Below are 57,671 nucleotides of genomic sequence, written 5' to 3' on the forward strand. Positions count from 1 at the left end.
TTGACGTCACGTCCACGCTCAACCGCAACGGTGAGCTTGTTCGAATCGAAGGAGATGAAACCGTCGGTCACTTCGAAGGAGCGACGGCTGCCATCCGGATCCACCACAACGATGGTTCCTTCCTTGATTACGGTCAATACAGGCTCGTGGTTGGGCAGGATGCCCATTCCGCCTTCAGAAGCCGGAATAGTGACGGACTTCGCCGTACCGTGCCACACAGGGTGGTCGGCGGCGACGATGTTCACCTGCATTGTCAATCCGGCCATCACGCACCGTATTCCTTCTGCATGTCGTGCCACTTCTTCTCGAGATCGTCGATGCCGCCGATACCGGAGAATGCCTGCTCCGGAACGTCGTCATACACACCGTCGCAAATACGGGTGAAGGCTTCGATGGTCTCGTCCGCCGGAACATAGGAGCCCGGACGACCAGTGAACTTTTCAGCGACGTAGAAGTTCTGGCCGAGGAACTGCTCGATCTTACGGGCACGGTTCACAGTGGTCTTGTCTTCTTCGCCGAGTTCGTCGATACCAATCAGGGCGATGATGTCCTGCAGCTCCTTGTTACGCTGCAGAATCGCCTTGACACGGTTCGCGCAATCGTAGTGAGCCTGGCCCACGTAACGCGGATCAAGGATTCGCGAAGTGGAGCTCAACGGATCCACTGCCGGGTAGATACCCTTGGAAGCGATGTCACGGGAAAGCTCGGTGGTTGCATCCAGGTGGGCGAAGGTCGTTGCAGGAGCCGGGTCGGTGTAATCATCGGCCGGCACGTAGATGGCCTGCAGCGAGGTGATGGAGTGACCGCGGGTCGAAGTGATTCGCTCCTGCAGGGCACCCATTTCGTCAGCCAGGTTCGGCTGGTAGCCCACTGCGGACGGCATACGGCCGAGCAGGGTGGACACCTCAGAACCAGCTTGGGTGAAACGGAAGATGTTATCGATGAACAGCAGCACATCCTGGTTCTGCACGTCACGGAAGTACTCTGCCATGGTCAGTGCGGTCAGCGGCACGCGCAGACGGGTACCCGGCTGCTCATCCATCTGGCCGAAGACCAGTGCGGTCTTCTCAAGAACGCCAGCCTCGTCCATTTCGCCAATCAGATCGTTACCCTCACGGGTACGCTCGCCGACGCCTGCGAACACGGACACACCGCCGTGGTTCTGGGCGACTCGCTGGATCATTTCCTGAATAAGCACGGTCTTGCCGACGCCTGCGCCACCGAACAGACCAATCTTGCCGCCCTGCACGTACGGGGTCAGCAAATCGATGACCTTAATACCGGTTTCGAACATCTGGGTCTTGGATTCCAGCTGATCGAATGCCGGCGGATTGCGGTGGATAGGCCAACGCTCGGTAACCGTGATGGTCTCGTCATCCTTCTTGTTGAGGATGTTGCCGGACACGTCGAACACGTGGCCCTTGGTCACATCGCCAACAGGAACGGAGATCGGACCGCCGGTGTCAAGCACGGTGGCGCCACGAACGAGGCCGTCAGTCGGCTTCAACGCCACGGTACGCACGGTGGAGTCGCCGAGGTGCTGTTCGACCTCAAGCGTAATCTTCTTCGTGGTTTCGCCCTCTTCGTTGGCGGTGTTGGTCAGCTCAACGGTAAGTGCGTTGTAAATGTCGGGCAGGTGGCCCACCGGGAATTCGACGTCGATAACCGAACCCTGGATACGCGTAACGCGTCCAGCGGTCGGCTCTGCAGCCGTCTCGGGAGCCGCTGTGGTCTGATTCTCAGCCATATGCGTTCCTACTCTTCCTTCTTATTCAGCGCGTCGGCGCTGCCGATGATTTCGGTAAGTTCCTGGGTAATCGAAGCCTGTCGCGAAGCGTTGAGCTTGCGGGTCAGGTCGTCGATCAGGCTGCGGGCATTGTCTGTAGCCGTATGCATGGCGTTCTGTCGGCTTGCAGTCTCGGATGCCGCCGCTGTGAGCAGGCATTCATGAATACGGGACTGGATGTACTTCGGCAGAATCGCGTCAAGCACTTCGTCGACGCTCGGCTCGAACGCATAAAGCGGGGTCGCGGCATCGGCATCGGATTCGGGCACAGGGCCGGAGTCCTGCTGTTCCGGAAGTACGAGTTCAACGGGCAGCATACGCAGCACGCGCACCTTCTGAACAACCATATTCACGAATTCGGTGAACACGATGTAGAGTTCGGAAACTCCACCTTCGCTCGCCGGCTTCATGTAGGCGTCCATCAGGGCCTTCGAGATGGACTCTGCGACTTCCACGCCGGGCTGGTCGGTATCGCCTTCCCAAGTACCGGCAACATCACGATTGCGGTACTTGTAGTACGTCACACCGCGACGACCATACACATACAGTTCCGGCTGCTTGCCTGCCGCATCGAGGCGGGCCAGCAGCGATTCCGTTTCGCGGATGATCGAGGAGGTGTACGGCCCTGCCATACCACGATCCGAAGTGAGGGCGAGGACAGCCACACGAGGGTTGTCCTCGTCCTTTTTCACGATCGGATGGTCAATATGGGTATGGGCCACCAGCGCTTGCACGGCGTCGAAAATCGCATCGGTATACGGCTTCGCGTTCAAGGCGACGTCACGTGCCTTGGCGATGTGCGAAGACGCGATCATCTCCTGCGCGTTGAAGATTTTCTCCAACGACGCGGTGGAGGCGATCCTAGATTTCAATGCGAGTTGCGAGCCCATGGATCACTTCTCTCCTGCGACGATCTTTTCCTGCTCGACCGGAGTGGCGTTCTTGACGTCAGGCTTCTTCTCGACCAGCGGCTTGCCCGCGCTGGTCACGAAGGTCTCACGGAACGCTTCCACAGCCTTGTCGAGGGCGGCCTCGGTGTCGGCGGTGAAGTCTTCGGTCTCGCGGATGGTCTTGAGAATATCGGTGTTGTGGTCCAAGTAGTCCAGCATGGCCTTCTCGAACGGCAGCACGTCGTTCAGCGGCAGGTCATCCATCTTGCCATGGGTGCCGGCCCACACGGAGACGACTTCCTGTTCCATGGAATACGGGGAGAACTGCGGCTGCTTGAGCAGCTCGGTCAAGTGGGAGCCACGGTTCAGCTGGGCCTTCGAAGCCGCATCCAAGTCGGACGCGAACATGGCAAAGGATTCCAGAGAACGGTACTGGGCCAAGGAGATCTTCAACGTGCCGGAGACCTTCTTCAACGCCTTGGTCTGTGCCGCGCCACCGACTCGGGACACGGAGATGCCGACGTCGACAGCCGGACGCTGGTTCGCGTTGAACAGGTCGGACTGCAGGAAGATCTGACCGTCGGTGATGGAGATCACGTTGGTCGGAATGTATGCGGACACGTCGTTTGCCTTGGTTTCGACGATCGGCAGGCCGGTCATCGAACCGCCGCCGAGGTCATCGGAAACCTTGGCGCAACGTTCGAGCAGACGGGAGTGCAGGTAGAACACATCGCCCGGGTATGCCTCACGTCCCGGCGGGCGGCGCAGCAGCAGGGAGATCGAACGGTAAGCCTCAGCCTGCTTCGACAGATCGTCGAAGACGATGAGCACGTGCTTGCCGTTGTACATCCAGTGCTGTCCGATGGCGGAACCGGTGTACGGTGCGATGTACTTGAAGCCTGCGGAATCGGAAGCCGGTGAGGCCACGATGGTGGTGTACTCCATGGCGCCGGATTCTTCGAGGGACTGCTTCACCGATGCGATGGTGGAGCCCTTCTGACCGATGGCCACGTAGATGCAGCGCACCTGCTTCTTCGGGTCGCCGGATTCCCAGTTACGCTTCTGGTTGATGATCGTATCGATTGCGATAGCGGTCTTACCGGTCTGGCGGTCGCCAATGATGAGCTGGCGCTGGCCACGGCCGATAGGCGTCATTGCGTCGATGGCCTTCAGACCGGTGGACATTGGCTCGTCAACCGGATGACGATGCATAACGTCAGGTGCCTGGGCCTCGAGAATACGACGGCCTTCGGTCTTGATCTCGCCAAGACCATCAATCGGGTTGCCTAGCGGGTCCACGACGCGGCCAAGGTAGCCGTCGCCGACGGGCACGGAGAGCACTTCGCCGGTACGACGCACTTCCTGGCCTTCCTCGATACCTGCGAAGTCGCCGAGGATAACCACACCGATCTCGCGGGCGTCAAGGTTGAACGCCAAGCCAAGCGTGCCGTCTTCGAAGGTCAGCAGCTCATTGGCCATGCAACCAGGCAGTCCCGTCACGTGCGCAATGCCGTCGCCAGCAGTCGCGACATAACCGACCTCTTGGGTCGGGGTGTCCGACGGCTTGTACGACTCGACGAACTCATCGAGCGCCTTGCGTATCGTGGTGGGATCAATGGTAAGTTCTGCCATGATCACTCCTTATTGTTGTTTATAAATTCAGTCAAGTCTTGTTTCAGGCTTGTTCACCGTGCGGCGAACCGTTAGGCGGTTGCCTTCACCGTGCGCTGAAGATGCTGCAGTTGTGCGACCACCGTGTTGTCGGTGACCTCGTCGCCCACCTGGATACGCATGCCACCCATGACGGTCGGATCGACCACAGAGTTGATGTGCACCGAATGGCCGGTCTTCGCCGTATAGATGGCGACGAGCTTTTCCACCTGCTCCTTGCTCAACGGCGTTGCCGTGGTAACAGTGACCATCGATTCGCCCATATGACGGGAGAACTTGTTGATCAGCCACTGAATAGTCTGCAGGTAGCGGCGATTGCGCAGATTGCAGGTCGCGTGCTCGGCCAGACGCTTGGTCACCTTGGTGAAATCCGCATCACCAATCAGGCTGTACAGCAGCTTGACACGGGCTTCACTGGGAACGGTTGCGTCATACAGCTTGGTGCGCACGACCGGAAGGTTGAGCAGTGCGGAATGCAACTCGGCAAGCTCGACGGAGACCTGCAAAGTCGTATTGGTGTGGTCCGCGTAGTACATCATGCCGTCAACGCCGAAATCCTCAACGGCATTGGCGATATCAGACACGCGGCTCCAACGGCGGGACACCAGATCGGACATGATCTCCATCACCAGTGGATGGGCCTGATCCCCGATCAGGGTCTTGACTACCGCAACCTTGTCTTCGACTGGGCGCGACGGGTCGGTGAGGGCACGTTCAAGCTGGATGTTGTGGTCAAGCGCGCTGGTGATCGTGAACAGCTCGTTCCCGATACGCCATGCGTCCTCACCGCTGTTACGCAGCTTGGGGGCCAGCGAGTCACGCGAAACGCGATCTGCGATACGCGATGCTTCTCCTCGCATTGGTCACCTCCCTTTCTTGAAGGTTTCGATCACTTCTTGTCGCTGTCCATGTCGGCGATCATCTGGTCGATCATCGACGACTGCACATCGTTATTCTCGAGCTTGCTACCCAGGATCTTGCCGGCCAGTGCCGTTGCCAGCACGCCAACTTCACCCTTGAGGCTCACCAGAGCCTGCTGCTGCTGCGATTCGATGGAACGCTGGGCGGTAGCGGTGATCTGCGCCGCATCGCTTTCGGCACGGGTACGTGCGTCCGCGATGATGTGCGATGCCTCCGTACGTGCGTCGTCACGGATCTTGGATGCCTCGACGCGCGCCTTGCTCAGCTGAGCCTCGTACTTCGCCTTGGCTTCATCGGCATCCTTCTGGGCCTGTTCGGCCTTGGCGATGCCACCTTCGATCTTGGCAGCGCGCTCATCGAACACGGCCTGGAACTTCGGCAGGAAGAACTTGTAGAAGAACACGGCGACGATGATCAGAATGACCAACGACCAGAAAATGTCGTAGCTTTTCGGAAGGAACAATTCCATTTCGCTAGCTGCGGTCACCATAGTGTCTTCCTCCTTTCATGTTCGTTTGCGTCTTCGGTGTTACCTTGAATCAAGTCTTACTTGATGAAGGCGAGCACGAAGCCGAGCAGTGCCAGCACCTCGACGAATGCCAGGCCCAGGAACATGAGGGTCTGCAAACGGCTGCCGAGCTCAGGCTGGCGAGCGGTGCCTTCGATGGTCTTGCCGATCAGGATGCCCAGACCGATGCCAGGGCCGATGGCGGCGAGGCCGTAGCCAACGACGTTCAGGTTGCCGGCAACCTCAGCGAGGGTAACGATATCCATGATTGTTTCCTTTCTGGTTATTGCTTGACAAGAAGCAACAATTAAAAAGCCGGCGGTCAGTCGATCTCCGGATAGCTCATATTGATGTATGCGGTGGTCAGGATGGCGAAGATGTAAGCCTGCAGGCAGGCGACCAGCGCCTCGAACAGGAACATGAACATGCCAGCTGCGAAAGTGATGACGCCGAACGGCATGAACACCTTGTTCACCACATCAATGAGGAAGTACTGCGTGGCCGAAAGGCACAGCGCAAGAATCAAGTGGCCCGAAACCATGTTGGCGAACAGTCGGATCGTCAACGAGAACGGACGGATAATCAGCAGCTCAAGCAGCTGAATCGGGGACAGCAGAATGTAGATCGGGGCCGGAACGCCCTTCGGGAAGATCTCATCTCTCAGGAAGTGGCCAAGGCCCTTTTCACGAATGCCTGCAATCCAGTATTGGCAGAAGCACCACATGGCGAACACCAACGGCAGCGTAATCGTTGCGCTTGCCGCGATATTAAAGCCCGGGATGATGCCACACAGATTGAAGACCAGCAACGTGCAGAACACGGTGGTGATCATCGGCACGTAACGCTTGCCGCGCAGCTCGCCCATCACCTGATAGACGATGTTGTCGCGGACGAATTCGATCAACCATTCGACTGCTCCCTGCCAACGGCTGGGGATGAGCTTTGCACGGCTTGCCGTAATTCCGAGAACCAGCAGCATGATGACGGTCGCAAGAATGCGAACGAGGATGATGCGGTTAATGGCGAACGGCGTGCCCTGAAAAACGAACGGATCGGGAAGGAAGTCATCGATACTGGGCATCTCGGGACCATCAGCGATGGTCAGCATGCCCTTCCCCAATGCACCAATCATTCACGCCTCCTGCTCTTGTGTCAGCTGTTAGTTTAGCCCAACAACCGAGTCGAATGTGACGTTCTGGTTACTTAACCAAAGCGTACTTCGAAGTATGCATCGACGCGACCGGAGTCCCGTGCGACGCATTCGACTCCGAATGGCTGGATAGGATTATTAGCCCGTGTCTAGACAACGTCCACACACTTGGAGTTTTCCTTACGGCCATTTAGTTTTTCCGGCGTTTCGCTTCAAGCTGGACTAACTAGACACGGCTCTGTGATTCGTCGGATAGTCGACGTTATCCAGCATACCGCATGTTTTCAGTAAAACGTTTCACCATATCTATCGAGTGTCGGAGATCTTTTAGACCAATTCAGCCAACACCGATAAATCACAGACGAATGCGATTGATACAAACAAAAAAGATGCACACAATCACGCGATTCGTATCACGCGGATTATCTGCATCTTCAGCACATCGACGGCTTCCGCAATGTTACGGAAGGGACCTTGGATTCAGTCGTGGATCACGCCGTAGCCGTCGCGCACGAACGGCGCGAACGCATCGACACGCGGCGAACCCGGCTGATGGCGAATCGAACGATCCATGCCAAGACGCTTCTGCGCACGAAGCTGCGGAACCTCGCTCAAATCGTATGGCGTGGTCTGATACACCCAATTCAGCCAATTACGCCACAACAGATTCGCGTGGGCACGCCACGCGAACACCGGCTCAAGCTGTGGATCGTCATGCGGGAAGTAGTTTTCGGGGAACGGCACGTTCGTCATCCCCTTCTTCATATCGCGCTCATACTCCTCGGCCAAGGTGTACTTGCCGTACTCCCAGTGTCCAAGCGCGAACACCTCCGAAAAATCGCGGGTGGCGATCAGACCAGGACCGGATTTCGGACCCCACGTAAGCACCTGCAATTCGGGATTGCGGGCGACATCACCCTCGCTCACCCCTGCAAGGCGAGAATGCGGCTGCAGGCAGATCTCGTCGAAACCGTTCGTCAGGAAGCAGTATTCATCCTGCAAATACTGCGGAAACACACCGAAAATCTTCTCCGGAAGATTCTCTTTGCGCACGTTATAGCGGTAATTGAGCGCACCCATCGCACCCCAGCACAAATACATGGTGGAAAACACATGCGTGGAAGCCCAGTCGAGAATCTTTTTGAACTCATCCCAATAATCGACCTGCTCGAAATCAAGATGCTCGACGGGAGCACCCGTCACCACGAAGCCGTCGTAATAGTTGTCTTGGAACGCGTCGAGGGTTTCGTAAAACTTCACTAAATGGTCGGCGCTCACATGCGTACCCTTATGCGTGGAGGTCTTCATGAAATCGATCTCCACCTGCAGCGGACTCTTCGAAATCAGGCGCAGCAGCTGAGTTTCCGTCTCAACCTTCTTCGGCATGAGATTCAGGATCACCAACTTAAGCGGGCGCACACGCTGACGCTCCGCTTCGGGCTTTTCGAGCGCGAAAATACGCTCGGAGTCGAGAATGTCTCTGGCCGGAAGGCCGCTGGGAATCTTGATAGGCATGCTTCTATTATGGTGCGGAGTCGGATATGGCGCACTCCTCTGCGCCGGCGATCGGTCGAAACGGGTATAGGAAAAATGGATAACGCGCTATTCGTGGCGCTGTTTTACACGGCCAAACGAGCGCGACACGCCGATTTGACATATTTGGAAGTAATCGTAAAGTTAATAGAGCTGTCTTAAAGACAAGCCGACGCGGGGTGGAGCAGCTCGGTAGCTCGCTGGGCTCATAACCCAGAGGTCCATGGTTCAAATCCATGCCCCGCTACCAATTGACCGCCGTTCCCGGAATCATCCGGGACGGCGGTTTTTTGCATTTGCAGGACTTTTGCCGCCGTCAAATTAACGTCAGTAAGATCGTTAAGCGTTACGCCAAGATAATTCGCAACTTTCACCATGTCGTCAAAGGTCCACGGATAGCCAATCTTGAGCATGCGCGAGAACGACTGCGGAAACTTGCCAAGAATCGCCGCCACATCCTTCTTGGGGATATGACGGACAGAAATAATCATGTTGATGTTCGTTATAGCCACATCGCCGGCCGCCATGCTGGCGGTGCTGGGCATTGTTATTGTTGCTGTCATAGGTTCCATATTAAACACAGTTGTTTAACTTTGCAACACGCCGAGAATTGCCAAACATGCACATTGGGCTGTAATACTTAACATGTGAGTTTAGCTAAGAACGTCAGAGTTACAGCAAATGTGCGATACTTACTCCGGCAAAACCGAGTTACGCAGCGCGACCTTGCTGCCGCTCTCGGTATGCATGAGCAGACCTTTTCCAACAAAATGTGCGGCACGCGACCGTTCACCTTGCGCGACTTGACCCGCATTGCTGATTTCTTCGATGTGAGCGTCGATTTCCTTCTTGGTCGTTCTGATTATGCGAAACCGTTGGAGGTGGCGTGATGGCTGGCGTGGAACGTGTGGCGGTGCATGTAAGCCGTCTGGCGCATTGTCCCGCCGTGTTCTTCGTTGAGTTCTCGCGTGCCGGTTCGGTGGGGAACCTCGTTGTTCCTCTGGATCGTTCCGAGGCCGAAGCGTTGCGCGACGAGCTTGGCGAAGCGCTGTCGGGCCGGATTACGGAGGCCCCGGATGTTAGTTGATGGTTTTAATGATCTCCACGGGTTCAGGGCATCCGTCCCAGACGATGGTGAATTTGATGGGGTAATGGGCTTTGCCGTCCCCGTCCTCCACGTGTCCGTCAAAGAACGCGGTGCCGCCTTGTTGACGCTCCTCTCGCAGTTTCGGCAGTCCAATGTTGAAGAAGTGGACGTCGGGCAGCCCCCATGGTTCGCTATCGGTTCTTCCGAGATAGTTGTTCCATGTGTTCGTGTAGGTTCCCTCGACCGCTTCGGCAAACACGGAGATGTTGCGCGCGGGGCCTCCGATGTTGGTAAGGACGAAGCGCGACCCGCTTTCGTCGATGTCGATTCTGAACTTGGGCGGCATGGGTGGCTTGCGAGTTGCCGGCGTTGTTGCTGGAAACATGGCGTCTATTTCGTCATTCGTGATTGGCGTCGCAGGCCCTTCCGCTGGTGTTTCCTTCCGGGACGCTTTGCTAACGAGGCCAATAAGTTTTTTGACGATGAACGCGCCCGCCCCACCGATGATTGTCAATATTGCGCAAATCGCCATGACCCAGTTCGGGTCACCCATGTCGATGTTTTGAAACCAATTCGTAATTCCATTCATGACGTTCAATCTACAACCGGAGGTGTCTCGTGCCGTATCTGAAGCCTGAGTCCACCAGCGACACGTTTGACGTGTTTTGCAGGGTGACCGATGGTGGCAATCCTTATCGTTTCCATGTCCTCGCGGACATCCGTGGGCAGTTGTTGGACGTGGATGGGTTGTCGATGGGTGAGTTGGTGACGGTCAATCGTGAGATTGCCAGGGCCATCAGGGAGGCGAAGCATGCGCGCCATCTGTAGGACCGTGCTACGTGGCCTGTGCGTCGTGGCTGTGTTGCCGTCGGTGCTGCTGGCGGTTGGTTTGTGCGCGTTCTGGCGGTGGCTGTGGGACGACGATGACGAGAGGAGTCGGTATGGGTACGGCTACTAGGGTCTGCGTGGATAATTACGAGGCCTATCCGGGTATCTTCCGTGTGTCGTTCGACTCCGGTGATGTTCGCGCGGCGGTGGTGCTGACCCGCCCGCAGTTGGAGCAGTTGCGCTCGTGCGTGACTGATTCGTTGGCTCATGACGATGCGGTGCGGCGAAGACGCGGCGGCGATCTGTGACGGCTTGCGCCGTCGATAACCGAATATGCCTTTGACCACGCCGACCGTCGGTTGCGTGCGAGGCGTGATGAAGCACCCGGCCGCGCCTTGCCCAGCGCGTTACAAACACACCACGTGTGGCGTGGTGGTTGAAGCGTCCCTAGCGGGGAGGCGTGCGGGTTGCAGCTAAACGCACGTGTCGTGTTCCCAGGGACGAAAGCGGCACCATCGGCCCCATGCGTGGGGTGGCACGTGCGTTGACCTTCGTCGCGGCCTTGCGCCGCTGACCATATGCGACGGCCTTGGCTCCATGCCGAAATGCTTCACATGTGGGAACCCTTCGGGAAGAACGGGAATCAGGAACCTTCTTGATTCTTGTTTTCCCGCCTTATGGTTCCCCGCTCTAACCTTCCACCATCCGAAATTCATTGATTCCATCGATTACAGGACTTACCCACTTAACCGCCTACGAGCTGATTGGAGAACATCATGGGTTATGCAGTTGATTACGTGCCGACAAGGGAACGAAGGAAGATTAAGAAGAAGTACCGCCGTGAGCATGTGACCAGCAAGGCGGTCAGGGCTCGGGATATGAGGAACGCGGTTCGGTGGAATCTGCCGACGCTAGAACATGATACGACCGGTACCGCTACTGTCGATCGTTCCATCGTCATCAATCTGCTTCGTTTGGACCGTATCAGCCCGACCGCCGACCCTACCGGGGACCATGCGATGCAGCAGCTGGTCAGCGAGGGCATTGTGCCCAAGCCTTTTCGCATCGCCGGTAACTACGGGTTCGACCGCGACGACCTGATCACGTCGCTCAAGGCATGGGTTGGTCTGCTGTGAACCCGCGCGTGAAACTCACCGTCAGCCAGGCCGCAAGGTATCTGCATGTGTCGCGGCGCACGATGCAGCGGATGCGGGACCAGGGCACGGGGCCGGCGTACTTCCGAAGCGGCGAGGCCCCGAACTCCCCGATCCTGTACGAGCTGGCCGACCTTGACATGTGGCTCGCCGCACGGAAGGAGCGATAGCCATGGGCAGAAGGCAGGTCATCGACCCGTGCGTGCGCGCCGAGGTCATCGCCACATACGGCAACACCTGTTGGCTGGGGTTGCCGGGATGCACCGTGGTGGGCGAGGAGGACGACCACATCGTGCCCCACTCACACGGCGGCAAAGCGACCGTGGCCAACATCCGCCGCGCCTGCAAGCACTGCAACGCCAGCCGACAGGACCGCGTGCTGTACGGTTACGGCGCAAGGATGCACATAATCGTGTGCCCGCCGGGTTGCGACGCGACAGCGCTGGACTACATCACCGAACACAGCAGAAGCACGGACCCAGTGGTGGCCTACTCGTATCTGGCCGACGCGATGGGCGTGGCCGAGACCGAATCGCGCGCCGAGCGCGTGGCCGTGGGCATGGCATGGAGCGCCGCGTACCGCAGCTTCACCACATGCGCGGAACCGTTGGACGTGTGGTGCGTGCGCACGTTCCCGTCCAGCCGCCGGCACCCGCGGATGCTGGACGAGTGGCTGGCACTGGACTACGACATACACGTGATGGATGTGGACTACGCCGAGGCATGGGACCATGCGGTCACCGAGGACGAGCGCGTGCTGGTGCGCCGATGGTACTCGCTGCATCTCTCGCAGGCGCTGGTGGATGCAAGGCAGGCCGCCCGACGGGCCCGTCTCACGGCCTTGGGCCTTCGCTCCGACGCCGCCAGCGTCGCGGCGCGGCCTGAGTGGTGAACGCGGTTTTTTAAACTCGCCGGCCTCGACCAAGACCCCGCGCCCAGTTTTTTCTCCCCCCAACCCAAGAATAAAAAAAGCCGGAAAACGTTGGAATATCAACGTTTTCCGGGTATCGCTCTTCAAAAACACAAGATACACCGTTTTATGATTGGAGCAAACAACGCATGATGCTCGACGGATTCGACGAGGACACCGGCCGGAACATCGGCCCGCAGGAGCAGGCCACGCGCCGCATCGTCAAGGACTTGGAGGACTCGCACCCGGAATACGACCCCATCCGCGATGGTCTTTGCCAGGCCATGCTCTCACTTGCGGCCAACATCGACAGCCAGAACCGGTCGGGCCGTGAAATCAGCCGCAACATGGCGCAGTACATCGACGCCCTGTGGAAGATTCGCGACATGTATCCCGCCGAGGTCGTCGCGGACGACGACGTGGAGGCCGCGTGGTCGGGAGGTGCCGGCGATGCTGATTAGGGGCGGCACCCGGCGCGACGAGACGCGCAGGACGTTGGGGCCGCGATTGGCGGGCATCGCGGCGATGATGGGCACGCCGCTGATCCCGTGGCAACGCTACGTGGCGGACGTGGCCTGCGAGATAGACGAAGACACCGGCACCTTCCATTACGACACCGTCGTGATCAGCACGCCGCGCCAGTGCGGCAAGTCGGCGCTGGTGGACTCGTCGGACACGTTCAACGCATCCCTTGGCCGCCGCCGGCGCATTGCCTACGCAGCGCAGACCGGCAAGGACGCCGAGGACCATTTCAAGGAGTACGCCGAACTGATGCAGGGCACGCGCCTGATGCAGAAGGTCCGTAAGTTCCGGTTCTCCAACGGCGGCATGAGCGTGAGCTTCACGAACGGCAGCACGATAAGCCCCATGGCCATGACCAAGATAGCCGGCCATGGCAAGCAGATGGACAAGGTCACCATCGATGAGGCGTTCTCGCTGACGAAGGAGGCCGGGGACACCATCATGGACGCCATAATACCGACCATGAACACTCGTCTGATGCGCACAGGGGTGGCCGCGCAACGGTGGATAACCTCGACCGAGGGCAACGCCGACAGCACCTATTTCAACCCGCTGCTGGACGGTTTGCGCGCCGGGGACGTGCCCGAACGCACCTGCTGGTTCGATTTCGGGATACCCGAGGACGCCGACCCCGAGGACCTGGACGTGGTCATGCGCTACCATCCCGCCGCCGGCTACCTGTGGTACAAGCCCCAGTTGCGCGACTTCCGCGAGGGGTTCGGCGACAACGTGGCCGGTTGGGCTCGCGCGTTCGGCAACAGGCGCGACACCGGCGTTTCCGACAGGGTGATAGCGGCCGACCTGTGGGAGACCACCGCCGTCGCGCCGATCAAGCCCGCCGAGCTCGACGGCCGGCCCATCGTGTTCGCGGCCGCCGTGGACGTGGACGCCACCAACACCAGCGTGAGCGTCGGCATCGTCAACCAGGACGGTACCGTCACCACCCAACTGCTCAAGGTGCTGGCCGGCACCGGCAACGCCCCCGACGAGATAACCCGTTTGTGCACCGACTACGCGGCACCGCTCGTGATGGACACGCGCGGCCCCAACGCCGACCTGCGCGACCGGCTCGCATCGCTCACCGACAGCTACGGCGACCAGCTCGTGAGGTTCGTGGAACTCTCCGCCGCCGACTACCTCGCGGTCGGCCAGGCCTACGTTTCCGGCTTGCAGAACCACACCGTGACCCACACGCTCGACACGGAACTGGACATGAGCGTGGCCAAAAGCGCGCGCACGTGGAGCGGCGACGCATGGCGCATCACCCGCCGTGGCTCCACCGGCCTCACGTCGCCGCTCGAAAGCTGCATGTTGGCCGCATGGGGAGCGACCCACCAGCCCGAGGAGACCACGCCGTTCATAGTCTGATGGCACCGCTTGGCGCTGCTTGGCTTCGCTTGGCTTCGCTTGGCTTCACGGTGCTGGACGGCCCGCCGCCTTCGGCCCCATTCTTGTGGGCATGAACGAACGACTTGGATTCTGGCGCAGGCTCAAGCTCGCGGGCGGCATCGTCACCCGTGGCGCGGCCGCGCTCGACGACGTGCCCGACGGCATCCTGCCCCCGGCCCGCCGCGCGGAATGCGACCCGCTCACCCTGTCCACCGTGTTCCGTGGCGTGCAGGTGTTGCAGACAGCCATCACCGGCCTGCCGATCAACGAGACCCGCAACGGCATCAAGCTCGATACCGTCAGCGCTCTCGTCCAGCGCCCCGACATCAACCGTTCACGCCGTGACTTCCTCGCCGACATGGTGGCCTCGATGGTCCTCGACGGCAACGCCTTCGTCCGCCTGGTGAGATACGGCGGCGAGATCGTGACCTGCGAGGTGCTGCCCCCGCAGCTCGTGACCGTCAGCGACGACGGCCACGACCCCGCGAGCCCGCGCCTGCGCTACGGCTACCTCGGCCGCGACTACACGCCCGACGACATCGTGCACTGCAAGTTCCTCAACGTGCCCGGACGGCTCAGGGGCTTGGGACCCATCGGCGCGGCCCGCGAAGAGGTCGAATCCGCGCAGATGGCCCGCGACTACAAGGCCAAGTTCTACACCGATTCCAGCAACATCAAAGGCTATGTGACCACCGAGCAGAAGGTCAGCCTTCCCACGTTGAAGGCGTTGAAGGACGACTGGGGCAAGGACGGCCAGGCCGGCCAGGTGCGCTTCGTCTCCGATGGCCTGAAATACGTGCCCTTGGACCTCAAGCCCGCCGATTTGCAGTTTCTGGAGACCCAGAAGTTCGACACGACACAGATCGCGCGACTGCTCGGCATCCCCGCGTCCATCATGCTCGCGGCCGTCGATGGCAGCAACCTGACCTACCAGAACATTGAACAAAGCTGGATCGAGTTCGCCGACTACACGCTGGCCGCCTACGCGGGCGAGATCGAGGAACTGTTCAACCGTCTTCTGCCGCGCGGCCGCGAGGCGCGGTTCGACTGGGATTCGAGCGGCCGCACGAACACCAGCGAACGGTACGCGGCCTACGCCAGCGCTTTGGAACACCAGTGGATGACCGTGGACGAGGTGCGCGCCGACCGGGGACTGGCCCCGTTGGCATCCACGCCGGAACCAGTGAAGGAGAACCAACAGTGAACGACAGACTGATGGAACGGCGCATGCTCGACGTGCGCGGCATCCAGGTAAGGGACGCGGAAGACGGGGACGGCAGCATCCTGACCGGCATCGCCGTGCCGTTCAACACCAGGTACGCCCTGTGGGGCGACTACGCCGAGGTGTTCGACCCGGACACCGACTTCGGCTCGCGCGACAGCGTGAAAATCAGCCGCCAGCACGGCGAGCTCATCGGCCGCGTCACCAGCATGGACGCCGAGGCGGACGGACTGCACATCACCGCGAAGCTCGCCGGCACCCAGGCCGCGCGCGAGGCCATCCAACTCGTGCGCGAAGGCGTCTACGACGGGTTCAGCGTCGGCTTCATCCCCGTGGACAACCGCGAGGTGGCAGCCGACGACGGCGTCACCGAGGTGCATCGACGCAAGGTCGATCTGTTCGAGGTGGCCGTCACCGGCATCCCCGCGTATCCGAACGCGGTCATCACCGGCCAGCGCGAACAAGCCCACGAAAACATGTCCGAAACCGGAAGCAACCAAACCGACAACCAGAAGGAGAACCACATGGACGAGGAACTGCGCGCCATGCTCGACGGCATCCAGGAGGAACAGCGTGGCATGAAGGCCGCGCTGGCCAAGGGCGCGGCACCCGAACGCAAGACGATGGGCGGCGAATACCGCAACGCGGGCGAATACCTGCGCGCCCTCGTGGACGGCGACGAAGCGGCCGTGAACCTGTACCGCGAAGGCCGCGACCTGATCGTGACCGGCGACACCGGCAACACCAGCACCTGGATCGCGGACGACCTGCGACTGATCGAACAGCGCCGCAAGGTCATGGGCATCCTCACCCACGACAGCCTGCCCTCCACCGGCATGAGCATGGAATACAACGTCGTGGAGACCGACACCACCAGCGTCACGGCGCAGGCCAAGGAAGGCGACACGCTCGCGTTCGGCAAGGTGTCGTTCGGCACGAAGGTGACCACCGTGGGCACCTACGGCGGCTACACCACCCTGTCGCGCCAGACCATCGAACGCTCGACCACGCCCATGCTCAACACCGCGCTGAAGGCCCTGCGCAACGCCTACGCGAAAGCTACCGAGAACAAGGTCCGCCAGTTCCTCTACGACACCATCGCCACCCAGCGCGACGCATCCACTGACCCCAACAAACTCGACGCGCCCGCCGCATTGAACGCCATGACCATCGACCAGTGGGCCGGCCTCATCATCGACGCCGCCGAGATCGCCGACGACCGCAACGTCAACCTGACCCGCCTCGGCGTCAGCAAGGACGTGATGAAGGCGCTCGTGGCCCTCAAGGACTCCGGCAGCCGCTTCTTCGACCTGAGCGGCGACGGCAGCGACACGCTGGGCGACTTCGACCTGACCGGCATCGCCGGCCGCTTCCTGCGCCTGCCCGTGCAGATGCTGCCCGCCGCGCCGGCCGGCACCGCCTGCTTCATCGACCCCGAGGCCGTGACCGTCTGGGAATCCGGCGGCCCCACCCAGCTGTCCGCCACCGACCCGACCAAGATCACCGACAGCTACAGCGTGTACGGCTACCTCGCCGTCGCCGCCACCCTGCCCACGGGCCTGATCCCCATCAAGTTCGCGGCCTGACCATGGCGGACGAGACCAGCGAACTCGTGGCCCTGCTGCGCGACGAGGTGAACATGCCAGCCGGCGACGACGAACGTCTGAAAGCGAAGATACGGACCGCGACCACCTACGTGGACGCCGCCATCGCCGGCCAGAAATGCCCCGACGACGTGCGCCGCGACTGCATCGTGTCGTGCGCGGCCGACCTGTACAACAGCAGGGACGCGCGCTTCGGCGTGATGAGCGTCGCCGATTCGACGCTCGAACCGTTCCGCGTGTCCACCGACCCGCTTCGCAGCGTGTACCCCAAACTCAACGCCGTGGGCGTCATGGCCGGCAGTCTGGCGGCGGCATGATGAGCAGCCTCGTTATCCAGGAACGCGACGCGCTCATCCGCTTGCTCGAAGACTGCCTGGGCGACCTCGTGCAGATCGTCACGGCCGACGAACAGAAGGCCAGACCACTGCCGAACAAGGTGGCCGTCTTCATCGAACCGCCCGAACTCGCCTACAAGAAGTGGGGCAACGAGCCCGACATCACGTGGAGGCTCGACATAATCGCCGGCACCATGGCCACCCAGGCCCCCGCGTTGGAACTCGTCATGCGGGCCATCGACCTCATGGCCGAACACGAGCTCAACATCCAGGCGGCACGGCCCGTGACCCTCAGCCTCGCCGGCTCGGGAGACCTCGCCGCCTACCAGCTCACACTCAACCCATTGGAAATCATCTGAAAGGAACATCATGGCAAGCAAGGTGCGCACACTCGGCCCCGGCTCGTTCAACATCACCGACGAGAAGTCGGGCCGCGACTTCAGCGCCGACCTGACCAAGGCGCAGCTCAACCCATCCAACTCGTCCGACGACCCCACCACCTATCTGGACGGATCGCAGGAGGCCAACACATCCACCACATGGACGATGGAAGGCACCATCGGCGACGACTTCAGCACCGATGGCCTGAGCGTGTGGTGCTTCGACCACGCCAACGAGACCCTGCCGTTCGAGTTCGTGCCCAACAAGACCGGGGCCATCAAATGGACCGGCGACGTGACCGTGACCCCCGTGGCCGTCGGCGGCGACGTGAAATCGAAGAACACCAACGACTTCAGCTTCCCCGTCACGAACCTCAAGCACACCACCTACACGGCCCCGGTCAGCGCATGAACACCGGCAAGGCCCTGATGGTCGTCGGCCAGAAACGCTTCGTCGCCACAATGCGCAAGGCCGGCGCCGACCTGGACGAACTCAAGGGCGTGAACCGCGAAGCGGCCGAAATCGCCCTCCCCGCCGTGCAGGCCCTCGCCCCCGTCGGCAAGACCGGCAGACTCTCGAAATCACTGCGTGCCGGCGCGACCAAAAAGGCCGGCGTGATCCGCGCGGGCCGCAAGGCCGTGCCCTACGCCGGCCCCGTCAACTACGGGTGGCCCGGCCACCACATCAAACCACGCCTGTATGTGAACAACGGCGTGGCCCGAAGCGAAAACGCCTGGATGAAACCATACGAGGCGTTCGTGGAGAAAACCATGAAACAAGTCAAAGGAGCATAAGCCATGTTGAAGAAGACCGCGACTATCGGCTACCAGGACGGCCACGAGGACACCGTGATCCTCACCGCCCGCGCCCAATGCCAGGCCGAGGAACACGCCCAGACCAACGGGTGGGGGCCCGTGGAGAACTGCAAAATCCGGTTCGTCTACTACTTCGCCTACAGCGCCGCACGCCAGCAGGGCAAGACCAAACTCCCCTACGAACAGTGGCTCGACAGCATCATCGACGTGGTGGTCAACACGCCCGACGACACGGAGGACGCGCAGCTGGACCCTACGAACTAGCCGCGTGGCCCGACGATTCGCTCGGCCAGCTCAGCTTCATCCTCGCCCGCCGCTTCGGCGGCACCCCGTGGCAATGGAGGAACGAGGCCAGCGAACTCGACTGGGGCACCGGCATACGCCTGTTGACCGAGGAAATGGAACGAGCCGAAAAGGAGGTGGACAATGGCGGGGCATAGCGCCATCATGTCCGTGCGCATCACGGGCAACGCGGACGACGCCGTGAAGGCGTTCGAGAAGGCGACCGGCAAGGCCGCCGCGTTCGGCAGCTTCATGGGCGGCGCGGCCCTGAAGGGCGTGACCGCCCTGTGGGGCACGCTCAAGAACTTCAGCGGCGCGGTCGTCGAGATGAGCGACTCGACCGACAAGTTCAAGAACACCATGAGCTTCGCCGGCCTCGACACCAGCGCCGTGGAGGCCGCCACCAAAGCCACCCGCAAATACGCGGCCAGCACCGTGTACGACCTCACTACAATCCAGAACACCACCGCCCAGCTCGCCGCCAACGGCATCGACAACTACACCGAACTGACCGAAGCGGCCGGCAGCCTCAACGCCGTGGCCGGCGGCAACAGCGACACCTTCAAATCAGTGGCGATGATGCTCACCCAGACCGCCGGCGCGGGCAAGTTGACGACGGAGAACTGGAACCAGCTGGCCGACGCCATCCCGGGAGCCTCGGGCAAACTCCAAGAAGCCATGCTCGCCAACGGCGCGTACACCGGCAACTTCAGGGACGCTATGGCCAAAGGCGAAATCACCGCCGACGAGTTCAACCAGGCGCTGATCCAGCTCGGCATGAGCGACGTGGCCAAGGAGGCCGCCACCAGCATCAAGACCATCGAAGGCGCGATGGGCAACCTCGAAGCGTCCGTGGTCGGCGGACTCACCGACGCCTTCGACCTCGTGAAACCCGCCGTGACCTCCGCCATGGGCGTCGCCGCCGAGAAGATCACGGCGTTCAGCGGCAAGGCCACAACCGGCCTGAAGGGCGTAATAACCCTCGTCAAGGACGGCAACTTCAGCGCGGAACTGCGCGAGGCGTTCAACATCGAGGAAGACAGCCCGATAACCGACTTCCTGCTCACCGTGCGCGACACCGCCGCCAACACGTTCGACACCGCGAAAACAGCCGTGACGGACTTCATGACCGCGTTCAACGACACGGGCCCGGTGCAGACCGCCAGCGACATCTTCGGCTACGTGTGGGAGACCTGCAAAAGCCTCGCCGGAGCCGGCGCCGACCTCATCGGCCAGTTCACGCCCCTGCTCGACTCGATGGGCGGCGCGGCCGGAGCGGGCACCGCGTTGGGCGACGCTTTCAACGGCGCAGCCGGCATCGTGGGCGACGTGGCCGACAAACTCACCGCGTTCAGCGACTGGGTGAGCGCGAACGCGGAACCCATCAGCGCCGCCCTGGTCGGCATCGGCACCGGCTTCGCCGTGTTCCAAGCCGCATCCATCATCACCGCCGTCTCAACGGCCTTGGAGGGATTCAGCATCGCAAGCACCGTCGCCGCCGCCAAACAATGGCTGCTGAACGCCGCCATGAACGCCAACCCGATCATGCTCGTCATCACGCTCATAGCCTCGCTCGTGGCCGGTTTAATCTACTTCTTCACCCAAACCGAGACCGGCCGGCAGATATGGAGCAACTTCACCAGCTTCATCGGCGCGTGCGTGAACAACATCATCGGATTCTTCCAATCACTGCCCGGCAGGATAGGCGCGTTCTTCTCCAGCGCCGCCCAGTTCGCGCAGAACACGTGGAACAACGTGGTCAGCTGGTTCAGCGGACTGCCCGGCCGCATCCTGTCCGCCATCGGCAATGTTGGACGGCTGCTGTGGAACGCGGGCTCAAGCATCATCGAGGGTTTCCTCGACGGTCTGAAATCCGCGTGGAACAACGTGACCGGGTTCATCGGCGGCATCGCCGACTGGATCGCGGAGCACAAGGGCCCCGCCGCCTACGACAAGGTGCTGCTGGTGAAAAACGGCCGCCTCATCATGCAGGGCCTCGCCAAAGGCCTCGGCCTCGGCTTCGACACCGACGTGCGCCGCGCCATCGGCAACATCAACGGCCGCCTGTCCAACGTCGTGTTCAACGGCGGTACCACCGCCGGCAGTCAGGCGGCCAGTACGGCCACCGTTTTCAACGTCACGTTCAACGCGCCCGTGGACCGCGAGGGCGTGGCACGCGAAATCAGGAAGATTCTCCGCGACTACGACCGGAAGCGAGGCAACTGATGGCGCAGCAGTGTTTCATGTTCCTCGACTGGGGCGACGGCTGGGTTGCCGTCAACGACCACGACAACGACGTGGCCGCATTGGACGGCTTCAGCATCCAGTGGGGCACCGACGGCATCGACCAGCAGCCCGAACCGTCCGTGATGACGTTCCGGCTGCGCGACTCGACCGGCTGGCTCACCGGCCGCGCCCTCGCCCTGGCCGGCGCGCGCGTGCTCGTGCAGATCTCGGCACAACCCACATGGGGCATGCTCAGCGACGACATGGGCGCATGGTCGGCGCAGCGCATGCGTTTGGACGCGATGCACCAGGCGTACACGCCCGGCAACCCGTCCGGCAAGTCCAGCACGGCGACGACATTGTTCGACGGACTGGTGCAGAACGGCGGCGAAACCCGGCCCCACGGCGACGGCTGGCTACTGGAACTCAGCGCCTCCAGCCGCATGATCCTGTGGAAAAGAATGCAGAAACAAGGGCCCATCTCGTCCGACGCACGCTACACGGGCCTGCACTGGGTCGGCACCATGGCCGAACGATTGACGGAGCTCAACCGACGTGCCGGGGAGGCGGACGCGCCGCAGGCCAACGCCAACGGTCTCCCCATCACCGCATCCGTGGCACCCTACCGGACCGACGACTACCCGTCACAGCTCGCCCTGCTCCACCGTCTCTACGCGCACTCACGAATGTGGCCGCTGTGGTATGAATACCCCGACCGCGACGCGAGCCGCATCGACTACATGCCGTTCGGCGCGCCCGCCAGCATCGGCATCGACGACACAGCCCGACTTACCGTGACCGACTGGACGGGCGAGACGCTGGACGGCCTGGACGCCGCCGACGTCATCACCGACGACGAACAATCATTGACGATCCCGGAACCCGTCACCCAGTTCGTTATTCAGGGCAAGACAGCGAAAGCGTCCGACGGCGCGCTTGAGTTCGACCAGCACGAAACTGCTTTGACGGACATGGGCCGGCTGCCGGCGAACCTGAAGGCCACGCAATCCAGCGTCACCGTTGAGGCCGACGTGGTGACGGCCGACGAGTCGGGCGGCGTATGGGGCCGCGCGGGCGGCAGCGTGTGGGCCCCGACCGACGCGGATCGTGACGCGTTCGCCCGACTGCTCGTCACCATCGACCGGCGGTTACGGCCGGCAACGGTGGTGTTCGACGGCCGCAAGCTGGACCCGGCCACGCACGCGCGCCTGTATCTCACCGCCAGTTCCGGGCCGCTCGTCATCCAGGGCGCCACGTCGTCACGTCTCACCGGCGACGACGGCATACCCGCCACGGGCGGCGCGTGGGCGACCATCGGCGGCACGCTCACCTACCAGTGGTCGAGCGGGCGGCCGTTGCTCCGCAACGAGGTCACGTTATGGCCGTTGCCCGTCAAGACCGATACCGCGACCACGTGGGCGGATATGGGTGCATGGCCCGTCACATGGGACATGTGCCGGTTCACACTAGCCGAGCTCGCGTTAATTCGACAATTCTCACAACCAACACAGGAAGGATCACAAGGATGAAGACCACAAGCGTGTACGGCATCCCCTATATCGAGGCCGATGACCTCGTATCGTCCGCCCCCACACAGTTCCGACAGACGGCAGAAGGCGTCGAAAAGGTCTTGCGCGAAATCGACGCGCGAGCGACCCCCGAAGGCGTATCGCCAGTGACTGCAACCACGCTGGAGACATTGGAGTCACTGGAAGGCGTGAATGGACAATCAGGCGTGGTCACCGGTGACACCATGCAACGCAATGGTCTGTACTACCGTCTTGGCGACGCCTGGCACCCCGTGGAGATTCGACAGAAACGCACGTGGGGCTGCCGGTTCAAAAGATCCGCGAACGACCTCATCCTGAACAACGGCGACACATACATGATGTTCTCCAACGTGACCGGAAGCGCCGACATCAAGACGACTGCCAATAGCAAGGGCGCGTATGCGATTCTGCCGGCCGGCCGATGGCTGGTCAAAGAATACATGCAGTTCTCCGGTATCGCAGACATGACATGGCTAAGCATCGGGGTGGCGACGGTAGGAGGCGCCTCGTCACTGCTCCCGAGTGCGGCGGAATCAAGCACCTCTGGTAATGCGTTCAGCGCAATTGAGTGTGTGACCGTCATCGAATCCGACGGCACCGGCGGAATCCAGGTCTCGTTCCACTCCAACAACAGCGGCATAATGCGCGTGGCCGGCTATCTCAACGTGGTGGAGCTATGAGCGAGGAAGTAATCGTGTCGGTGGCCGGCGTCGCCGGCGTGGTGCTGGGCGCGATTATCCAGACCGTAGCAACCGCCTCGCGCGACCGGTTGGAGGCGTACCGGCTCGCGCAACAGATGCAGACCGACAATTCCCTGTTGTGGCAATGGAACCGTGCTCTCGTGGATCACATATACCGGCGAGCACCGCCACCACCGCCTGAGCCACCGGAAGGGCTTTTCGAGCATCGAGACGATTGAAAGGAGACAAATGAATGGTCAATAGCACATGGATAGGCAGCCCCAACCACTACGCGGGACGCAACGGCTACGAGGTCACGCACATCACCCTGCACATCATGGTAGGCCGTCTCGCCGGCACCGACGCGACGTTTCAGAATCCGGTGCGCCAGGCGTCCAGCACATACGGCATCGGCTCCACGGGCCTGATCCACCAGTATGTGCGAGAAACTGACGCGCCGTGGACCGACAGCAACTATGCGTCGAACTGCCAGACCATCAGCATCGAGCACGAAGGCGGCATGGCCGGCGTCCCCTGCACCAAGGCGTGCATGGACGCTAGCGCCGCCTTGTGCGCGGACATCGCGCGCCGATACGGCTGGCCGCGCCTATGGCACGACGGGCTAAAAGGCAACGTGTGGTTGCACCGAGAGATACCAGGCAGCGATCACGCAGGATGTCCCGACCGGGCCGCGAATGGTCTGGACGTGGATTATGTAATCAACAAAGCAAACCAACTTTTGACAGGAGCAGGAACAGTGAGTGCGCAAGACCTTTACGAGACCAAGGGCAACGACGGCCGCAATCTCTTCGATGGAATCATCCAGACCCGGAACGAGCTCAAGGACCGGGCCGCCGACGCGTTGATCCAGACCAAGGGCAACGACGGCCGCAACGTGTTGGATAGCGTCATCCAGGCGCGTTACGACATAGCCGACCTCAAAACCCAGCTGACGGCGCAGACCGCCGCGATCGAGGCGCTTAGCAAGGCGCTGGGAGCGAACCCGGCCGACATATCCAAGATCGTCGCGGACGCCGTGCGCGCGAAGCTGGACTCGCTGGAAATCAGCGTGACCGCCACCGACAAGACCACCGAAAAGGAAGGATAGCCATGGAATACGAAGAACAAGTGGAGGGCGGCGACACCCGCACCCCCGGCGTCAGCGCCGCGACCATCGCCCGCGCCGCCGTGCTGCTGCTCGGCTTGATTAACGCTTGCCTGGTCATGTTCGGCGTCGATACCATCCCCATCGCTGACGAGACGGTTAACCAGCTCGTCGCCCTCACATGGAACGTGGGCGCCGCGCTATGGGCGTGGTGGAAGGACAACCCAATCACGCCCAAGTCGCGCGCGCAGCACGCGGCCTAGCCGGCCAACGTCACCGCATCCAGTCCGACGCGCAGACGGCTGTCAGGCATCGCCACGTAGATTTGCGTGGTTTCCACGCTGCTGTGCCCCAGCAGTTTCGACACCAGCAGCAGGTCGTGCGTGGTCTCGTACATGCGCGTGGCGTACCGGTGGCGCAATGAGTGCGGGCCCCAACCGTCCGGCAGCAGCCGTGTGAGGTGGCGGGACACATACGATTTTTCGACGTGTCCCCGCCACCGTCCGGGGAACAGCCAACCGGGCACCGCCTGTATCCGCTTCGCCAGGTCTTCGCCTATGGGCACTATGCGCTGCTTGTCGCCCTTGCCCCGCACTATGAGCGATGGGCCGGCGTCGCCTTCCAGCACGTCGCGCGAATGCACGGCCGCAATCTCCGACAGGCGCAAGCCGGCTTCGGCTCCGAGGCGCAGCATGAGCTGTTCCGTGTCCGTGGCCGCGCTCATTGCGGCGCGGATATGCACGTCAGGGCACGGGCGCGGATGCGGCCGCGTCTTGCGCACCTTCGGCAGCGCGACCGCCGGATCGTCCGCGCGCCGGCCCGTGGCATGCAGCCACCGGAAGAAACCGACGAGCGTATTCCGGTAGCCCTTGCGCGTCTCCGCCTTCCAGGACTGCGAGGCCGTCCAATGCACTAGATCCTCTGACGTCACGTCATAGGGCGATTTATCCAGGCATCGGGCCGCGTGGCCTATCTTGCACCGCCGCGTGTTGATCGTGTCCTGACTGAGACCCGCCGCCGTGAGCGATTCGAGCCATAAGGTGATTTCATCCCGCCACTGAGCAGGGGGCAGCTTTTTGTGCATACTCACGGCCGGCAACCTTGGCGGCCGGCGGGGTTACGCCGCTAGGATAAAATCAAATAATCGGGCTTCATGGATTTGAACCGTGGACCTCTGGGCAACAACGTTACCAGAGGTCCACGGTTCAAATCCATGCCCCGCTACCAATGAAAGCTAGGAATTGCAACAATTCCTAGCTTTTTTGTTTTCCGTCAAATCTCACCAAAACCAATTTCTGGACAAAATCCGACAAAAACCGGGTATATCAGCCGAGTTCATCAATCGCATGTGCCGAAAGTATGGCGAAAATGCGCCGGATCCGCCAATCGCATGTGCCGAAAGCGAAGATTGCCGCTCAAGGCTGAAAATCCAACGTTCTCCAAGGTTGCACGCGCTACGTTGACCTCGCCAACCACATATCACCAGATATAAGGAGAACAAGGCAATGCATTATATGAATCAAGCGAACGCGCACAACGCGACGCAGGACACCACAATGCAAGACAGCGCAACGCACGATACGGCAACAAAGGCAACGCAGGACACCGCGCCACTGAAAGGCATCACCGTGATTGACTGGACGCAGGTGCAGTCCGGCCCGTCGTGCACCCAGATGCTCGCATGGATGGGCGCCGACGTCATCAAGGTGGAGAAGGTGCAGGGCGGAGATCCGACACGTAATGAAATGAACGACGTGGATGGCTCGTACTCCCTGTACTTCCTTCAGCTCAATGCCAACAAGAAATCCATCACGCTGAACATGAAAGATCCGGAAGGCAAGAAAATCCTCGCCAAACTCCTGAAGAAAGCCGACGTGTTCGTAGAGAATATCGGCCCGGGAGACGTGGAAAAGCTTGGTTTCGGATGGAATGACGTACATGCGATCAATCCGCGTCTGATCATGGCGTCGCTGAAGGGCTTCAACAAGGGCAGCCGGTTCGAGCATGTCAAGGCGTTCGAGCCGGTCGCGCAGTCCGCGGGCGGTGCCGCTTCCACCACCGGCTGGTATGACGGCGAGCGCAATGTGCCCACGCAGTCCGGCGCCGCATTGGGTGATTCCAACAGCGGAATGCATCTGCTGATCGCCATTCTTTCGGCGCTGTTGCAGCGCGAGCATACCGGTGAGGGTTGCTATGTGTACCAGTCGATGCAGAATGCGGTACTGAACTTGTGCCGTGTCAAGCTGCGCGACCAGTTGATTCTCGACCGTTTGGGCAAGCTTTCCTACTACGACTGCTACCCGAATTATGAGTGGGGCAAGCAAGGCAAAGCCATTCCGCGCGCAGCGAATGCGGAGGGTGGTTTGGTGCTTGGCTGGTGCTACCGCGCGAAAGGCTGGGAGCATGACCCGAACGCTTACGTATATATAGTGGTTCAACAGTCCAAGAAGGGCTTCGAGAATTTCTGCCATGCGATGGGATTCGAGGATTGGCTGACCGACCCGCGTTTCAATACCGCCAATGCGCGTGACGAGCATAAAACCGAGGTGTACCAGCGTGTTGAGGCGTACACCATGCAGTTTGACAAGTACACGCTGACCAAGGAATTAGGTGCGAAGGGCGTGCCGGTCGGCCCGGTGTTGGATTGGTATGAGTTGGAGAACGATCCTGATTTGAATGGGGATGGCACGATTGTGACCATTGACCAGCAGGATGCGCGCGGCGATTTCAAGACGATCGGCATGCCGTTTACGATGAGTAATTTCGTGCCGGATTACCAGCGTGCGCCGAAGCTGGGCGAGCATAACCGTGAGATTCTGCATGCGTTGGGATATGACGACGATCAGATCGCTTCGCTGCGTGATTCCGGTGTGATCGGCGGCAACGATGGTGTGCAGGCTGATTTGAAGTAACGCAAGTTAGCGCGCACTGGCGCACGAATAAGGGCGGATCACAAGATTCGCCCTTATTTGTTATGCGTCACATCCATTGCAGTCCACGCCCCGCACTTCCGCACACAATCACATGTCTTACGTCTTACGGTTTACCGTCACAAAAAGCGCATGCAGTAACGGAACGTTGGAATTTCAACGTTCCGTTACTATATGCGCTTCGTGAGCTACAGTGAGGATACTGAATCAGCCCACGCAGAAGGGGACGAGCCAGATCCACAGCAGACAGGTGGCCGCGAATGCCACCGTGGCGACGGCCGTGGTCGAGGCGCCTTCTTTTACATAAATGTTGTAACGGCTGGAAATAATGATGCCTGAGAACGCCGGCGGCAACGCGACCGCCATCACCAGCATCGAAATCTTGTTCATGTCACCGCCCATGCCACACAACAGCGCCACGCCAAGGAACACTGCAGGCGTCAGAATCAGGCGGAAGAACGTGTTCCAGATGGTTTCCCAACCGAGCGAGAATTTCACCGTGGAAAGCGCGAGGCCCGCGGAAAGCACGGCCACACCGGAATTCGCTTTGGCAATCAGATCGAAGGTCGGCGCCACCTGGCTTGGCACATGAATGCCCACCAACACTAGGAAAATGGCCAATAACGACGCCCAGCAGATCGGTTGCTTCAGTGCGTCGAGCAACGCCTGCAGATTGCCGTTGCGGTTCTTTCCCGTATTCGACGTGCCATGCACCATAAGTTCGGCGGTTTTGTCGGTTGCGGCATCTCGCGCCGGGTCAAGCGTGATATCGCCTTTTGCATTGACCTTTGCATTGACCGCGTTTTCGGCCTGCACGCTAAGCTTCGCTCGGTCTTTGGCCTGGCCGAGGTTGATCAGATACATGCCGATCGGAATGGTCACCACGTTGACCACGATGGAAATAATGGCTATGACGAGATTCGTGCTGACGGTGTTGCCGTAAATCGGATCAAGCACAGCGAATCCAAGGAAACCAATCGTCGGAGATCCTGCGATCAGAGCACAGACGGACGCCTCCTGAATGCTGTGGTGGAACAGCAACCGGCACAGGTAATAGCTCACCATAAACATGACGATGACGCCGATGAAACTGATGGCGGTCAATGTTGCGTCTTTCGCAAGCATTGCACGGGTCGATTTGATGATGGACACAAATAACGCCGCAGGAAGCGCGATATTCAACACAAGTTTATTAAGTCCCTGCCGCTGATCGTCATCAAAATAACTGAATTTTCCACAAATATACCCTAATGCCATAATGACAATAATTGGCACGATGTCGTCAACAAGTATGTTTATCACTGTCGTTCTTTCTTTATATTTTTTTCCATCTGCAATCTTCTGCAATATTGTTTGATTGCTGATATTCCGGATATTGCAGATACGTTGATCGGATCATTGGTTTTCAGGCAGAAAAAGTGGGCGCACGCATTCCACCGTTCGCACGCCCACATGTCATACCGACAGCCGATGCGCTACATGCGAGCGCCGGTCGCGTAGTCGTACATGGTGACTTCGGAATCAACGAGGGCTCCGACCACCGGCTTCGGATTCAACGCTCCGATATTGCCGGATTCCTTGCCCGCATACTGCGCGATCTGCACATGCACGAAGCTTGGCTTGCCTGATTCGACCGCCTCGCCGACCATGCGTTCGACTTCTTCCGGAGTGGTGGCATAGTAACCTTTACCCCCGAACGCTTCGAGGACCTTCTCGTAATGCGCGTTGTAGGTAAGCGTCAGCGGCGACGGATCACCGTCCGCTCCAAGGTTTTCGAAGTCGCCGCGGTAGATACCGCCGTTGTTGAGCACCACGAAGGTGATGGGCAGCTGGTAGCGGCAGGCCACCTCCACTTCCATACCATCGAAGCCGAATGCGGAATCGCCGCCGATGTACAGCACTTTCTTGCCAGTGGAAAGCGCCGCGCCAATCGCATAGCCGGTGCCGCAGCCCATCACACCCCACGTGCCGCAGTCCAAACGATGGCGCGGTTCGAGCATGTCGATGATGTTGCGGCAATCATCGAGCGAATTGGCTCCCTCATTGGTGAGAATGAGATCTTCATGGTGTTTGTTGTACACCTTTTTGATGGCTCTCAAGGCGTTGAAATGGCTCATGGGCAGCTGATCGGATTGTTCGCGGGTTTCAAATTTCGCCACGTTTTTCGCGCTGGCTTCCTTCAGCACGTTCAGCCAGGTTTCGTCAGCTTTGAACGGGTATTCTTCCAGAGATCCGTTGAGCAGCGTCATGGCGGAACGAATATCCCCCACGATTGGTACGTCGATACTGCGCGTGTTTTCGATTTCTTCCGGATTGATGTCGATTTGGATGAATTTCACATGTTCGTTCCACGTTTTGCCCTGGCCGAACGACAGCATCCAGTTGAGTCGCGCGCCGACCAGCAATACCACGTCGGCGTTGCGTAGCGCGGTGGAACGGCAGCTTGCCGTGCTGTGTGGGTCGGTATCGGGCACTACGCCTTTGGCCATGGACATTGGCTGGAATGGAATATCCGTTTTCTTGACGAATTCGCGGATTTCCTCTTCGGCGCGGGCGATTGCGGCGCCTTTGCCGATCACCATGAGCGGACGTTCGGCCTGCTGCAGCAATGCGAGCGCCGCGTCGATGGATTCGCGTGCCGGCACCATGGCAGGGGCCGGGTCGGTTGCCGTCCACATCAGGCGGTCGGCTTCGCTTTGGCTCAGGGTCTGTGCCACGGTGTCATCGGGGAAATCGATGTACACCGCGCCTGGGCGTCCTGAAGAGGCGATATGCATGGCACGGGCCACCGCGAGCGGAATATCTTCGATGCGGTCGATGCGCAGCGAAGCCTTGCAGAACTGCTTGGCGTAGTTCATCTGGTCGAGGCCTTCGTATTCGCCTTCCTCAAGGTCGACCACATGGCGGGTTGAGGAGCCGCCGATCATGATGACCGGATAGCCGTTCACCGTGGCTTCCAGCAGTGCCGGTAGACCGTTGAGGAATCCAGGAGCAGATACCGTCAACGTGACAGCCGGCCGACCGGTGATGAATCCGTCGGCCGCGGCCGCGTTCACAGCGTCTTCCTCATGGCGCATGCCCACGAATCGCATACCCATGCCCTGCGCGATGCGCGCGAAATCGGTGACGGGAATGCCGACCACGCCATACATGTTTCGTATGCCGTTGGCCATCAGCACCCGCGCCAGATAATGCGGCGCATCGGTGACCTTCCGATCATCGGCTCCCTGCCGTTCGGCATCCGCACGCATGCTCGCGACCATCGTTTCATCTGCATGTTCTTCTGTCATCGCAACCTCCATTCGTATCGACGACGCCATGATTGTAGATACGTGAAAATGGGAGTTCGTCAGCAGAAAAATCTGTTCGTCTGCGGCTTAATTTCAACGTTTTCAGCATGATATAGCCGTATTCTCACGCACATGCGGAATATATTGCAGCTGAAATATCGCAATTCTCATCGAGAAGCATCACCTCCGCGAAACGACATCATCGCCGCATATCATCGTCGCCGTACCGCATATAGCATGAACGCCCCGCAGCACATCACGGCAGCCGCCAAACCCAACACCAGCCCCATCGGACTTCCTGTCTGTGGCATTTCCTGCTCAGGAGCATAAAGGTTGTCGACATTGAACGTCAGCAGGCTATCCTCACGTTCCACCACATCGTTCAGCACCATCATTTTCTGCGCGGTGACAGCCTCATCCAATCCCACGGACTGGTATCCGACCTTGATATTGACCTCGCCGGCGCCCGTTGCATGCCAATACACGGTGGTTCCCTCCGGTTCGGCCCAGCCGACTGCCGTGGGCTCATCATCTTCGTCGAACACGGCCGGTCCTTCGATCGTCGCCGTGAATATGCCCTCGACCGGCTGGCCACTCGCATCCAGCAACTGCACGAACAGGCTTCCGGACCGCAATCCCTGCCGATCATCACGCGTCACCCTCGAAGAAACCGGCAGCTTGTTCGCGGCCTCCTCCCAAAGCTCGTTGACTTTGCTTTCCAGCTCGTCCATCACCGAGAAGAGGTATTGCTCATGCCTGGCCCACACCTTTTGGTCATCATAGTTGCGGTGCACCAGCACGCCGATCGCCGCATACGTAAGCACCGGCTCCCCGTCATATTGATATTCGGACAGCAGCCATGCGAGGCGCCGCGCCGCTTCCGTATTTTCCACGGTGGTGGTTTCAGTCACCTTATAGTCGGTCACGCTTTCGATTTGCCGGCAATAATAGAATTTGCCCGATTTCGATTCCGCGTTCACCCCGATCACATACGGTTTTCCATCAAGAAAATATTCGTAATGCTTGCCGTTCGCACGTAGCAGCTGTTCGGCGGCCAGCGCTGCCGGGCATGTCATCGCCACGATGATGGCGCAGACCGCCAATACCGCGGCCTGAATCGCAAGCATACGTCGCTTCATCGCATTCATTGCATCGTCCTTTCGATATGCACGTCGTTGTTGCCGTGATTCAACAGACTTGCATACTTGCGATTACCACATGGTCTTTTTCAAGGGTTGTGGTCGGAGGACGTTCTTTTTGCCGTTTTGTGGACAACTTCGCTTATCAGCAAACGTAACTTATCCACAAAAAACGTTTTACCAATCGTAGGTAAACAAGTTATCCACAAAGGGTGGAAAATCGCTGGTCGGAAGATAGTTCACCCAAATCCACCTTTTCTCCTCTATAATCGGCGGTATGGCAGAAGAAGATAAGAGCGCAGAACCGCGCACCACAACCAAACAATCAACCGTCAAGAAGACGACCGCCAAGGCGGAGTCATCAACATCTCAGACGCCTCACAAGCGCACTGCCGCCAAAAAACCTACGGCATCCACCGCTCGCAAGCGCACCACTAAGGCGAAGGCCGCCTCATCGCAAGTCGTAGGTGAAGCCCCAGCCCCCGTCATCGAACGCACCAGCCCCGAACAGTTCGGCCGCGTGAACGTGCTCGACATCACCCCGAACGTTGAGAACGGCCTGTTCCCGGCACGCGTGGAGCTCGGTGAAGCATTCAACGTCACCGCCCAAGTGTTCATCGAAGGCCGCACCAAGGCCGGAGCGACCGTATCCGTGCGCAGCGCACGCGGCCGCGAAGTTGGACGTTTCGCCATGACCTGCACCAATCCGGGTCTCGACCGTTGGGAAGCCATGGTCAAGATCGGCGAGCACAGCGATCTGAAGCCGTGGGATTCCGACTATGCCGCCGTCAAGCGCCAGCTGGGTGAATGGCAGATCGTGGTTGAAGGCTGGGAAGACACCTACCAATCCTGGCTGCACGACGCCGTCATCAAGGTTGAAGTGAACGACGACGTGGAGAATGCGCTGGAATCCGGTGCACGACTGCTCGCACGTTGGGCCGATGCGAAGGATTCCAAGCTTTCCGCAGCCGACAAGAAGGTGCTGCGCGACGCCTCCAAGACCATGGGAGACAAGTCGCTGAGCGCCGAAGAGCGTCTCGCCGCAGCCCAGAGCAGCGACATCGAGCAGCTGCACGAAACCAACCCGCTGCGCGACGGCCTGTCCGAGTCGAATCCGCAGCGTTTCCGCGTGGAACGCCCGAAGTCCAGCTTCGCTTCCTGGTATCAGTTCTTCCCGCGTTCCGAAGGTGCCTACTACGGCGAAGACGGCAAGATCGTTCCCGGCAACCTCAAGACATCAATCGCCGGCTTGGAACGTGCCGCAGCCGAAGGCTTCAACATTGTGTATTTGCCGCCGATCTTCCCGATTGGCGTAACCAACCGCAAGGGACGCAACAATTCCCTGGTAGCCGGCCCGAACGATCCGGGCTCTCCGTTCGGCATCGGTTCCGAACTGGGTGGCCACGACACCGTTGACCCGCAGCTTGGCACCATGGACGATTTCAAGGCATTCTGCGAGCGTGCCCACGAGCTGGGCTTGGAAATCGCGCTTGATTTCGCTCTGCAGTGCTCTCCTGACCACCCGTGGGTTAAGGCGCATCCGAACTGGTTCCGCACCAAGCCGGACGGCACCATCGCATTCGCCGAGAATCCGCCGAAGAAGTATCAGGATATTTACCCGATCGATTTCAATGCCGACATGGAAGGCATCGAAAAAGAAGTCGAACGCATTATGGACCTGTGGGTCAAGGCGGGTGTGACGATCTTCCGCGTTGACAACCCTCACACCAAGCCGGTGCGTTTCTGGCAGGATGTGATCGCCGCCGTCACGAAGAAGCACCCGGAAGTGCTGTTCCTCGCCGAGGCGTTCACCCGTCCGGGCATGATGCGCGCGCTGAGCTATGCGGGCTTCACGCAGTCGCACTGCTACTTCCCATGGCGTAACACCAAGGAAGAGCTCGAAGAGTACTTCGAAGAGACCAACGGCGATGGCGGCTTCTACCAGCACAACACGTTCTGGCCCACCACTCCGGATATCCTCACCGCCTACGTGCGCGACAACGGCATCGCCGGTCACGCAGTGCGTGCGGTGCTCGCCGCTATGGGCAGCCCGAGCTGGGGTATTTACAACGGCTACGAGCTTATCGAAAACAAGCAGCGTCCGGGCTTCGAAGAGCAGATTGACAATGAGAAGTACGAAGTCAAGGTGCGCGACTGGGACAGCACCGAAAAGTACGGTATCGCCGAACTGCTGACCTCGCTCAACAAGATTCGTGACACTCACCCGGCATGCCGCAGCTACCACAATCTGCACATTCTGCCGAGCGACGATGCGGGCGTGATCGCATTCCTGCGCCAGACCCCGGCCGAACTGACCGGTACCGGCAAGGCAGATACGGTGATTGTGATCGTGAACCTTGACGGCCACAACGCGCACCAGTCCATCGTGCATGTGGAGCTTGGTGACTTCGGTTTCGCCACCGACAAGCCGCTCAAGGTGCATGACGAGCTGACCGGCCGCGACTTCGAATGGGGTTACGACAACTACGTTTCGCTCGCCCCATGGGCCGACGTGGCACACGTGCTCACCGTTGTCGAAGACTGATTTTCAATCGATCTGATTAATCTCAGTCAGCTCAACTAGGAATTCGTTTCGATTCATGCCACAATACCGGTTCCACTTCGGTGGAAAGCGGTATTGTGGTTACTGATAATGTAAACTGCCCAATCTCAAGGAGAAATGACATGGCAGAAACCTTCAACGTCGTGGTGGAAATTCCGCGCGGCTCCAAGAACAAGTACGAAGTGGATCACGAGACCGGCCGCGTGTTCCTGGACCGCACCCTGTTCACTTCCATGGGTTACCCGGATGACTATGGCTACATCGACGGCACTCTGGGCGAGGATGGCGATCCGCTCGACGCACTCGTCATGATCCCGAACTCCGTGTTCCCGGGCTGCGTGGTGGAATGCCGCGCTGTTGGCCTGTACCACATGGTCGACGAGGCTGGCGGAGACGACAAGGTGCTGTGCGTGCCGGCTGACGTGCGTTTCGACGATATCAAGGATGTCGAAGACGTTTCCGAGTACCACAAGGCTGAAATCAAGCACTTCTTCGAGCAGTACAAGGCTCTGGAGCCGGGCAAGGAAGTCCTGCCGGGCGATTATTGGACCGGCGTCGAGAAGGCTGAAGCTGAGATCGTGGCCGCCCGCAAGCGCCTCGCCGAATCCGAGAAGTGATTTCCACGCCTTTCTAGATAGCTTTAGGTAGCAATCCAAGGAAAGCCCGTTGACGTACGCACTCGCACACGTCAACGGGCTTTTGCATACCTTCCAACGTCCAGATTCCGCCAGTCACTGGAAGAATTCTCCCGCAAACCAGCCCCTCAGCGGGCAAAAACCTCCACTCACTGGAACAATCACCCCACTAACACGGCTTCCAGCGGGCAGATTCCCCAGTCACTGGAAGAAAATGCCCGCAAATCAACTTCTCAGCGGGCAGATTCCTCCACCGATTGGAGGAAAACGGACAAAACCATACCCTCCAAGTGTCCGGATTCCTCCAGCGAGTGGAAGAAACTGCCCGCCAAGCCACCCAAACAGCACGCCATACGCGCATACCATACGCGCATATTCGCTGGAGCCGCTATAGTGGAGCACGTAATTCACGGCATGCGAACAGTATTCGCAGAATTCAAAGCCCGCTGGCTGGCGCGGCAGTTCTATGTCGGTACCCCTAGGCGTAGGCGGACGTGAGACTCCGTCGAGGCCCATCCCGTGGGACGACCGGCGGGATGAACCTATATACCAGCTATGTTGATTCAAACATTACTTATTGCCGTTTCCGTATCGATGGACGCATTCGCCGTTTCCATCGGCAAAGGTCTCACCGTCAAAAAACTGCGTGACCTCGACGCGTTCAAAACCGCCCTCTGGTTCGGCGGATTTCAGGCGCTTTTCCCACTGCTCGGCTATTTTGCCGCCTCCACGTTCAGCAAATACGTGACCACAGTCGATCATTGGATCATTTTCGCCCTGCTCGCCCTCATCGGTGGCAACATGGTGTGTGAAGCATTCGAAGAGGATGAGGAAAACGCCAAGGAAAACGCTGATTTCGATTGGAAGCACATGCTTCCGCTCGCCGTGGCCTGCAGCATCGACGCATTCGCCGTCGGCGTCAGTTTCGCATTCATGTCGTTGAACATTTGGATTTCAGTGATCATCATCGGCATCACCACCGGCCTGTTCTCCGCAGCCGGCCTGTATATCGGCCGCGCGTTCGGCTCGCGCTGGCAGAAGCCCGCACAGATCGCGGGTGGCGTCGTGCTTATTCTGATCGGCGCGAAAGTATTGCTGGAACATCTCGGATTCCTCGCATAATAATCGCAAATCAGATATACAATAAATATACAAACTTACAGTAAAAGCCCGTAATCGCACATGATTACGAGCTTTTGCATTACGATTATTTTCTTATGATTGCTTTCCCACGATTGAAAGAATCGCATTACCAAAGCATGACGTTCGCATACGACGCAAGGCCGACCACAATTCCGGAAATCATAACCGGCAACAGCGCGATGCCAATCCACGGATTCTTGGATTGCGGATCGGGATCGGCATTACGATTCCACCAATACGAGCACGCATCGAGCGCAACAATCAGCAACAGCGACACGATTACGGAGACAATCCACGCAGGATTCACGGCAAACTCGGTGGAAGCCGCGTTTTCACCGGAACGAATCGGCAGCAGCGTCGACAAGAAACACCAGCCCGCGCTGCCAATCATGGCAACGCCTTCCACAACATTGTGCGACAGCGAACGAATCAGATGCGTACGGTTCTCACGCGCCATCTGACGTCCGAACGAAACCACAATCAGCAGGATCAACAGACCACCAACACCGGCAATCCAACCTTCCTGCATCCAAAATGTGTCTTCGCCACCCAAATCGGCGGGGAAAATCGTGCGACCAAGCATCACCGTCGTGGCGCACATCACGGAAAGCGATCCCGCAACCACGGAAATCGCATGCCCCGCAACACCATCGCGGAACGGGTTGAACACGGCAAGCAGCGCAATCATCGCCACGGAAGCCGCAACAGTGAACGACACGATCGCAGGCTCTTCCGTATTCCCATAGGAAATGCCGGGAATCAGCGCAAGCACAACCAGCACCACATATGCGGCGATTTGGATGGTAAGCACCTTGCCGAACGAGGCTTTCTGAGCCGACTTGACGGCAACTTTTTCAGAGGCGGTCATTTCGTCCCCTTTTCATGATTTTCCATAATGTGGTCATTACGTATGCAATACCATTAAATGTAGCCGCAAGTGTCCACATAGTTCAGATAAAATTAACGAAACGCCGATAACACACAACAAGAGTACAATCGCGGCAACAACGCAAAACCAACACAAGAGACAAAGGGAGCTAACGTGACGGATCTGACGCTTATGACGTTCGCTAGCGACCCAGCTACCGTGCTTCCTTCTCTGGCGTTGCTTTCCCACCGCGTGCGCGTTCTGCCGATGGATGCGGCGAGCCTGGTGAAAATGCCGGAAAACACCGTTCTTTTCCTTGATGCGCGAGACGACCTGGCCACGGCGAAAACGCTGTGCCGCCTGATCCACGCCTCCGGACTTTCCACGCCAATCGTGCTTATCCTCACCGAGGGCGGGTTCACCGTGGTCAATTCGCAGTGGGGCATCGCCGACGTGGTAGTGGCATCCGCCTCTCCGGCCGAGGTCGAGGGGCGCCTTCGCCTGGTGTCGGAACGCGGCAACTCGCCGATCAACGCAGTGTACGGTTCCGGCGAATCGGGCGTACAGAACGAAGACGGCATGATCCGCTCCGGAGACTTGGTGGTGGACACCAACGGCTACACGGCAAGTCTGCACGGGCATCCGATCGACTTGGCATACAAGGAGTTCGAGCTTCTCAAGTATCTCGTGCAGCACCCGGGGCGCGTGTTCACCCGCGCGCAGCTGCTGCAGGAGGTGTGGGGCTACGACTATTACGGTGGCACCCGTACAGTTGACGTGCATATCCGTCGCCTTCGCGCCAAGTTGGGCGGCGAATACGAGCATGTGATCGGCACTGTGCGCAATGTCGGCTATCGTTTCGACCCTCCCGAAGAGGAAGAGAGCGAAGCTGCAGCTAAGGATGCCGCGGCCCGTAACGCTTCGAACGAAGACTGATTTTCTTACTATCCGCTTGTTTTTCAGACGATTTGCAATACTTGCGATTGTTGCAATTGTCTGCGATTTGGCTGTCGGCTATTTCACTTTCGTGCGTGCGGTTGCACTATTCATGCGACGGTAGACTGGTAGCGTGCCCAAGGAATCGAAACAAGCGCGACTGTCACGCATGCATCAGGAATACGCAGTATTGTGCGAGGAGATTCCGCATCCGAAGTGCGCGCTAAATTTTTCGAATCCTTTTGAATTGCTGGTGGCGACCGTACTGAGCGCACAAACCACCGACAAGCGGGTGAATATGGTCACGCCGGAATTATTCGACGAATATCCGGGACCAGACGCACTTGCGAGCGCCAATCCCGAACATGTGGAAAGCATCATTCATTCCATCGGATTTCATCATACGAAAGCAAAGAATATCATCGGACTTTCTTGCGCATTGTGCGAACGGTTCGATGGCGAAGTGCCGCAAAATATGGACTCTTTGACAAGTCTGCCAGGCGTGGGACGCAAAACCGCGAATGTGGTGCTTGGGAACGCTTTTGGCGTGCCGGGTTTTCCTGTTGACACTCATGTGATTCGTGTGACCGGTCGACTGCGCTGGCGTTCGGATTGGGCGAGCGGCTCTCCTGACCCCAAGGCCATTGAACGTGAGATCACCGCATGCTTCCCGCCCGAGGAGTGGACGGATCTGTCTCACAGGCTGATACTGCACGGTCGTGCCGTATGCCATGCTCGCAAGCCGGACTGCCTGAACTGCCCGCTTAACGACACCTGCCCCAGCGCATTCGCAGCGTAGTTCCGTATCGGACCTTCCAACGGGGGTTCTCCCACTCACTGGAACAATCACCCCGTAGATGTAGCACCCGCTGTAGCACATGTCAACTAGACTCGGCAGCATGGAAGACACCATGGAAGAAGGAAACGGGCGGGAAGCCAAGCTAAAAGCCGAAATCACGCGGTGGCTGGTCTTTTTCGGCGTCGCCATCATGCTCAGCGTCATGACCTGTCTGGGCTGGTCGCTGACGAACCGCAAAAGCCCGATCGCATCATTCACCACGCTCGTTTCAGATTCCTCCGTGGCCATCGGCATTCAGGGCAGCGCGCCGGAATCGCTTGACATCCGCAGTGAACAGGGCACTGCAATAGAGCAGGCGCTGCTCGAAAACGTGTACGAGACCTTGGTATCACGCAGCGAAACGAACAAACCGCAGCCGTCAATCGCCAAATCATGGCAGATTTCCGACGACGGACTGACCTACACGTTCACGCTCAACACCAACATGACCTTCGCCAACGGGCATAAACTCGACTCGTCGGACGTAGTCTGGTCGTTGCAAAACGTCATCAACAATAATTACGTGGGTGCCGACCAGCTCGGCGATCTCAAGGAAATCACCAATCCTGACGAAAACACAGTAGTCATCGCGCTTAATCAGCCAAATCCAAGGCTTTTGCGCGCGCTCAGCGGGCGTGCCGGCATCGTCTATGACGAGGAAAGCAAAGCGAATTACAGTAAAAAGTCCGTGGGATCGGGCCCGTTCACCGTGGCGAGCATGTCGAAATCGCAGATCGTGCTGCAACGCAACGACTCGTATTGGGGCACCAAAGCCGCAGCATCGCAAATAACATTGTATTACTACGCTTCCGAAGATTCCCTGGTCAGCGCCATGGAAGCCAAGAAAATCAGCATGGCATTGCCGTTGAGTGCATCAGCGGCGGACGAGCTCAACCAGCAAAGCGGCATCAATTCCGACAGCGGCATCAGCTTCGACAAAGTGATGCTCGCCTTCAACAACGGCACCGAAAGTCCATTCTCCGACGAGCAGATCCGCAAAATGACACGGTACGCCATCGACGCCCAATCCATCGCCAAAAACGCTCCGGACGCCTATTCGCCGCTCGGCGGTCCGATCAGCCCGCTGGAAGACGGCTATGAGGACTTAAGCGAACTGTTCCCATATAATCTTGAACAGGGCCAACAGATGCGCAGCTATTTTGGTGCCTCCTATATCGCCGACATCGATCTGTTAGTGCCCAAGAAATACGAGCAGATCGGCAATACCGTGAAATCGGCGATCGAACAGCTCAATATCGGCGTCAATCTGGAAGTGCTTGATTCCGCGGCACAAGTCACGGAACGCATGAATGCCGGCACGTACAATGTTGCGCTCACCACCATGAGCGGCGAAAACGATGCGAGCGTATTCACCGACGGCCAAAGCATGTTCCATTTCGAAAATGGCGATGCGCAGCAAGCATATGCGGATGCGATGGCGGCCACCAACGACAACGATTATCAGGATCGCATGCGCACGTATGCACGCACCGTCAGCGAGAACGCGGCAAGCGACTGGCTGTACACGCGTAAGAATTTCATTGCGGTAAGCGACCAGTTGCAGGGATATCCGAAAAATCTGACCGACCGGCTGCTTCCGTTAAGCAGAATAAAACTGCACTGATTTTCCTGCGATTATTTCGCGATTTCGGCATTCGGTTGCAGTTCCGTAAGTTGTCACATTCGCTTTCTAGACTAACGTCTATGACTGAAAGCCAAGATAATACCATCAACGCGAACCTCACGCCGCTGCCCGACAAGGTCGGCGTGGACGGTCTCGAAGACAAGTGGCGCGGAGTCTGGGACGAAAACGAAGTCTACAAGTTCCAGGGCACCCGCGACCGCAAGGCCGTCTATTCTATTGACACCCCGCCGCCCACCGTTTCCGGCCACCTGCACGTGGGCCACGTGTTCTCGTACACGCATACCGATGTGATCGCGCGATTCAAGCGCATGAACGGCTACGACGTGTTCTATCCGATGGGCTGGGACGACAACGGCCTGCCGACCGAACGCCGTGTGCAGAACTATTACGGCGTGCGCGTGGACACCTCCCTCAAGTACGACCCGAATTTCGTGCCGCCGTTCGAAGGTACCGATGGCAAGAAGATCGACGCCAAGGATCAGGTTCCGATCTCCCGTAAGAACTTCATCGAACTGTGCGAAAAGCTCACCGCTCAGGATGAGAAGCAGTTCGAGGCGCTGTGGCGTTCCCTCGGCCTGTCCATTGACTGGACGCAGACCTACCACACCATCGGCGAACACCCGCAGCGCGTGGCGCAGAAGGCATTCCTGCGCAATCTGGCCCGCGGTGAAGCGTACCAGAAAGATGCTCCGGGCCTGTGGGACGTGACCTTCCAGACCGCAGTGGCTCAGGCCGAACTGGAATCCCGCGAATACCCGGGCTTCTACCACAAGGTGGCATTCCGTTTCGAAGACGGCACTCCGATCTACATCGAAACCACCCGTCCGGAACTGCTGGCGGCCTGCGGCGCACTGATCGCACATCCGGACGACGAGCGTTACAAGCAGTATTTCGGCCAGTACGTCTACTCCCCGCTGTTCCATGTGAAGGTGCCGATTTTGGCGCACAAGGCCGCGGAAATGGACAAGGGCGCCGGCATCGCCATGTGCTGTACGTTCGGCGACGTGACCGACGTCGAATGGTGGCGCGACCTGAACCTGCCGTTGCGTTCCATCATCCAGCGCAACGGACGCATCGTCATGGACACCCCGGATTGGATCGAAGACGAGGAAGGCAAGCGTGTCTTCCAGGAGACCGCCGGCAAGACGACGTTCTCCGCACGCAAGGTCATCGTCGACGCACTGCGCGAATCCGGTGATCTTGACGGTGAGCCGACTCCGACCAAGCGTATGACGAACTTCTATGAGAAGGGCGACAAGCCGCTCGAAATCGTCACTTCCCGCCAGTGGTACCTCAAGAACGGCGGCACCGATCAGCAGCTGAACGCCGAGCTGATCGAACGCGGACGCGAACTGAACTTCCACCCCGATTTCATGCGCGTGCGTTACGAAAACTGGGTGAACGGTCTGAATGGCGATTGGCTGATCTCCCGTCAACGCTTCTTCGGTGTGCCTTTCCCGCTGTGGTATCCGGTGAATGAAGATGGCACCACCGATTACGATCATCCGATCGTGCCGAGCGAGGATCGTCTGCCGATCGATCCGACCGACGATGTGCCGGAAGGCTATAGCGAAGACCAGCGCGATGTGCCTGGCGGCTTCACTGCGGAGCCTGACATTATGGATACGTGGGCGACCTCGTCGCTCACCCCGCAGATCGTGACCCGTTGGGAAGAGCCAGGTGAAGAGAACCAGGCGATTTTCAATGCCACGTTCCCGATGGATCTGCGCCCGCAGGGTCAGGACATCATCCGTACTTGGCTGTTCTCTACCGTGGATCGCGCGCATCTTGAGAACAAGTGTCTGCCGTGGGCCAATGCCACCCTGTCTGGCTGGATTCTCGATCCGGACCACAAGAAGATGTCGAAGTCCAAGGGCAACGTGGTCGTGCCAGACAAGCCGATCAAGCAGTTCGGTGCCGACGCAGTGCGTTATTGGGCCGCTGCGGCACGTTTGGGCCTGGATGCCACCTACGACGAAGGCCAGATGAAGATCGGCCGCCGTTTGGCCATCAAGTTGCTCAACGCCACCAAGTTCGCGCTGGCCATCGGCCGTGAGGATGAGAACCATCATGTGGGCGCTCCGGCAACCGCAAGCTGGAACCCTGCCGACGTGACCGAGCCGTTGGACCGCGCAGCCATGGCCAAGATGGCCCTCGTGGTACGCGAAGCCACCGAAAGCCTCAACAACTACGAGCATTCCAAGGCTTTGGAAGTCATCGAGAACTACTTCTGGCAGTTCTGCGACGATTACATCGAACTGGTTAAGAACCGCGCATACGGCACTGCCGACGCCACCGGCCGCGTGCCGAGCGAGAAGGCTGTGAAGTCCGCCCGCACCGCACTGGGACTGGGCTTGGATGCCTTCGCACGCCTGCTGGCACCGTACCTGCCTTACGCCACCGAAGAAGTGTGGAGCTGGATGCATGAGGGCGAAGGCTCCGTGCACCACGCCGCATGGCCGAAGGCTGAAACGTACGATGCGGCCGCCGCAGCCGTCTCCCCGGAGCTGCTCACCCATGCCGGTGAAGCTCTGGCCGCGCTGCGTGGCATCAAGTCGAAGGCAAAGGTTTCGATGAAGACTCCGATCCTTTCCGTGCAGCTGGGCGTTTCCGACGAGGCACGCAAGTCCATCGAAAGCGCATTGGACGATATCGCCGAGGCTGGTCGCGTGACCGGACCGATCTCCTTCACCTCGCCTGCAGCGGCCGAAGGCGAAGACGAGGCAACCGACGTGACAATCGCTGAAAGCGAGCTGGGCGAGCCGCCGGCAAAGAAACCTAAGAAGTAATCTTCTGAAATCATATCGGCCGGTGGTTCTCACAGGACTGCCGGCTGACGGTAAAGCCTCCTTTTGTATTGCCCCGCATTGCGGATTTCGGTATCGCAAAAGGAGGTTTTATCGTATTCTTATGCTTTTCCAAATCGCAATCGATGCATGGTCGGGGTTGCGAAAATCACATTCCCTGCCAGAATATGTACCCCCGTACTCGAAAAAGCCGCATTCCCGATGCACAATCGCAGTCAACGCACGAAAGAGGGCATCAAAGCGGCGTTCCAAGCCGAAATACGCACCCCCGTATCCGAAAAAACCGGGAAAACCAATCCAAATCGCTCTTATTCATGAACGGGGGCCGCGCCAAAACAACCACAAATCGCACCCGCCAGCGGAAACAGCCAATCTACAGTATCGGGACAGCCAGCAAATACTGCGCGACGCCAGTCGCCTTTGCGGAGCCAGCAGACAGTCCAGACTGCATCGCACCGTCCAAAATCTCGGCCGCGGCAGCCAACTCAACCGTCTCGTCGATCAAATCGCCATTATTCGGCGCAAACTCGCCTTTCGACAAACCGTAGCCCGAAATCGGCATCGAGCCGGCGGATTGGGAACCGCCATCCGAAGCGGCGGAATCGCCCTTCTTCGTGGAGCCATCCACTCCTCCAACCTTCGCCACGTTCTTCGACGTGGCGTCCGCGGCCGCACCGAATGACGGACGCAATCCACCCGCATAGCTCATCACATCGTCCATGCTGATGGCATTCTTGTCGTCAACCAAGCTGGAGGAATCGGCGGCATCGCCCTTGGCCTGCACCCGTTCCGCCTTGCGCTGAGCCCTGGCGCGCGACTTCTCGGCCTTCGCGCACAACGCACGCCCAGCCGAAACGGCGCGCATTGAATCAAGCACCGAAGAGCCGTCAGCAGCGTTGGAATCCGATGTCTCGTCATCCGAATCCAGCTGGTCAGCAAACCGCACGATAATCTGATGGAACGCGCCGGCCTGCCCGATATGCTCGCTAGCATCCGCCAACGCGGTCATCGCGGCGGAGACCTTGTCGGATGCGGTTTTGAGCTTCTCATTGCCCTTGATGCCGGCACGCACGTCGGCAATCGCCTGGTTTTCGTATTCGGACGCGGTGCTGGTGGTGGCGCCCAGTTCCTTGAGTCGAGCCGTGTATGCGTCGGTGAAGTCCATCGAATACGGAATCATCGCAGAGGACAGCTGTGACTGGCCGACGCTGTAATCCTTGGAGCCGCGCTGCTGCTCCTCACCCGCGCGTTTGTCGAGCTCTCTCACCAGCCCGGATGTGCCGCGCTGTTCGATGGTGCGGATCACCTCGTCGACCGCATCAGCGGCACCAATATGTCGGTAGGCGGCGCTCACGTCGTTGACGACGTTGGCAAGATCCGCCACGGACTTTGCTACGGGGGTGTCGCCGTTCAACTCGGATGCGGTGCCGAGAATGGCAGGCAGCTGCGTGGAATTGCCGAGCGAGCCGGACAGATGCGTGGTATACGAGCCGACATACGCCTCGACATAGGTGTCGAACGCCTGCTCATGCGCTTTGGAACGCGTTGAGATGGTCTGTTTGGCGATCGCTTTTTCGTTGTCCCGAAGCTTTTTCAGTTGAGAAATGAGCTTGCGATTGCGCTGCGAACCAACGTTGGTCAACCCGTCCACCAGCGTCGCCGCACGCTTGGTGAGATCAGGCAGCGATTGGCCGGCATCGCCATCCACCGCGGCGACGGCCAGCGAGCTCATGGAGAAGCGATTCGCCGTCACATACGTGTTAAATGTCAGATCCTCACCGGGTTTGCCGACTGCGGCCACCAGTGTCGAAGTGTTGCCTGACGAAACGGCCACACCGTCATCAGCGGTCACGTCATTGCCGACGCGGCTGGGGATGGTGAAAGCGACGATCGGCGTCAAATCGGCCGTTTTGTCGGCATCAACGGCATGCAGGGAGATGCGCACGCCAACCATTCCGGAAGCGCCGGAAATTTCGGAAGCGCTCACATTGGGACCGTCAAGAGTGAATGTGGCGGACACTTTCCACGGCATTGACACAGTGCCTTTGGGAACGCGCTGTGATGCGTGCGATGTAGAAGTTCCGCTTTGGGTCAGGAAAAGACGGCCAGGCTTGTCGATGGATTCATATGCGCTCATCACGTCACTTTGCGTCGTCTCGACCGCATATTGCCTGTTCTGCCGCACGAACGTCGCCACATTGGCCGCATCGACGGCCACGACCGGAATCGCGGCGACAAGCGCCACAGCAGTAGCTGCGGAAAGATGGCGACGGACGTCCCGTGGATGAATCATAAGTGAGTGACGCATGCCGGACCTCGCAATCGCAATCGTAATTCCATTCCAAAGCATTCAATGTAATGCCCGGCATGCCCCGAAATACTTGTTTTCCGCCGAAAACAGACAGGTCAGGCAAATACGTCGAGCACGCCTGGATCTCCACCGTTTTCGGCAATGCGCTTATGCCTACGCTTGGCTTCGGTCACCACGAATTCGCGATACATTTCGGCGATATCAAGGTCAAGACCCGCGTCGACGGCAATGCGATGCAGACGTTCAATCTGGTAGTTCTCACGCTTGTGATCGGCCGGCGCAAAGCCTGCACGCGCCTTCAGCACGCCCACTTGGGACGTGTATTTGAAGCGTTCCGCCAGCAGGGAGACGATGGCCGTATCGACATTGTCGATTGACTGGCGCAACGCGGCGATTTTCGCCACGGCGTCGGCGACCTCAGGATTGCTTTGCGCGGTACTCGCATCGATGACGGTTTCGGTTTCGTGTTCTTCTTCTGGCCGAAGCCAGTCGTGTTCGCTATCGCTCATGCATACAAGACTACCGCGCGAATGTCACTTGGAGAAGTACCGTTGCAGCACAATCGTGGTTTCAGTGCTCACCGGCACCGTCTGATGAATGACATTCAGCAGATCCTCAAGCTTGCCTGGCGAGGCCGTGCGCACCGTCAGCATGTAGCTGGGAGAACCGGCAACGGAATCGCACGACATAATGCCGTCGATATCCTGCAACTTGTCGGGAATCTCGGATTCCTTGGAATAGTCGATCGGCGTCACCGCAATATAGGCGCGCACGGCAAGCCCGCGCCTCTCATCGTCGATGACGGCCTTGTAGCCGAGAATCACATCGCGACGTTCCAACTTCTGTACGCGCGACTGCACCGCGGAAATCGACAGTCCCGTAGCGTCCGAAAGCTGGGACAGCGTGGCGCGGCCATCCTCCTCCAACATGCGGAGAATGGTCTCGTCGATATCGTCGAATTGGGCCACGTTCGCGTGCGTGGTGTCGGGTTCGTTGCCGTTGCCTGTCATACATACCCCTTTCCAACAAGCATTCTGCATCGGCCCGGCGGGACCGACTCCCCTATGCAGCTCACAGTTCGTCCATTACCATACCCACCCCAACACACAATCCGCCAACCGCATTTTCGTAACATTTCCTACGAATTTCGATTTTCAATCACTTGTCTTTTATTTTTTACATATCTCCCCTTGTAAGGCAATATGATTTTCGTCTTTCAACTTTTGCTTTCGTATTTTTTAGCATGTCGGAATTTATGTATCGCATGTCCACAACGTGATCACCCATGCATCTGCAATGCCCTGAGGATATGCGAAAGGGTCGTATGACGATTGCCATACGACCCTTGGCTTGCTTACCGCAAATTGCGATCACTCGCGACTAATTGCGATCAATTGCTGCCGTTATTCGCGTTATTGCTGCTTTGCTGAATCAGCGACGCCATGAAGTCACGGTTGGTCGCGGTCTTCTTCAGACGTGGCACGAGCGTCTGGTAGGCCTGCTCAGGTTCGAGACCGCCAAGCAGTCGGCGCAGACGGTAGATAATCGGCAGTTCCTGCGGATCGGTGATAAGCTCCTCGCGGCGGGTGCCGGAAGCGTTCACGTCAATGGCCGGGAATAGGCGCTTGTCCGCCAGTTCGCGGCTCAGGCGCAGTTCCATGTTGCCGGTGCCCTTGAACTCCTCGAAAATCACCTCATCCATCTTGGAACCGGTTTCCACCAGAGCAGAGGAGATGATGGTCAGAGAACCGCCGTTTTCGATGTTGCGGGCGGCACCGAAGAACTTCTTCGGCGGGTACAGCGCTTGGGCGTCAACACCGCCGGAAAGGATACGGCCGGAAGCCGGGGCCGCGATGTTGTAGGCGCGGGCCAGACGGGTCATGGAGTCGAGCAGCACCACCACGTCCTGGCCGAGCTCCACGAGGCGCTTCGCACGCTCGATGGCGAGTTCGGCGACCGTGGTGTGATCGGATGCCGGACGGTCGAAGGTGGAGGAGATGACCTCGCCCTGCACCGTACGTTCCATATCAGTGACTTCTTCCGGACGTTCGTCCACGAGCACGACCATCAGGTGGACTTCAGGATTGTTGGTGGCGATCGCGTTGGCGATGTTCTGCAAGGTGATAGTCTTGCCGGCCTTCGGTGGAGACACGATCAGACCACGCTGACCCTTGCCGATCGGCGCCACAATATCGATGAGACGGCCGGTGAGCTTGCTCGGCGCGGTCTCCTGCTTCAGACGCTCCTGTGGGTACAGCGGGGTGAGTTTGTTGAACTGCGGACGGTTCTGCGCGGCCTCGACGGTCATACCGTTGATGGAGTCGATGGACTGCAGCGGTACGAACTTCTGACGCTGGTTACGACGGTCGCCCTCACGCGGGGTGCGGATGGAACCGTGCACCGCGTCGCCTTTACGCAGGCCGTACTTCTTGACCTGGCCCATGGAGACGTACACGTCGTTCGGCCCCGGCAGATAGCCGGACGTACGCACGAAAGCGTAAGAATCGAGCACGTCGACGATGCCTGCGACTGGCACGAGATCCTCTTTCGGCTCCTCGTGGCGCTGTTCATGTTCGACATTGCGATCCGTGCGATCGTTACGGTCGGCACGATTATTGCGATCATTACGATCATTACGATCATTACGATCGCTGTTACGGCCACGACGATCGTCACGCTCGTCATAATCGCGGTCACGTCCACGCAGACGGCGTCCGCGACGATCCGCACGATCGTCCCTGTCGCTGGCACGACCACGAACACGACGTGCAAAATTGCCATCCTCGGTTTCGCCATGGCGCTCGTCGTCCTCGTTGCCCTGCGAAGGCAACGTGGCGAGAATATCGTCGAGATCACGCACGACATCCTCATCCTTCAGCTCCTCCACCGCACGGCGACGGCGACGCGGCTCGGCATCGGCCTCATCATCCTTGCGATGGCGACGACGGTCATCCTGCTTCGGCGAAGCATCATCCAGTCCCAATTCGGCGAGCAGATCGGCGGCTGCTTCCGTATCACGGCGACGACGGCGCTTCGGAGCCTCGTCGAGGCTGTCCAAAGCGTTCACAGCGACCATGACGCCCACGGCATCCTCACTTGCCGGCGCTTCGTCCTGCTTACGGCGGCTGAAGCGCTCGGAACGCTCAGTACGCTCGACGCGGGTCCTCCTAGAGGTTTTGGAAACCGACTTTTCAGAATCCTCAGCATCATCGGCCTTGACCTCGGCAACCTCAGCAGGCTTGCCGGCATTCTCGGCCCTACCAGCCGCGACCTCAGCGTCTGCGGATGGAGTTGCGACCTGAGCTGCCGGGTCAGCCGAAGCTGCGGACGCTGCGGACTTCGGGGCGCGAACGGTCACGCCGGCCGGCGCCTCGCCGCCGGAACGAGCAGCCTGAAGCGTCGCGATAAGTTCCGGCTTACGCATGGTGGAGGTGCCACGAAGGCCCATCTGCTTGGCAAGCTCCTTGAGCTCAGGCAGTTTCATATCTTCAAGATTCGGGCTGGTTGCCACTAGTTTTGCCTTTCCCTAGCTTCCCGCAGGCACACGCCCACGACAGCTGTAAAAAAGAGATACGGAAAAATGTTCCGCCACTGAAAGTCCGCCGCGAAATACCACGGTTTTCGAACTTTTCTAACCATACAACGTTATCCAGACCAACGCAACGCAGGCGTGCCAACGTATTCGAGCCAATCAAGCATTGCAAGTCAATCAAGCATTGCAAGTCAATCGCAAATCGCAATGCAAAAGACCCGCCATGCAATCACATGACGGGTCTTCGCCGGCAAACAACGCGAGCGTCGCACTAAAACAACGGTTTGCCGATCCTACCGAGAGATCCTACCGAAACCTACTTTTCCTCGTGATAGCTCTTGTCGGTATTGACGGACCACACGTTCTTCTTGGACGTCTTGCCATTCTTGATATTGCCGACAGCTTCGATGGCGGTGGCCATGGAATGATCCATGTTGTTGTAGCGGTGCTGTCCGTTACGTCCGACGCAGTACAGGTTACCGAAGGAATCGAGGTATTCCACGAGCTCAGGCATGCGGTCGTACGTGTCGAAGTAGGCCGGATATGCCTTCTTCACGCGCTCGCGATGGGAATCGATCACATCCTGAGGGCCGTTGATGACCTGCATGCGGGTGAGCTCCTGGATGGCGAACTTCTTCGCCTCCTCGTCAGACATGTTCCAGAAGGAATCACCCTCCTCGCAGAAGTATTCAAGACCGATCCACACGGTGTTATCAACATCCTTGACCAGATACGGGCTCCAGTTGTTGAAGATCTGCAGGCGGCCGACCTTATAGCCCGGATCCTGCACGTAAATCCAGCAATCAGGCACGATCGGCGGATTACCAAGGGTAGGAATGTCGGTGGTGTTCGGCAGGCGCAGATGATTGACGAGCAGACCGACGGTCACGAAATCACGGTACGGCAGGCCGTTGGCGATTTCGGTCATATCCTTCGGCGCGGGCTTGCTGGAAGCGTCCACTGCGTTGATGAGGTCCTTGACCGGCATGGAGGAGATGAAATCGTCCGCAGCCATTTCGTTGCGATTACCTTCGGAATCCTCATACACCACGGAAGCGATCTTGCCGTCAGACTGGCGGATCTCCACCACATTGGCGTCGGTAATGACCTTCACGCCCGCGGCCTCGCAGTTAGCCTCCACGGTTTCCCACAGCTGGCCCGGACCATACTTCGGATACCAGAATTCCTCGATCAGCGAGGTTTCGACCTCGGCATTGCTGCGCTTCTTCGGCAGGAGCTTCTGGAACGCATTCTTCAGCACGCCCATAATGCTCAGGCCCTTGACGCGCTGCGCACCCCAATCGGCGGAAATCTGGGACGGATGACGTCCCCACAGCTTCTCGGTGTACCCCTCGAAGAACATGGAATACAGCTTGCGGCCGAAACGATTGATGTAGAAGTTCTCCAGATTGTCTTCCGGCAGCTTGTGCACCATGGACTTCAGATAGCTGAAACCGGCAACCAACGTAAGCTTCGGACCCATGGCCTTCAACGTATTGGCACTCAGGGAAATCGGGTAGTCAAAGAAGTGTCGGTTCCAGTAAATACGAGACACACGATGGCGCTTGAGCATCACCTTGTCTTCGACTTCCGGATCCGGCCCGCCCGGTTCCATATCGTGCTCACGACCGAGCTTCTTGTCATCATAGCTTGGCGCGCCCTGCAGCGGCAGGACCCCCTTCCACCAATCCATGATGCGTTCGTCCTTCGAGAAGAAACGGTGGCCGCCAATATCCATACGGTTGCCATCATGCTTGACGGTGCGGGAGATGCCGCCGAATTCGCGGGTTGCTTCCAGCACGGTCACATCGTAGTTCTCGGAGCCACCGTCCTTGACGAGCTCCCAAGCGGCAGTCAGGCCCGCAGGGCCACCGCCGATAATCACCACGGATCGCTTTTGCGTCACTTTGAGGTCTCCTTATGAAAACAAAAATCCCTGATAGTCTACCCGATGGTAGGGAAACGAACATCGCAACTTGTGCGAATGCTTACAAAATCAAGCCAAGTCAGGCAATACCAAGCCGAACGGTCTAAAACAAACAAGACAATATCAGGCCGAGCAAAACGATACGCGACCACACACGACCATATCGACTATATGGAATCAGGAATGTCGATATCGGTTTTCTGCACTTCCTCGACATTGACGTCCTTGAAAGTGACGATACGCACATTCTTGACGAAACGACTGGAACGATAGACGTCCCACACCCACGCGTCGGTCAAACGCACGTCGAAATACACATCCTGACCGGCGGAACGCACATTGAAATCGACTTTATTTGCCAGATAAAAACGACGTTCCGTCTCAACAACGTAAGTAAATAATTTAATAACGTCGCGATATTCCTTATACAGAGCCAGTTCTGCGTCGGTTTCGTAATTATCGAGATCCTCGGCGCTCATCACTTACCTTCCACATCACGCTTGCGACCACGCCCGAGCGTACGCCACCAAGCTTCCTTCGACGTCTTGCGCTCGCCAGCCGTATACGGCCAGCTGTTTTCGACATCGGCATCACCATTAACAGACTTGCGGTCGTCACGCTCGCTTTGCCGCGCAGCATCCACGCTTTCGACGTTCTTCTGCTGGGACGCAGCCACATCATCCATACCGTCAGAAGGAACTTCCCGCACGGATTGCGCAACCGCCGCAGCATCGTCGGCGCCCACGCCTTCCGCATCAGGTTTCGTGGCATTCTTCTCATTCAGTCGAATGGCAATCGAATGCTCGCGTGCACTCAAAGCCTCCTTGACGCCCGGATTGTCTTCGATCACGTGCATGCCGAACGCGTCAAGCGAGCGGATCGGATCAAACTCGTCAACCAGCGTGTCCATAACGATCAGATCTTGGTAACGGTTCTGCGAGTCGTTCCACAGGGCGTCGCGGGAGCGACCGGAAGGCACGAATCCCAACGACTGGTACACGGACACGGAACGCGTGTTCTGTTCGGGCACTGCGACCCAAATGCGATGCATGCCAAGGCCTGCCGGCTCCGGAGCAAGACCGTACGTCATCACGCGCGGCATGATGTCTCGCGAATAGCCACGGCCCCTGTAATCCCTTCCAAGCACCACCTGAATGCGGGCGGAACGGGCCCAACCGTCAATATCGATCAGGAAAATCATGCCGATCACATTGTCGGAATTCGCGGCATCAATCCTACCATCGCCATCATGGTCGGCTTCGGTGATGATGGACCATGCGATTGTGCGACGTGATTCCGGGTCCCCCACACCGGATTCGGACGGAGCCTCGCCTTGGGACCATGCCACGGAACGACGTACCCACGCACGCACCGCGCCACGCTCGGCGACTCGGTCCTTACCAGTGATTCCGGAAGCGCCGACGTACGCCTCGATGGCGTCCATGCGGTCGAGATCCTCGATCACGGCCGGGCGTAGATGCACCATCTCGCCTTTGATAGGCGGCACAACGATACGTTTCGGCAGCTCACGCGACTGCCGGTCCGACTGCTCCTGTGTTGCAGCCTCAAGATTCTCTGGCATTTTTCCCGCCCCCTACGTCATTGCAGGTACGACCGTCGCCGCACCTGTACCGAGGGTATTGTACCCGACTGTATGTCAGCTGTGAATTAGCGCGGCGGCAATCGTTATAAATCTTCCTCTACCAGCATAACTTGATATTGAAAGACACGTCGGTAATCGTAAGAAAAACAACTGGTGATTAGCTCTTTCCCTTTCTTCTGGAAAGATAAGAAAACGCACGTCCCAAGTTTTTGGAACGTGCGTTTTCGTGCGATTCAGCAATCGCGAGTAATCGTTGTAAACGTTACTTAATCTTGCTCATCACGATCTTGGTGACGGCTTTCGCGTCAGCCTGACCGCGAGTGGCGCGCATGACGGCACCAATGATGGCGCCCATCGGCTTCATGTTACCGCTCTTGAGCTTTTCAACGATGTCAGGATTGGCTGCGAGAGCCTCATCCACGGCCTTTTCGAGAGCACCGTCATCAGACACGACCTGGAAGCCATGCTTCTTGACGACCTCATCCGGAGTGCCCTCGCCGGCGAGCACACCTGCGACGGTCTGCTTGGCCAGCTTGTCGTTGAGCTTGCCATCGGCGATCAACTTCTCAACTTCAGCCACATCGGTCGGAGTGATCGGCAGCTCTTCGAGGCTCACGCCCTTGTTGTTGGCTTCGCGGCTCAGCTCGCCCAGCCACCACTTCTTGGCGCCGGCTGCAGTGGCACCGGCCTTGACGGTTTCCTCAAGCAGGTCCAGAGCGTCGGCGTTAAGCACGTCGCGCATCTCCAGATCGTTGAAGCCCCACTCGCCCTTCAGGCGGTTGCGGCGCTCACGCGGCATTTCCGGCATCTGGGCCTTCATCTCTTCGATGTGCTCCTTGGTGATGTGCAGCATCACCAGATCCGGATCCGGGAAGTAACGGTAATCGTCGGCGTCGGACTTCACGCGGCCGCCGGCGGTGGTCTGCGAAGCCTCATCCCAGTGTCGGGTTTCCTGCAGAATCTCGCCGCCTTCGCTCAGAATGGCCGCCTGACGGCGAATCTCATACTGAATGGTCTTTTCAATGCCACGGAACGAGTTCACGTTCTTGGTTTCGGAACGAGTGCCGAACGGGTCGGACGGGCTGTTGCGCAGCGACACGTTCACATCGGCGCGCATATTGCCCTGCTCCATACGAGCGTGGGAGATGTTCAGCGCACGCACGATGTCGCGGATGGCGCGCATATAGGCGCCTGCGATTTCGGGGGCACGGTCTCCGGCGCCTTCGATCGGCTTGGTCACGATCTCGATCAGAGGCACGCCTGCACGGTTGTAGTCGACCAAGGAGTGATCGGCACCTTCGATACGGCCGTCAGCACCACCGACGTGGGTGTTCTTACCGGCGTCGTCTTCGATGTGGGCGCGTTCGATCGGCACGCGGAACACGGTGCCGTCTTCAAGTTCCACATCAAGATAGCCGTTGCCGTTGGTCGGCTTGTCGTACTGCGAAATCTGGTAATCGCGCGGCATGTCCGGGTAGAAGTAGTTCTTACGTGCGAACTGGCTCCATTCAGCGATTTCGCAATGCAGAGCAAGACCCAGCTTGATCGCGTAATCGACGGCGGTCTTGTTGACTACCGGCAGAGAGCCCGGCAGACCAAGGCTCACCGGGGTGAGCTGGCTGTTCGGATCGCCACCGAACGAGACTTCGGCCGGGCAGAACAGCTTCGTGGTGGTGCTCAGCTCAACATGGGTTTCCAGACCGATGACCGGGTCGAACTTCTTGACGGCATCGGCGTACTTCATCAACTTTTCAGCCATTTTGTTTTCTTTCCTCCGATGCTTCTTACTTGTTCGAGCCGTCGAGCCACGGGGTCTTCAGGGACTGCCAGATCGGGCCGTTCCAGTCTTCCTCGAGAGCTGCTTCAAGAGCTGCGGCAGGCTTGTACATGGCCTCGTCGCGCTGCTGCGGAGCGAGGAACTGGAAGCCGACCGGCAAACCGTCGTCGCTCAGACCAGCAGGAATGCTCATAGCCGGAACGCCGGCAAGGTTGGCCGGAATGGTGGTGATATCGATGGCATACATAGCCATCGGATCCTCAGTCTTCTCACCGAACTTGAATGCGGTGACCGGGCTGGTCGGGCCCACAAGCACGTCGACCTTGTCGAAAGCCTTCTTGAAGTCATCGATGATCAGGGTGCGCACCTTCTGCGCAGAACCGTACCATGCATCGTAATAGCCAGCGGACAGGGCGTACGTACCGAGGATGATACGGCGCTTGACCTCGTCGCCGAAGCCGGCTTCACGAGTGTAGGCCATCATGTTGGCAGCGGTCTGAGGAACACCCGCCGGCGGCATGACGCGCAGACCGTAGCGCATGCCATCGTAACGGGCCAGGTTGGAGCTGACCTCGGATGGCATGATGATGTAGTACGCGCCGAGGGAGTACGGCAGGTGAGGCAGAGACACCTCGGTGATCTCAGCACCCATTTCCTCGAGCTTCTTGACGCCTTCGTTGAAACGTGCCATAACGCCCGGCTGGAAGCCTTCGCCGCCGAGCTCCTTGATCAGACCGACCTTGAGGCCCTTCAGATCACGCTTCATGCCTTCGCGAGCGGCCGCCACCATCGGGCGCGGGCCTTCCGGAATGGACGTGGAATCACGCTTGTCGTGGCCGCCGATCACTTCCTGGAGCAGGGCCGCGTCGAGCACAGTGCGCGAGCACGGGCCGATCTGGTCGAGCGAGGAAGCCATGGCGATCGCGCCAAAGCGGGAGACGCCGCCGTAGGTCGGCTTGACGCCGACGGTACCGGTCAGCGAACCCGGCTGGCGGATGGAACCGCCGGTATCGGTACCCAAAGCGAGCGGAGCCTCGAATGCAGCCACGGCAGCTGCAGAGCCACCGCCGGAACCGCCCGGGACGCGCTCGGTATCCCACGGATTGTGGGTGGTCTGGTAGGCGGAGTGTTCGGTGGAGGAGCCCTGCGCGAACTCATCGAGGTTGGTCTTGCCCAGCAGCGGCATGCCTGCGGCCTTGAGCTTCTCGATGACGGTGGCATCGTACGGGGGCACCCAGCCTTCGAGGATCTTGGAGGCTGCGGTGGTTTCGATGCCCTTGGTGACGATCATGTCTTTGATGGCGATCGGCACACCGGCGAGTTCCGGCAGTGCAGCCTTTTCCTCATCGGACTTGGCGTCGAAGGCGTCGGCCTGTTCGAGGGCCTGTTCGCCGGATACCTTCAGGAAGGCCTTGATGCTCGGTTCGGCGGCTTCGATGACTTCGAGGTGCGCTTCGACCAGCTCGCGGCTGGAAACTTCCTTGGTCTTGATCTTGGCCGCCATCTCAGCGGCGGAAAGCTTGACGAGTTCGCTCATGTCACTCCTCCCCTAGAATGCGCGGCGCAACAAACATGCCGGCTTCAGAAACCGGGGCGCCCGCAGTTGCTTCTTCCTGAGTCAGCGGGGTTTCCGGCACATCCGGTCGCAGGTAGGCTTCCAGCGGAATCGGGTTTGCAGTCGGTTCCACATCGTCGGTAGCGACTTCCTGGACCTTGTTGATGGATTCTGCGATGACGTTCAGATCGCCCTGCAGACGGGTAATCTCCTCGTCAGTGAGTGCAATTCGGGCCAAATCGCCCAGATGCACGATTTCTTCTTTGGTGAAAGTAGGCATGTCCCTAACATTAACGCGTCTGTGTGACTAGCGCCCCACCCATTTCGCCTATCGCCCCAGCCTCACGCTCCAGCCGCACCAGCCCAGCCGGAACAGCCTCGCCGCACCAGCCGCCGCAGCCCATGGATTCGATCATCCGCGAATCTTGCACCGGCAAGGACTGACCATAACATTGCCCAGTCACGGATCATACCGACCGCACGAAAAACTCAATATCATATACAGTCCATACCCCAGAGAAAAAGCGGTAATCGCAAACGGAATTGTCGTCACGAATCCCTCTCGTACGCTGCTAGATTGCGGACGCACGATAGATTTCGTCCATTCTCTACCGATTTTTGACGATGCAGTCCGGCAAAACCGCTGATTGCGAAACTGCGGCGCGCTGGGGTTCCTTGCGTTTCATAGGGTGATCTTCTGCGGGAAGATTCCTCCAGTAGGTGGAAGAGTCGGGACGCTGAAAAGCTCGCCACCGGGAAGATTCCTCCAGAGAGTGGAGAAATCTAGACTCTAGCAAGGCACTCAGCGGAAGGATTGTTCCAGTAGGTGGAGGATTTGGGTCTCTGGTGAGGCTTTCTGCGGGAAGATTCCTCCAATCGCTGGAGAAATCGGGACGCTGAGTAGTCTGCCAGCAGGAGGATTCCTCCAGTGACTGGAGGATTTGGAACGATAGGAGCCGGTCAGGACTGGGGTGCGGCGTGCTGGGCGATCCAGGCGTGCATGGAAACCGCGGCGGCAGCTCCGGCGTTAATGGAACGCACCGAACCGAATTGGGAAATGTAGACCACGTCATCCGCCAGCTCAAGTGCCTTTTCGGACAGTCCCGGACCTTCCGCACCAAACAACATAAGACATCGCTTCGGGAAGCGATACGTTTCCATCGGCACCGCACCCGGAATGATGTCAAGCGCAATCACCCGCGCAGCCTTCAACTCGGCAATGCGCTGATCGATCGCTGCCAGCTGCGTCATATAGGACAGCCTGTTCCCATTTTCAGCGCCACATGCGGTTGAAGTGTCCATTGAATTGCCAGCTGGAGCACACTCAGTAGCACGGCCTTCGTTCAGCGAAGCAGCATCGTTCATACCGGTACCGTGCCCACTTTTCGCATTTTCGTGCATATGTAATGCGATTGCGGAGGCTTGCGATTGCGCCGCCGCGATTTCTCCGTCAATGCGCAGCTTCCAGCATTCGACCAGTTCGGTTATGGAAGGGTGATTTTCGACGTGCTGGTACAGTTCCGTCATCAACGCGCCCTTGCGATTCCATTTATGCGGACCGACGATATGCACGCGTTTTGCCTGAAATGCGTTGGCAGTGCGCACCATCGATCCGATATTGAA

57 protein-coding genes and 1 tRNA gene (2 of these 58 only partly in view) are annotated in these 57,671 nt (G+C 59.0%); 32 read left to right on the forward strand and 26 right to left on the reverse strand.

Going from position 1 to position 57,671, the window contains the following annotated elements; all coding sequences use genetic code 11:
• The 9 genes from NBH13_RS05395 to NBH13_RS05435 form a co-directional block, all read right to left on the reverse strand.
• A protein-coding gene (locus NBH13_RS05395) for a F0F1 ATP synthase subunit epsilon (RefSeq protein WP_034879774.1) crosses the window boundary here: on the reverse strand, positions 1-266 show its 5' portion. Its footprint begins 13 nt before the window's first position; 266 of the gene's 279 nt are visible here — the first part of the coding sequence; the start codon lies at positions 264-266; its stop codon lies off the left edge, out of view.
• Positions 266-1,747, reverse strand: coding sequence for a F0F1 ATP synthase subunit beta (atpD, locus tag NBH13_RS05400; RefSeq protein ID WP_039199253.1), 1,482 nt, complete (start codon positions 1,745-1,747; stop codon positions 266-268). The genes NBH13_RS05395 and atpD overlap by 1 nt, the downstream gene beginning before the upstream one ends.
• A gap of 8 nt (positions 1,748-1,755) precedes the next feature.
• A complete protein-coding gene (locus NBH13_RS05405) occupies positions 1,756-2,676 on the reverse strand; it encodes a F0F1 ATP synthase subunit gamma (protein WP_004223300.1) in 921 nt (306 codons plus the stop codon).
• A 3-nt stretch (positions 2,677-2,679) separates the two neighbouring features.
• Positions 2,680-4,308 carry a F0F1 ATP synthase subunit alpha gene (atpA, locus tag NBH13_RS05410; RefSeq protein WP_099571781.1) on the reverse strand — a complete coding sequence of 543 codons (1,629 nt, stop codon included), beginning with the start codon at positions 4,306-4,308 and terminating at the stop codon, positions 2,680-2,682.
• A gap of 71 nt (positions 4,309-4,379) precedes the next feature.
• Positions 4,380-5,207, reverse strand: a complete 828-nt coding sequence (locus tag NBH13_RS05415; RefSeq protein WP_099571782.1) for a F0F1 ATP synthase subunit delta — start codon at positions 5,205-5,207, stop codon at positions 4,380-4,382.
• 29 nt (positions 5,208-5,236) lie between these two features.
• The gene (locus NBH13_RS05420; protein WP_099571783.1) at positions 5,237-5,758 is read right to left on the reverse strand and encodes a F0F1 ATP synthase subunit B; all 522 of its coding nucleotides are present in this window, start codon (positions 5,756-5,758) and stop codon (positions 5,237-5,239) included.
• Positions 5,759-5,814: 56 nt separating this feature from the next.
• Positions 5,815-6,042, reverse strand: coding sequence for an ATP synthase F0 subunit C (gene atpE, locus NBH13_RS05425; RefSeq protein WP_003809874.1), 228 nt, complete (start codon positions 6,040-6,042; stop codon positions 5,815-5,817).
• Positions 6,043-6,098: 56 nt separating this feature from the next.
• Positions 6,099-6,908 carry a F0F1 ATP synthase subunit A gene (gene atpB, locus NBH13_RS05430; RefSeq protein ID WP_144165300.1) on the reverse strand — a complete coding sequence of 270 codons (810 nt, stop codon included), beginning with the start codon at positions 6,906-6,908 and terminating at the stop codon, positions 6,099-6,101.
• 498 nt (positions 6,909-7,406) lie between these two features.
• Positions 7,407-8,441, reverse strand: coding sequence for a homoserine O-succinyltransferase (locus NBH13_RS05435; protein WP_250779209.1), 1,035 nt, complete (start codon positions 8,439-8,441; stop codon positions 7,407-7,409).
• Positions 8,442-8,632: 191 nt separating this feature from the next.
• On the opposite strand from NBH13_RS05435, the gene NBH13_RS05440 reads away from it, so the two are divergent.
• The 3 genes from NBH13_RS05440 to NBH13_RS05450 all read left to right on the forward strand — a co-directional run bounded on the left by NBH13_RS05440 (position 8,633) and on the right by NBH13_RS05450 (position 9,546).
• Positions 8,633-8,709, forward strand: a tRNA-Met gene (locus NBH13_RS05440).
• Positions 8,710-9,106: 397 nt separating this feature from the next.
• Entirely contained in the window at positions 9,107-9,349 is a 243-nt protein-coding gene (locus NBH13_RS05445) for a helix-turn-helix domain-containing protein (protein ID WP_011068447.1), read from the forward strand.
• Positions 9,346-9,546 carry a hypothetical protein gene (locus tag NBH13_RS05450; protein WP_250779210.1) on the forward strand — a complete coding sequence of 67 codons (201 nt, stop codon included), beginning with the start codon at positions 9,346-9,348 and terminating at the stop codon, positions 9,544-9,546. Before NBH13_RS05445 ends, NBH13_RS05450 begins: the two co-directional genes overlap by 4 nt.
• On the opposite strand, the gene NBH13_RS05455 is transcribed toward NBH13_RS05450, so the two are convergent.
• Positions 9,539-10,135: a hypothetical protein gene (locus NBH13_RS05455; RefSeq protein ID WP_164928253.1), complete on the reverse strand. Its 597-nt coding sequence runs from the start codon at positions 10,133-10,135 to the stop codon at positions 9,539-9,541. The two genes, NBH13_RS05450 and NBH13_RS05455, sit on opposite strands and share 8 nt — an antisense overlap.
• Before the next feature lie 29 nt (positions 10,136-10,164).
• Here NBH13_RS05455 and NBH13_RS05460 point away from each other — a divergent pair, with 29 nt between their 5' ends.
• The 21 genes from NBH13_RS05460 to NBH13_RS05555 all read left to right on the forward strand — a co-directional run bounded on the left by NBH13_RS05460 (position 10,165) and on the right by NBH13_RS05555 (position 24,812).
• Positions 10,165-10,374, forward strand: a complete 210-nt coding sequence (locus tag NBH13_RS05460) for a hypothetical protein (protein ID WP_019727779.1) — start codon at positions 10,165-10,167, stop codon at positions 10,372-10,374.
• Complete coding sequence (locus tag NBH13_RS05465; protein ID WP_019727778.1) at positions 10,358-10,504, forward strand: hypothetical protein; 147 nt, start codon at positions 10,358-10,360, stop codon at positions 10,502-10,504. Before NBH13_RS05460 ends, NBH13_RS05465 begins: the two co-directional genes overlap by 17 nt.
• The gene (locus tag NBH13_RS05470; protein ID WP_164928198.1) at positions 10,488-10,682 is read left to right on the forward strand and encodes a hypothetical protein; all 195 of its coding nucleotides are present in this window, start codon (positions 10,488-10,490) and stop codon (positions 10,680-10,682) included. The genes NBH13_RS05465 and NBH13_RS05470 overlap by 17 nt, the downstream gene beginning before the upstream one ends.
• 468 nt (positions 10,683-11,150) lie before the next feature.
• Positions 11,151-11,510, forward strand: a complete 360-nt coding sequence (locus NBH13_RS05475; protein ID WP_188015987.1) for a hypothetical protein — start codon at positions 11,151-11,153, stop codon at positions 11,508-11,510.
• Entirely contained in the window at positions 11,492-11,698 is a 207-nt protein-coding gene (locus NBH13_RS08730) for a helix-turn-helix domain-containing protein (RefSeq protein ID WP_082249121.1), read from the forward strand. The genes NBH13_RS05475 and NBH13_RS08730 overlap by 19 nt, the downstream gene beginning before the upstream one ends.
• Positions 11,699-11,700: 2 nt before the next feature.
• Complete coding sequence (locus NBH13_RS05480; RefSeq protein WP_250779211.1) at positions 11,701-12,420, forward strand: HNH endonuclease; 720 nt, start codon at positions 11,701-11,703, stop codon at positions 12,418-12,420.
• 167 nt (positions 12,421-12,587) lie between these two features.
• Entirely contained in the window at positions 12,588-12,899 is a 312-nt protein-coding gene (locus tag NBH13_RS05485; RefSeq protein WP_250779212.1) for a hypothetical protein, read from the forward strand.
• On the forward strand, positions 12,889-14,328 hold the full coding sequence (locus NBH13_RS05490; protein WP_250779213.1) for a terminase large subunit domain-containing protein: 1,440 nt from the start codon (positions 12,889-12,891) through the stop codon (positions 14,326-14,328). Before NBH13_RS05485 ends, NBH13_RS05490 begins: the two co-directional genes overlap by 11 nt.
• Before the next feature lie 91 nt (positions 14,329-14,419).
• The gene (locus NBH13_RS05495) at positions 14,420-15,553 is read left to right on the forward strand and encodes a phage portal protein (RefSeq protein WP_250779214.1); all 1,134 of its coding nucleotides are present in this window, start codon (positions 14,420-14,422) and stop codon (positions 15,551-15,553) included.
• Complete coding sequence (locus tag NBH13_RS05500) at positions 15,550-17,157, forward strand: HK97 family phage prohead protease (RefSeq protein ID WP_250779215.1); 1,608 nt, start codon at positions 15,550-15,552, stop codon at positions 17,155-17,157. Before NBH13_RS05495 ends, NBH13_RS05500 begins: the two co-directional genes overlap by 4 nt.
• Before the next feature lie 2 nt (positions 17,158-17,159).
• Positions 17,160-17,492, forward strand: coding sequence for a hypothetical protein (locus NBH13_RS05505; protein ID WP_250779216.1), 333 nt, complete (start codon positions 17,160-17,162; stop codon positions 17,490-17,492).
• Positions 17,492-17,869, forward strand: coding sequence for a hypothetical protein (locus NBH13_RS05510; RefSeq protein ID WP_250779217.1), 378 nt, complete (start codon positions 17,492-17,494; stop codon positions 17,867-17,869). Before NBH13_RS05505 ends, NBH13_RS05510 begins: the two co-directional genes overlap by 1 nt.
• Before the next feature lie 10 nt (positions 17,870-17,879).
• Positions 17,880-18,302: a hypothetical protein gene (locus NBH13_RS05515; RefSeq protein WP_250779218.1), complete on the forward strand. Its 423-nt coding sequence runs from the start codon at positions 17,880-17,882 to the stop codon at positions 18,300-18,302.
• Entirely contained in the window at positions 18,299-18,685 is a 387-nt protein-coding gene (locus NBH13_RS05520) for an HK97 gp10 family phage protein (protein WP_250779219.1), read from the forward strand. Before NBH13_RS05515 ends, NBH13_RS05520 begins: the two co-directional genes overlap by 4 nt.
• Before the next feature lie 3 nt (positions 18,686-18,688).
• Positions 18,689-18,970 carry a hypothetical protein gene (locus NBH13_RS05525; protein WP_250779220.1) on the forward strand — a complete coding sequence of 94 codons (282 nt, stop codon included), beginning with the start codon at positions 18,689-18,691 and terminating at the stop codon, positions 18,968-18,970.
• A 162-nt stretch (positions 18,971-19,132) separates the two neighbouring features.
• Positions 19,133-21,214 carry a tape measure protein gene (locus NBH13_RS05530; RefSeq protein WP_250779221.1) on the forward strand — a complete coding sequence of 694 codons (2,082 nt, stop codon included), beginning with the start codon at positions 19,133-19,135 and terminating at the stop codon, positions 21,212-21,214.
• The gene (locus NBH13_RS05535; RefSeq protein ID WP_242667628.1) at positions 21,214-22,743 is read left to right on the forward strand and encodes a hypothetical protein; all 1,530 of its coding nucleotides are present in this window, start codon (positions 21,214-21,216) and stop codon (positions 22,741-22,743) included. The genes NBH13_RS05530 and NBH13_RS05535 overlap by 1 nt, the downstream gene beginning before the upstream one ends.
• Positions 22,740-23,444: a hypothetical protein gene (locus NBH13_RS05540; RefSeq protein ID WP_117799505.1), complete on the forward strand. Its 705-nt coding sequence runs from the start codon at positions 22,740-22,742 to the stop codon at positions 23,442-23,444. The genes NBH13_RS05535 and NBH13_RS05540 overlap by 4 nt, the downstream gene beginning before the upstream one ends.
• Positions 23,441-23,683 carry a hypothetical protein gene (locus NBH13_RS05545; protein WP_250779222.1) on the forward strand — a complete coding sequence of 81 codons (243 nt, stop codon included), beginning with the start codon at positions 23,441-23,443 and terminating at the stop codon, positions 23,681-23,683. The genes NBH13_RS05540 and NBH13_RS05545 overlap by 4 nt, the downstream gene beginning before the upstream one ends.
• A gap of 14 nt (positions 23,684-23,697) precedes the next feature.
• Complete coding sequence (locus NBH13_RS05550) at positions 23,698-24,552, forward strand: N-acetylmuramoyl-L-alanine amidase (RefSeq protein ID WP_007051509.1); 855 nt, start codon at positions 23,698-23,700, stop codon at positions 24,550-24,552.
• Positions 24,553-24,554: 2 nt separating this feature from the next.
• Positions 24,555-24,812: a phage holin gene (locus NBH13_RS05555; protein ID WP_007051510.1), complete on the forward strand. Its 258-nt coding sequence runs from the start codon at positions 24,555-24,557 to the stop codon at positions 24,810-24,812.
• On the opposite strand, the gene NBH13_RS05560 is transcribed toward NBH13_RS05555, so the two are convergent.
• On the reverse strand, positions 24,809-25,633 hold the full coding sequence (locus tag NBH13_RS05560; RefSeq protein WP_250779275.1) for a tyrosine-type recombinase/integrase: 825 nt from the start codon (positions 25,631-25,633) through the stop codon (positions 24,809-24,811). The two genes, NBH13_RS05555 and NBH13_RS05560, sit on opposite strands and share 4 nt — an antisense overlap.
• A gap of 472 nt (positions 25,634-26,105) precedes the next feature.
• Here NBH13_RS05560 and frc point away from each other — a divergent pair, with 472 nt between their 5' ends.
• The gene (frc, locus tag NBH13_RS05565; RefSeq protein ID WP_350446135.1) at positions 26,106-27,461 is read left to right on the forward strand and encodes a formyl-CoA transferase; all 1,356 of its coding nucleotides are present in this window, start codon (positions 26,106-26,108) and stop codon (positions 27,459-27,461) included.
• A gap of 225 nt (positions 27,462-27,686) precedes the next feature.
• On the opposite strand, the gene NBH13_RS05570 is transcribed toward frc, so the two are convergent.
• From NBH13_RS05570 to NBH13_RS05580, 3 genes are all read right to left on the reverse strand, one after another.
• Positions 27,687-28,781: an AEC family transporter gene (locus NBH13_RS05570; RefSeq protein ID WP_099571949.1), complete on the reverse strand. Its 1,095-nt coding sequence runs from the start codon at positions 28,779-28,781 to the stop codon at positions 27,687-27,689.
• A 173-nt stretch (positions 28,782-28,954) separates the two neighbouring features.
• The gene (oxc, locus tag NBH13_RS05575) at positions 28,955-30,730 is read right to left on the reverse strand and encodes an oxalyl-CoA decarboxylase (RefSeq protein WP_099571996.1); all 1,776 of its coding nucleotides are present in this window, start codon (positions 30,728-30,730) and stop codon (positions 28,955-28,957) included.
• Between the two features lie 251 nt (positions 30,731-30,981).
• Entirely contained in the window at positions 30,982-31,917 is a 936-nt protein-coding gene (locus tag NBH13_RS05580; RefSeq protein ID WP_144090086.1) for a hypothetical protein, read from the reverse strand.
• Between the two features lie 268 nt (positions 31,918-32,185).
• Between NBH13_RS05580 and NBH13_RS05585 the strand changes: the two genes are divergently transcribed.
• From NBH13_RS05585 to NBH13_RS05595, 3 genes are all read left to right on the forward strand, one after another.
• On the forward strand, positions 32,186-34,453 hold the full coding sequence (locus tag NBH13_RS05585) for a maltotransferase domain-containing protein (RefSeq protein WP_250779224.1): 2,268 nt from the start codon (positions 32,186-32,188) through the stop codon (positions 34,451-34,453).
• A gap of 140 nt (positions 34,454-34,593) precedes the next feature.
• Entirely contained in the window at positions 34,594-35,088 is a 495-nt protein-coding gene (locus NBH13_RS05590; RefSeq protein ID WP_099571952.1) for an inorganic diphosphatase, read from the forward strand.
• A gap of 573 nt (positions 35,089-35,661) precedes the next feature.
• Positions 35,662-36,228, forward strand: a complete 567-nt coding sequence (locus tag NBH13_RS05595) for a manganese efflux pump MntP (protein ID WP_250779225.1) — start codon at positions 35,662-35,664, stop codon at positions 36,226-36,228.
• Between the two features lie 127 nt (positions 36,229-36,355).
• Here NBH13_RS05595 and NBH13_RS05600 read toward each other — a convergent pair whose 3' ends face one another.
• The gene (locus NBH13_RS05600; RefSeq protein ID WP_250779226.1) at positions 36,356-37,117 is read right to left on the reverse strand and encodes a hypothetical protein; all 762 of its coding nucleotides are present in this window, start codon (positions 37,115-37,117) and stop codon (positions 36,356-36,358) included.
• 174 nt (positions 37,118-37,291) lie between these two features.
• Here NBH13_RS05600 and NBH13_RS05605 point away from each other — a divergent pair, with 174 nt between their 5' ends.
• From NBH13_RS05605 to valS, 4 genes are all read left to right on the forward strand, one after another.
• Complete coding sequence (locus NBH13_RS05605) at positions 37,292-38,053, forward strand: winged helix-turn-helix transcriptional regulator (RefSeq protein WP_250779227.1); 762 nt, start codon at positions 37,292-37,294, stop codon at positions 38,051-38,053.
• A gap of 169 nt (positions 38,054-38,222) precedes the next feature.
• Positions 38,223-38,852: an endonuclease III gene (gene nth, locus NBH13_RS05610; protein ID WP_250779276.1), complete on the forward strand. Its 630-nt coding sequence runs from the start codon at positions 38,223-38,225 to the stop codon at positions 38,850-38,852.
• A 100-nt stretch (positions 38,853-38,952) separates the two neighbouring features.
• Positions 38,953-40,515 carry an ABC transporter substrate-binding protein gene (locus tag NBH13_RS05615; RefSeq protein WP_250779228.1) on the forward strand — a complete coding sequence of 521 codons (1,563 nt, stop codon included), beginning with the start codon at positions 38,953-38,955 and terminating at the stop codon, positions 40,513-40,515.
• 80 nt (positions 40,516-40,595) lie between these two features.
• Complete coding sequence (gene valS, locus NBH13_RS05620) at positions 40,596-43,325, forward strand: valine--tRNA ligase (protein WP_250779229.1); 2,730 nt, start codon at positions 40,596-40,598, stop codon at positions 43,323-43,325.
• 391 nt (positions 43,326-43,716) lie between these two features.
• Here the strand turns inward: valS and NBH13_RS05625 are convergent, their stop codons facing one another.
• From NBH13_RS05625 to NBH13_RS05675, 11 genes are all read right to left on the reverse strand, one after another.
• Positions 43,717-45,636 carry a hypothetical protein gene (locus NBH13_RS05625; protein ID WP_250779230.1) on the reverse strand — a complete coding sequence of 640 codons (1,920 nt, stop codon included), beginning with the start codon at positions 45,634-45,636 and terminating at the stop codon, positions 43,717-43,719.
• A gap of 113 nt (positions 45,637-45,749) precedes the next feature.
• Positions 45,750-46,163, reverse strand: coding sequence for a chorismate mutase (locus tag NBH13_RS05630; RefSeq protein ID WP_250779231.1), 414 nt, complete (start codon positions 46,161-46,163; stop codon positions 45,750-45,752).
• Positions 46,164-46,187: 24 nt separating this feature from the next.
• A complete protein-coding gene (locus tag NBH13_RS05635; RefSeq protein WP_250779232.1) occupies positions 46,188-46,664 on the reverse strand; it encodes an Lrp/AsnC family transcriptional regulator in 477 nt (158 codons plus the stop codon).
• Between the two features lie 380 nt (positions 46,665-47,044).
• Positions 47,045-49,165: a transcription termination factor Rho gene (rho, locus tag NBH13_RS05640; RefSeq protein WP_250779233.1), complete on the reverse strand. Its 2,121-nt coding sequence runs from the start codon at positions 49,163-49,165 to the stop codon at positions 47,045-47,047.
• A 337-nt stretch (positions 49,166-49,502) separates the two neighbouring features.
• Entirely contained in the window at positions 49,503-51,092 is a 1,590-nt protein-coding gene (locus tag NBH13_RS05645) for an NAD(P)/FAD-dependent oxidoreductase (protein WP_099571963.1), read from the reverse strand.
• A gap of 188 nt (positions 51,093-51,280) precedes the next feature.
• Positions 51,281-51,592: a DUF2469 domain-containing protein gene (locus tag NBH13_RS05650; RefSeq protein ID WP_003833998.1), complete on the reverse strand. Its 312-nt coding sequence runs from the start codon at positions 51,590-51,592 to the stop codon at positions 51,281-51,283.
• Positions 51,592-52,695 carry a GNAT family N-acetyltransferase gene (locus tag NBH13_RS05655; protein WP_250779234.1) on the reverse strand — a complete coding sequence of 368 codons (1,104 nt, stop codon included), beginning with the start codon at positions 52,693-52,695 and terminating at the stop codon, positions 51,592-51,594. The genes NBH13_RS05650 and NBH13_RS05655 overlap by 1 nt, the downstream gene beginning before the upstream one ends.
• 283 nt (positions 52,696-52,978) lie before the next feature.
• Positions 52,979-54,475: an Asp-tRNA(Asn)/Glu-tRNA(Gln) amidotransferase subunit GatB gene (gene gatB, locus NBH13_RS05660; protein WP_099571965.1), complete on the reverse strand. Its 1,497-nt coding sequence runs from the start codon at positions 54,473-54,475 to the stop codon at positions 52,979-52,981.
• Positions 54,476-54,500: 25 nt separating this feature from the next.
• Positions 54,501-56,030, reverse strand: coding sequence for an Asp-tRNA(Asn)/Glu-tRNA(Gln) amidotransferase subunit GatA (gatA, locus tag NBH13_RS05665; protein ID WP_250779235.1), 1,530 nt, complete (start codon positions 56,028-56,030; stop codon positions 54,501-54,503).
• Position 56,031: 1 nt separating this feature from the next.
• A complete protein-coding gene (gene gatC / locus NBH13_RS05670; RefSeq protein ID WP_003833990.1) occupies positions 56,032-56,328 on the reverse strand; it encodes an Asp-tRNA(Asn)/Glu-tRNA(Gln) amidotransferase subunit GatC in 297 nt (98 codons plus the stop codon).
• 680 nt (positions 56,329-57,008) lie between these two features.
• On the reverse strand, positions 57,009-57,671 hold the 3' portion of the coding sequence (locus tag NBH13_RS05675; RefSeq protein ID WP_250779236.1) for a TrmH family RNA methyltransferase. 288 nt of this gene lie beyond the right edge of the window; 663 of the gene's 951 nt are visible here — the last part of the coding sequence; its start codon lies beyond the right edge, outside the window; it ends in the stop codon at positions 57,009-57,011.

Origin of the sequence: Bifidobacterium intestinale, assembly GCF_023656765.1 — a bacterium.
GTDB lineage: Bacteria > Actinomycetota > Actinomycetes > Actinomycetales > Bifidobacteriaceae > Bifidobacterium > Bifidobacterium hominis.

Excerpts from the sequence above, each read along its gene's own strand:
- atpD (WP_039199253.1), bottom strand. The coding sequence starts at position 1,747 with ATGGCTGAGAATCAGACCACAGCGGCTCCCGAGACGGCTGCAGAGCCG.
- NBH13_RS05405 (WP_004223300.1), bottom strand. The coding sequence starts at position 2,676 with ATGGGCTCGCAACTCGCATTGAAATCTAGGATCGCCTCCACCGCGTCG.
- atpA (WP_099571781.1), bottom strand. The coding sequence starts at position 4,308 with ATGGCAGAACTTACCATTGATCCCACCACGATACGCAAGGCGCTCGAT.
- NBH13_RS05415 (WP_099571782.1), bottom strand. The coding sequence starts at position 5,207 with ATGCGAGGAGAAGCATCGCGTATCGCAGATCGCGTTTCGCGTGACTCG.
- NBH13_RS05420 (WP_099571783.1), bottom strand. The coding sequence starts at position 5,758 with ATGGTGACCGCAGCTAGCGAAATGGAATTGTTCCTTCCGAAAAGCTAC.
- atpE (WP_003809874.1), bottom strand. The coding sequence starts at position 6,042 with ATGGATATCGTTACCCTCGCTGAGGTTGCCGGCAACCTGAACGTCGTT.
- atpB (WP_144165300.1), bottom strand. The coding sequence starts at position 6,908 with ATGATTGGTGCATTGGGGAAGGGCATGCTGACCATCGCTGATGGTCCC.
- NBH13_RS05435 (WP_250779209.1), bottom strand. The coding sequence starts at position 8,441 with ATGCCTATCAAGATTCCCAGCGGCCTTCCGGCCAGAGACATTCTCGAC.
- NBH13_RS05455 (WP_164928253.1), bottom strand. The coding sequence starts at position 10,135 with ATGAATGGAATTACGAATTGGTTTCAAAACATCGACATGGGTGACCCG.
- NBH13_RS05465 (WP_019727778.1), top strand. The coding sequence starts at position 10,358 with ATGCGCGCCATCTGTAGGACCGTGCTACGTGGCCTGTGCGTCGTGGCT.
- NBH13_RS05470 (WP_164928198.1), top strand. The coding sequence starts at position 10,488 with ATGGGTACGGCTACTAGGGTCTGCGTGGATAATTACGAGGCCTATCCG.
- NBH13_RS05475 (WP_188015987.1), top strand. The coding sequence starts at position 11,151 with ATGGGTTATGCAGTTGATTACGTGCCGACAAGGGAACGAAGGAAGATT.
- NBH13_RS08730 (WP_082249121.1), top strand. The coding sequence starts at position 11,492 with ATGGGTTGGTCTGCTGTGAACCCGCGCGTGAAACTCACCGTCAGCCAG.
- NBH13_RS05480 (WP_250779211.1), top strand. The coding sequence starts at position 11,701 with ATGGGCAGAAGGCAGGTCATCGACCCGTGCGTGCGCGCCGAGGTCATC.
- NBH13_RS05485 (WP_250779212.1), top strand. The coding sequence starts at position 12,588 with ATGATGCTCGACGGATTCGACGAGGACACCGGCCGGAACATCGGCCCG.
- NBH13_RS05490 (WP_250779213.1), top strand. The coding sequence starts at position 12,889 with ATGCTGATTAGGGGCGGCACCCGGCGCGACGAGACGCGCAGGACGTTG.
- NBH13_RS05495 (WP_250779214.1), top strand. The coding sequence starts at position 14,420 with ATGAACGAACGACTTGGATTCTGGCGCAGGCTCAAGCTCGCGGGCGGC.
- NBH13_RS05505 (WP_250779216.1), top strand. The coding sequence starts at position 17,160 with ATGGCGGACGAGACCAGCGAACTCGTGGCCCTGCTGCGCGACGAGGTG.
- NBH13_RS05510 (WP_250779217.1), top strand. The coding sequence starts at position 17,492 with ATGAGCAGCCTCGTTATCCAGGAACGCGACGCGCTCATCCGCTTGCTC.
- NBH13_RS05515 (WP_250779218.1), top strand. The coding sequence starts at position 17,880 with ATGGCAAGCAAGGTGCGCACACTCGGCCCCGGCTCGTTCAACATCACC.
- NBH13_RS05520 (WP_250779219.1), top strand. The coding sequence starts at position 18,299 with ATGAACACCGGCAAGGCCCTGATGGTCGTCGGCCAGAAACGCTTCGTC.
- NBH13_RS05525 (WP_250779220.1), top strand. The coding sequence starts at position 18,689 with ATGTTGAAGAAGACCGCGACTATCGGCTACCAGGACGGCCACGAGGAC.
- NBH13_RS05530 (WP_250779221.1), top strand. The coding sequence starts at position 19,133 with ATGGCGGGGCATAGCGCCATCATGTCCGTGCGCATCACGGGCAACGCG.
- NBH13_RS05535 (WP_242667628.1), top strand. The coding sequence starts at position 21,214 with ATGGCGCAGCAGTGTTTCATGTTCCTCGACTGGGGCGACGGCTGGGTT.
- NBH13_RS05540 (WP_117799505.1), top strand. The coding sequence starts at position 22,740 with ATGAAGACCACAAGCGTGTACGGCATCCCCTATATCGAGGCCGATGAC.
- NBH13_RS05545 (WP_250779222.1), top strand. The coding sequence starts at position 23,441 with ATGAGCGAGGAAGTAATCGTGTCGGTGGCCGGCGTCGCCGGCGTGGTG.
- NBH13_RS05550 (WP_007051509.1), top strand. The coding sequence starts at position 23,698 with ATGGTCAATAGCACATGGATAGGCAGCCCCAACCACTACGCGGGACGC.
- NBH13_RS05555 (WP_007051510.1), top strand. The coding sequence starts at position 24,555 with ATGGAATACGAAGAACAAGTGGAGGGCGGCGACACCCGCACCCCCGGC.
- NBH13_RS05560 (WP_250779275.1), bottom strand. The coding sequence starts at position 25,633 with ATGCACAAAAAGCTGCCCCCTGCTCAGTGGCGGGATGAAATCACCTTA.
- frc (WP_350446135.1), top strand. The coding sequence starts at position 26,106 with ATGCAAGACAGCGCAACGCACGATACGGCAACAAAGGCAACGCAGGAC.
- oxc (WP_099571996.1), bottom strand. The coding sequence starts at position 30,730 with ATGCGTGCGGATGCCGAACGGCAGGGAGCCGATGATCGGAAGGTCACC.
- NBH13_RS05580 (WP_144090086.1), bottom strand. The coding sequence starts at position 31,917 with ATGAATGCGATGAAGCGACGTATGCTTGCGATTCAGGCCGCGGTATTG.
- NBH13_RS05585 (WP_250779224.1), top strand. The coding sequence starts at position 32,186 with ATGGCAGAAGAAGATAAGAGCGCAGAACCGCGCACCACAACCAAACAA.
- NBH13_RS05590 (WP_099571952.1), top strand. The coding sequence starts at position 34,594 with ATGGCAGAAACCTTCAACGTCGTGGTGGAAATTCCGCGCGGCTCCAAG.
- NBH13_RS05595 (WP_250779225.1), top strand. The coding sequence starts at position 35,662 with ATGTTGATTCAAACATTACTTATTGCCGTTTCCGTATCGATGGACGCA.
- NBH13_RS05600 (WP_250779226.1), bottom strand. The coding sequence starts at position 37,117 with ATGACCGCCTCTGAAAAAGTTGCCGTCAAGTCGGCTCAGAAAGCCTCG.
- nth (WP_250779276.1), top strand. The coding sequence starts at position 38,223 with ATGCATCAGGAATACGCAGTATTGTGCGAGGAGATTCCGCATCCGAAG.
- NBH13_RS05615 (WP_250779228.1), top strand. The coding sequence starts at position 38,953 with ATGGAAGACACCATGGAAGAAGGAAACGGGCGGGAAGCCAAGCTAAAA.
- valS (WP_250779229.1), top strand. The coding sequence starts at position 40,596 with ATGACTGAAAGCCAAGATAATACCATCAACGCGAACCTCACGCCGCTG.
- NBH13_RS05625 (WP_250779230.1), bottom strand. The coding sequence starts at position 45,636 with ATGATTCATCCACGGGACGTCCGTCGCCATCTTTCCGCAGCTACTGCT.
- NBH13_RS05630 (WP_250779231.1), bottom strand. The coding sequence starts at position 46,163 with ATGAGCGATAGCGAACACGACTGGCTTCGGCCAGAAGAAGAACACGAA.
- NBH13_RS05635 (WP_250779232.1), bottom strand. The coding sequence starts at position 46,664 with ATGACAGGCAACGGCAACGAACCCGACACCACGCACGCGAACGTGGCC.
- NBH13_RS05650 (WP_003833998.1), bottom strand. The coding sequence starts at position 51,592 with ATGAGCGCCGAGGATCTCGATAATTACGAAACCGACGCAGAACTGGCT.
- NBH13_RS05655 (WP_250779234.1), bottom strand. The coding sequence starts at position 52,695 with ATGCCAGAGAATCTTGAGGCTGCAACACAGGAGCAGTCGGACCGGCAG.
- gatB (WP_099571965.1), bottom strand. The coding sequence starts at position 54,475 with ATGGCTGAAAAGTTGATGAAGTACGCCGATGCCGTCAAGAAGTTCGAC.
- gatA (WP_250779235.1), bottom strand. The coding sequence starts at position 56,030 with ATGAGCGAACTCGTCAAGCTTTCCGCCGCTGAGATGGCGGCCAAGATC.
- gatC (WP_003833990.1), bottom strand. The coding sequence starts at position 56,328 with ATGCCTACTTTCACCAAAGAAGAAATCGTGCATCTGGGCGATTTGGCC.